This window comes from Microbacterium sp. BH-3-3-3, from assembly GCF_001792815.1.
Lineage (GTDB): Bacteria > Actinomycetota > Actinomycetes > Actinomycetales > Microbacteriaceae > Microbacterium.
This window is the reverse complement of record NZ_CP017674.1, coordinates 171,385-227,736: the sequence shown is the minus strand read 5'-3', so window position 1 is coordinate 227,736 and position 56,352 is coordinate 171,385. Positions and strand designations below refer to the sequence as shown.

The window sequence follows — 56,352 nt, the reverse complement described above, 5'->3', positions numbered from 1 at the left end:
TCGGCGTTTCACCTCGCTCGCCTCGGCCTCCGACGCGGTCACCGTCACGCTCGACGACGGTTCCGACCTCGTTGCGGACTACGTGCTGGTCGCCGTGGGTCGCGGGCCCGTCACGGCTGGCCTCGGCTACGAGGAGGCCGGCGTCGTGCTGGACCGCGGGTTCGTCACGACCGATGAGCGCCTTCGCACGGCGGCTGCGCACGTGTGGGCGGTCGGCGACATCGTCCCCGGCCTCCAGCTGGCCCATCGCGGGTTCCAGCAGGGCATCTTCGTCGCGGAGGAGATCGCGGGCCTCTCGCCGGTTCTCGTCCCCGACGTCGACGTGCCGCGGGTCGCCTATTCGCACCCCGAGGTGGCCTCGGTCGGCCTCACCGAAGCGCAGGCGCAGGATCGTTACGGATCCGAGGCCGTCCGTGCCTACGAGTACAACCTCGCCGGCAACGGGCGCAGTGAGATCATCGGCACGTCGGGCATCGTCAAGATCGTCCGACGCGTGGACGGGCCCGTCGTCGGCGCCCATCTGGTGGGCGACCGCGTCGGTGAATTGATCTCCGAAGCGCAGCTCGCCGTCGGCTGGGAAGCGCATCCCGAAGACATCGCACCGTTCATCCACGCCCACCCCACCCAGAGCGAGGCGCTCGGCGAGGCCTTCCTGGCCCTCGCCGGCAAGCCCCTGCACGCACTCTGACCACAAACCGGTCACTAAGCTAGGTACCGCATCCGGTACGAAGGAGACATATCCATGAGCACTTCCGTCGTCCTCCCCGCTCTCGGCGAGAGCGTCACCGAGGGAACGGTCACCCGCTGGCTCAAGCAGGTCGGTGACACCGTCCAGGAGGACGAGGGTCTGCTGGAGATCTCGACCGACAAGGTCGACACCGAGATCCCGTCGCCCGTCTCGGGCGTCATCGAGGAGATCCTGGTCCAGGAAGACGAGACCGTCGAGGTCGGCGCCATCCTCGCCAAGATCGGCGACGGTTCCGGCTCCGCGTCGTCGGACGACGCTCCCGAGGCCGCCCCCGCCGAGCCTGAGCAGGCCCCCGTCGAAGAGGCCGCGCCGGCCGCGGCACCCGCCGTCGAGCAGCCCGCCGCAGAGGCGGCGCCCGCCGCATCCGCAGACTCGACCGAGGTGAAGCTCCCCGAACTGGGTGAGAGCGTCACCGAGGGCACCGTCACCCGTTGGCTGAAGGCGGTCGGCGATGACGTCGCCGTCGACGAGCCGCTGCTCGAGATCTCGACCGACAAGGTCGACACCGAGATCCCCTCCCCCGTCGCCGGCACGCTGCAGGAGATCCTGGTGCAGGAAGACGAGACGGTGAACGTCGGCGCGGCGCTCGCCCGCATCGGCAGCGGCGCCGCCCCGGCCGCGGAGCCCGAGGCCCCCGCGCAGCCCGCTGCCGAAGAGAAGCCCGCCGCCGAAGAGAAGCCCGCCGAGCAGCCGGCTCCCGCCGCGCCCGAGAAGCCCGCTCCCGCCGCGGAGAAGCCCGCCGAGAAGCCCGCTTCGGCCGCGGAGAAGCCTGCCCCGCAGGCCTCGGCGTCGTCGAACGACGACGTCACGTACGTGACGCCGCTCGTGCGTCGCCTCGCCCAGCAGCAGGGCGTCGACCTGACCTCGGTCAAGGGCAGCGGTGTCGGTGGACGAATCCGCAAGGAAGACGTCCTCAAGGCTGCCGAGGCGGCCAAGGCCGCTCCCGCGGCAGCTCCCGCCGCCGCGCCTGCTGCCGCTCCGGCTCCCGTCGAGGCCTCGCCGCTGCGCGGAACCACCCAGAAGATGTCGCGTCTGCGCAAGGTCATCGCCGAGCGTGCCGTGGCGTCGATGCAGGCGACCGCGCAGCTCACGACCGTGGTCGAGGTGGACGTCACCAAGCTGTCTTCGCTCCGCGACCGCATGAAGGGCGAGTTCCAGCAGAAGACGGGCGACAAGCTGTCGTTCCTGCCGTTCTTCGCGATCGCTGCGGTCGAGGCGCTCAAGGCGTTCCCGATCATCAACTCCACCGTCGAGGGCGACGAGATCGTCTACCCGGCGCACGAGAACGTGTCGATCGCGGTCGACACCGAGCGCGGACTGCTCACGCCCGTCATCAAGGACGCCGGTGAGAAGAACATCGCCGAGCTCGCTCGCGAGATCGCCGACCTGGCTGCCCGCACGCGCGACAACAAGCTGAAGCCCGACGAGCTCGCCGGCGGCACGTTCACGCTGACCAACACCGGTTCGCGTGGGGCGCTGTTCGACACGCCCATCGTGTTCCTGCCGCAGTCGGCGATCCTCGGCCTCGGTGCCGTCGTGAAGAAGCCCGGCGTGGTGTCGGTCGACGGCAAGGACGCCTTCGCGGTGCGCTCCTACGTCTACCTCGCGCTGTCGTACGACCACCGCATCATCGACGGTGCTGACGCCGCCCGCTTCCTCGGCGCCGTCAAGGCGCGCCTCGAGGCTGCGCAGTTCGAGGGCGACCTCGGCATCTGACACCGCTGAACACCGGCTCATGATGGCTGGTCCGTGATCGTCTTGACGGTCCGGACCAGCCATCTGTCGTTTCTGCGCACGAGGGTGACGTACTGGGCGCTGCTGCTGTCGGAGACGCGCACGACGCTCACTCCTCCGAAGTCGTCCACCATCTGCACGGCGGTCGCGTCCGTCACGGGGATCAGCGCGTCGCCCCGCGGGCTGCCGTGTTCCCACGTCTCGCTCTCGCAGTCCGTGTCGGCCTGACACTGCGCCGCGCGCTCAAGGGTGATGCGGGCGTTCTCTGCCACGTCGTCCGACAGGGGTACGCGGGAATCGACGGTGGGCGCAGCGGCCGCGGCGGGTGTCGCGGCGGCGCTGACGGCGGCGCCGGGGACGACGGAGGTCGATCCCGATCCGCCGTCTCCGGAGGGCATCAGTATGGAGACGCCGAGGACCAGCGCCGCGGCGCACACCCCCACGACCGTGAGACGCAGGGGCCGCGAGCCTCTCCAGCGTTGCGCGAGATCGCGCACGGCTGCCCACACGGCATCCGAGAGGTCGGCGTCGACGAGGGCGAGGATGCCTCCGGCCTTCGTCGGGAGCGTGGTCACGGCCTCCGCGGGCCGGTCCACGGGAGCCAGAGGGCCCAGGATCAGCGGCAACGGCGACGCGTGGCGGAACAGCCGTCGTTCCACCGCCTCCCACTCGCGGGGTGGTCGGGTCAGCACGCTCTCGCGAGCGGACTGCACGAGCTGACGGGTCGGAGCGTCGGGGATCACCGCAGCCAGCTCCGAAAGGCTCTCGGCCGTGGCGGCGATCGGATCTGCTCCGCCGTCGTCGAAGACCGCGGAGGGTCGCCCGGTGGCGCTCAGCCACCACCGCACGAGGTGTGCGGGGGGCTCCACCCGGCGGCATCCGCGGAGAAGTCCCACGGCGGCGGTGACCGCCTCACCCGGCGAGACGTCGACGGAGCTGCGGGCACGCCGCTGCAGGTAGGCGCCGAACGGTTCGACGAGGACGGATGCGGCGGAGCTGCTCATGCCCCGATGGTGCTCGACCAGGCGGGCGCGGGGAGCAGGAAGAACGCCGAATCGGGGACGATCCGACGAATCAGGCCCCTGGGGAGGAAGGGCGAGCCGAAGGCGAAGATAAGATCGTTCCTATGGCCGCTCGCACTTCCACGCCCGAGAAGCGTCCGGGATTCTTCTCGCAGCTCCGCACCCTGTACACCTTCACGCAGAAGGAGTACCGCTGGCTGCCGTTCCTGCTGGCCGGCATCGTTCTGGTGGGCATCGCCTTCGGCGTCGTCATCGGATTCCTCATCCCGCCGCTCGCGGTGTGGAGCGTCATCCTGTGGGGCTTCACCGGTCTGCTCGCCGGCGTCCTGGCATCCATGATCACGATGACCCGCCTGTCGACGACGGCCATGTACAAGAAGATCGACGGCATGCCCGGTGCCACCGGTCACGTGCTGTCGTCGTCGCTCGGACGTCACTGGCAGGCCTCGGACACCCCGGTCGGCGTGAACCCCCGCACCCAGGAGGCGCTGTACCGCGCCGTGGGCCGCGGTGGAGTGGTTCTCATCGGTGAGGGTGCGCGCAGCCGCCTCACGCGCCTGGTCGGCGAGGAGCGAGGCCGTGTGCAGCGCGTCGCCTCCGGCGTTCCCGTGACGGTGTTCTACGTCGGACACGGTGAAGACGAGGTCGAGATCGCCAAGCTCGCCTCCGCCATCAAGGGTCTGCCCAAGAAGGTCGACCGCGCCACGATGGCGGCCGTCATCAAGCGCATATCGTCGGTCTCGCCGGGACTGACGTCGCTTCCGATCCCGAAGGGTGTCGACCCGACGAAGATGCGCTCCCCGCGTCCGCGCTGACCCTCATGAGAAAGGCCCCCGCCGCGGCGGGGGCCTTTCTCATGTCAGCTGCGGACGAGGATCGTGCCGACGGCCTTGTCGTGCAGGCCGCGCTGGTCGGAATCCCACACGACGGCCGGGATGATCAGCGCCAGCAGCACCGTGCGCACGATCGGGCGCCAGAGGCCCACCCATCCCCCGGATGCCAATTCCAGACGCATTCCTAGGAGTCGGTGCCCGGGGCTGCCGCCGATCAGCGGAATGAAGAGGATCTGCGCGATGAAAAAGATGAGGTTCGACGCGACCGGGTTCGCGAACGGGACGCCGGTGACGGCATCGGGCGTCGAAAAGAAGGCGAATCCGATCAGCCCCGCGGTGGCCACATCGATCAGCAGCGCCGCGATCCGGCGCCCCGGACGGGCGATCGAACCGCGACCCTCGCGGGGAAGGCCGAGCCGCTGGCCCGGATAGTCGTTCTCGGCAGGGACGCTCACGGACCCAGCGTAATCGGCACCGCGTAACATGCTCGAAACATGCGAGATATGACCGGGACACCGGTTCTGGGTATGGTCGAGGAGGCTGGGCGAAGCCCGCCGATCCCGAATGTTCTACCTCTGGAGTCTTCATGTTCAAAGATTCGTCCGAGGTGCTCACCTTCATCCAGGACGAGGACGTCAAGTTCCTCGACATCCGTTTCACGGATCTTCCTGGTGTGCAGCAGCACTTCAACATCCCCGCCTCGACCGTCGACGAGGAGTTCTTCACCGTCGGACAGCTGTTCGATGGCTCGTCGATCCGCGGGTTCGCGAACATCCACGAGTCCGACATGCAGCTCATCCCGGACGTGACGACGGCATACCTCGACCCGTTCCGCGAGGCGAAGACCCTCATCATGGTCTTCGACATCTACAACCCGCGTAACGGCGAGATCTACGGCAAGGACCCCCGTCAGGTCGCCAAGAAGGCCGAGAAGTACCTCGCCTCCACCGGCATCGCCGACACCGCGTTCTTCGCCCCCGAGGCCGAGTTCTACATCTTCGACGACGTCCGCTTCGAGGTGAAGCAGAACTCGAGCTTCTACTCGGTGGACTCCGAGGAAGGCGCCTGGAACACCGGTCGCGTCGAAGAGGGCGGCAACCTCGCCAACAAGACCCCGTACAAGGGCGGCTACTTCCCGGTTTCGCCGGTCGACAAGACCGCCGATCTGCGCGATGACATCACCCTCAAGCTGATCGACGCGGGCTTCGTGCTCGAGCGCTCGCACCACGAGGTCGGCACGGGCGGTCAGCAGGAGATCAACTATCGCTTCGACACGATGGTCCACTCCGCCGACGACATCCTGAAGTTCAAGTACATCGTCAAGAACACCGCCGAAGAGTGGGGCAAGGTCGCCACCTTCATGCCGAAGCCGCTGTTCGGCGACAACGGCTCGGGCATGCACACGCACCAGTCGCTCTGGCTCGACGGCAAGCCGCTGTTCTACGACGAGGCCGGCTACGGCGGCCTGTCCGACGTCGCTCGTTGGTACATCGGTGGCCTGCTGGCGCACGCCCCCGCAGTGCTCGCGTTCACCAACCCGACCCTCAACAGCTACCACCGTCTGGTGAAGGGCTTCGAGGCGCCGGTCAACCTGGTGTACTCGGCCGGTAACCGCTCCGCGGCCATCCGCATCCCGATCACGGGCACCAACCCCAAGGCCAAGCGCATCGAGTTCCGTGCGCCCGACGCCTCGGGCAACCCGTACCTCGCCTTCGCGGCGCAGCTCATGGCGGGCCTCGACGGCATCAAGAACCGCATCGAGCCGCACGAGCCCGTGGACAAGGACCTGTACGAGCTTCCCGCCGAAGAGGCGAAGAACATCCCGCAGGTTCCGAACTCGCTGCTCGACTCGCTCGAGGCCCTCCGTGCCGACCACGAGTTCCTGCTCGCCGGTGGCGTCTTCACCGAGGAGCTCATCGAGACCTGGATCGAGTACAAGATCGAGAACGAGATCCAGCCGATGGCCCAGCGTCCGCACCCCTTCGAGTACGAGCTGTACTTCGGGGTCTGATCGCCCGCATCACGTCGACGCCCGTCCCCGCCGCTGCGCGGGGGCGGGCGTCGTCGTTTGCACTCCTGCGCTCGACCCGTCGCCTGCCGACCCTCAGGCCGCGCCCCGGCGACGCAACGTGTCCCGGCTCACCCCGGTCACCGCGCTCACGGCGCGCTGACTGAGATCCCCGAGCCGAAGGAGCGCGAGGGCGGCATCGCTCCGCCGGCGGGGCGACCACGTCGAGAACCTCTCCAGCGTCACCGCGCGCAGCGCATCGGGGACGCTGACCTCGGTCATCGACGAGAAGCGTCGAGCTCTTTCGATTCCGCGCACGATCGACGCCGGGGTCTCCCCCAGGCTCAGCGCCGCGAGAACGCGACCCGTCCGCGCGTCGACATCGCACACGTCGGTGCGCAGAAGCGCTTCGATGGCGGCGATGTCGGGGAGCTCGAGCGTGACGACCTGATCGACGAGGTGGGCGGCATCCGGTGCCTCCGAAGCCACCACCGTCCAGGGCTCGGGGGCCACGCCGACGAGGAGCGAGAGGGCGGCCGGCCCGCGGAGATGGGCGTTGTCGATGAAGAGGGTCATCCCGGCGGTGGTCCCCCGTCGGATCTCACCGGCGAGGGACGCGGCCGAACGGTCCCCCGTGGTCGCGAGGTCGAGCGTCGCGAGCGGCCGGCCACGGCGGTGGGCCAGCCACCGCGCGAGCGTCGTCTTGCCCCAACCGGACCCGCCCACGAGCAGCAGCGAGGTCGTCTGGGCGCCCTGCAGGCGGGCGCGCAGATCGTCGTCCACGACGGGGGGACGATCGATCTCGACGGTCTGCTCGATCCGGATGCCGTGCGGGCGGGCCCGCGCTGGAGCTGGGGTCCGCTCGGACAGGACCGTGATCACCTCCGCCGCGCCCCCGCCGTAGGCGTGGCGTTCGACCGTGTCCCGGGCGGCGGGCCGGCGGGCGGGCTCGGCGCGCTCGATGAGGTGGGCGACATCATCGGCGAGCGATCTCACATGGCGGCGACCCCGCGACGTCGAGCGGGCGCTGCGGTGGGTGTGGGCGGCAGCTGACACGGTGAATCTCCCGATCCTGGTTTCCGACACGATCGGTCGTCGGCGGACGACCGCGACCCGCCGGCGAGCGGCGGGGTGTCGGGACTCAGGTGCGGGAGATGGTGTGGAGAAGGAGCGGATGCCGCGGCGGCGGCGGATCGAGAGACGGTTCCGCCCTCGTGTCGGCGCTCACCGTCGAGACCGTCGCGCGGGCGACGGCGTCGACGGCAGCGAGCACGACTGCCGTCGTGCCGTCCACGGCCATGACGCTTGTCGCGTCGGCCTCGACGGGAGGAACGACTCCGGCGGTCGGCGCGTCGTCGACGTTCATCAGGGACCCGACCGTGAAGGCCGTATGAGCGGTGCCCTCGTGATCGCCGACGCCGTCGTCGACGTGCGTCGTCGCCCACGCGCTGAACACGAGGAACAGCGCGAGCATCAGCCGGATGCCGCGCCCGACGGCGCGTCGGCCGGGGGGAGGCGAGACGGCGATGGTCATCGTGCCCGAGCCTAGGCGGGCGCACCCCTCCGATCGGGGTCGGCGGACGAGTGACTACCGTCTGGACACCTGATCTTCATCTGAGCATGGTGCGGAGGTGTCCTCGCACCGGTGGGCTGAATGCGCGATCGACGACCGCACCGACACGACGAAGGATCCCCCATGCACTCACGTACTTCCCGGCGTCTCCGAACGGCCGTCGCGGCCGTTGCGGTGGCGCTGACCGCCTCGACCTCCGTGGCGCTCGTGGCCGTTCCGGCCCTCGCCTCCACCCCCGGCGACATCACCGAGCACGGCGGCGCCGCTCGGAACGACGGTGACATGACCGAGGCGCTTCGTGCGTCGCTCGTCGACGGGCCGGCCAAGAACGTCATCCTGCTCATCGGCGATGGGATGGGTGATTCCGAGATCACCGTGGCGCGCAACTACGCGGAAGGCGCGGGCGGACGCTTCGCCGGGATCGACGCCCTCCCGCTGACTGGGCAGTACACGACCTACTCGGTCAACGAGGAGGGGCAGCCGAACTACGCGTCTGAGTCGGCGTCGACGGCCAGCGCCTGGGCGACCGGGACGAAGACGGTCAACGGTCGGCTGAGCGTCGACTACCAGAACACGGCGCAGTCGACCCTGCTCGAGATCGCGAAGGCGAACGGTCTGAAGACCGGCAACGTCTCGACGGCGGAGATCCAGGATGCCACCCCCGGCGCGCAGATCTCGCACATCTCGGCGCGCGGATGCTACGGTCCCGACCAGACGTCGGAGAACTGTGCGACGGAGGCGTTGGAGAACGGCGGGCTCGGCTCGATCAGCGAGCAGCTGCTGAACGTGCGTCCCGACGTCACCCTCGGTGGAGGCTCGGCGAGCTTCGCGCAGACCGCGAAAGCCGGTCCGTGGGAGGGCGAGACGCTCTTCGCCCAGGCGGAGGACCGCGGGTACACGCTCGTCGACGACGCGGCGGCTCTCGACGCCGTCACCGTCGCGGACGCCGACCAGCCGCTGCTGGGCCTGTTCACCGAGGGGAACTTCCCGGTGCGCTGGTCGGGACCGGAGGCGACCGACCTCACCGCGGGTGGAGAGCTGCCCGCCCCGACGTCGTGCGCCGAGAACCCCGAGCGTCTGGCGACCGGCTTGTCGCTGGCATCCCTGACCTCCAAGGCGATCGACCTGCTCGACGGCGACGACGGCTTCTTCCTGCAGGTGGAGGGCGCGAGCATCGACAAGCAGGATCACGCCGCGAACGCCTGCGGTCAGATCGGCGAGACCGTCGACCTCGACGAGGCCGTTCAGGTCGCGCTGGACTTCGCCCGCACCCAGGGTGACACCCTGGTCGTGGTGACCGCCGACCACGCGCACACGAGCCAGATCGTCGGTTCGGCGATCCCCGGCCTGAACACCCACCTGCTGACGGCCGACGGCCAGCCGATGATCGTGGCGTACGGCACGTCGGCGCTCGGCGAGTCGCAGCAGCACACCGGCGCTCAGGTGCGCATCGCGGGCTACGGCCCCGGGGCGGCGAACGTCGTGGGCCTGACCGACCAGACCGACCTGTTCTTCACCGCGGCGAACGGTCTCGCCCTCTCACCCGATCTCGCCTCGCTCAGTGCGAACGCGTCGATCTCGGTGCCGGCCGAGGTGCGCCCCGGAGACTCGATCACGGTGTCCGCCGAGGGCTTCTCGGCTGACTGGCAACTGGTCGGTTCCGCCGGGGACTCCACGGCTCTCGGCCAGCGCGACGCCCTGCGCGGTGCGGCGCGCTTCGAGATGACCGCCCCGACCACCGAGGGCGCGTTCGAGATCGCCGTGCGCGGTGCGCAGACGGGCGTGACGAAGACCGCGACGGTGACCGTCTCGGCCGCTGCCGCACCGGTTCCCCCCATCGCCCCGAGCCCGACCCCGTCGTCGTCAGCCGGTGCCGGCGGTGGTGGCGGAGCAGCGGGCAACGGTGGTCCGCTCGCGTCGACCGGCGCGGCACTCCCCCTCGGCGCAGCGGTCCTCGCGGTGGGCCTGCTCGCCACCGGTGCGTACCTGCGCGCGCGTCGTCGCCGTCATACCGAATTCGTCTGAGCCCGATTCGTCGACGCCCGTCCCCACCGCTTCGCGGGGGGCGGGCGTCGTCGCGTTCCGCCGACAGGCGGGGGCTCAGCCGGCCCGCTCGCTGCGCTTCTGCGCCTGGAACACCCGGATCGCCTCGTAGCGCTCCGCCGAGCGTGCCTGCCGTTTGGCGGCCTCGTCCTCGCGCACTTTCGGCGGGGCGTTCGTCACGAGTTCGTCGAGCAGGTGGCGAACGGATGCCGCGACCTCGCCCACCGCGCGATCGAACACCTCCTGATTGGCCCGTGAAGGCTTCGTCGTGCCCACGATCTTGCGCACGAACTGCAGCGCGGCGTCGTGGCACTCGTCGTCGGTGGCGGGTGGGGTGAAGTTGTGCAGGGGAACGATGTTGCGGCACATGCCCGAAAGGGTAGGCCGCGACCCCGGTGGGGGGAAGATTCGCGTCGGTCGAGTTCCCGGCATCCCCCCAGGTCAAGGTGCGCGGCCATATTGGTGGGGCACGGAAGGATGGAAACATGTCGACCTTCCCCTACGCCTCGCGTCCGTGGTTGAGCTCCTACGCCGAGGGTGTGCCGCACGAGATCGACGAACCGTCGCAGACCCTTTCCGAGATGCTGGCCGCCGCGGTGACGCGGTACGGCGCGCAGACGGCGCTGGAGTTCTTCGGAGCGACGACCACGTACCGAGACCTGGGCGCGCAGGTCGAACGGGCGGCCGAGGGCCTGCGTCGTCTCGGTGTGCGCGCCGGCGACCGGGTGGCCCTAGTCCTGCCGAACTGTCCGCAGCACGTGGTGGCTTTCTACGCCGCGCTGCGGCTGGGGGCCATCGTGATCGAGCACAACCCGATCTACACCCCGCGCGAGCTGCGTCACCAGTTCGAGGATCACGGTGCGCGCTTCGCGATCGTGTGGGACAAGCTCGTCGACACGGTCGCCGAGTTCCCCTCCGACCTGGCTCTCGAGCACATCGTGAGCGTCGACATCACCGCGGCGTTCCCCCTCGGCAAGCGGGTGGCTCTGCGCCTGCCGGTCGCCAAGGCCCGCGCCGCGCGGGCGCAACTCACCGCCACGCCGCAGTCGAAGCGCGCCGTCGCGTGGGAGAAGGTGCTCACGCACGGCACGCTGTCGCGCAAGCACCGCGGCCCCGTGCTCGACGACATCGCGTTGCTGCAGTACACGAGCGGCACGACGGGTAACCCGAAGGGCGCGGTGCTCACGCACCGCAACCTGCGCGCCAACGCCATGCAGGGTCGCGCGTGGGTACCCGGTCTGCGCGACGGCGAAGAGACGTTCTACGGCGTGCTCCCCCTCTTCCACGCCTACGGTCTGACGCTCTGCCTCACGTTCGCGATGAGCATCGGCGCGAAGCTGGTGCTGTTCCCGAAGTACGACCTCGAGCTCGTGGCATCCGCGGCCAAGAAGAGCCCGCCGACCTTCCTGCCGGCGGTGCCGCCGATCTACGACCAGCTCGCGCGGGCCGGAGCGCGCGGCACCATCGACCTCTCGACCGTGCGCTTCGCGATCTCGGGGGCGATGAGCCTGCCCGTCGCCACCGTCGACCGCTGGGAGGCGACCACCGGCGGTCTGCTCGTCGAGGGGTACGGGATGACGGAGTCCTCACCGGTCGCGCTCGGCAACCCGATCGGTCCCTCACGGCGGCCGGGAACGGTGGGCGTGCCGTTCCCCAGCACCGACATCCGCGTGGTCGATCCCGAGAACCCGTCGCACGATCTGCCGCTCGGCGAGACGGGCGAGCTGCTGCTCCGCGGCCCGCAGGTGTTCCAGGGGTACTGGAACCGCCCCACCGACTCCGCGGCGACGCTGCTCGACGGGGGGTGGCTGCGCACGGGTGACATCGCCTCGGTCTCGCCCGACGGGTTCGTCACGATCGTCGATCGTCTGAAAGAGATCATCATCACCGGTGGCTTCAATGTCGCCCCGAGCGAGGTCGAAGACGTGCTCACCTCGCACCCCGACATCGAGGGGGCCGCGGTCGTCGGCCTGCCCAAGGCGCGCGGCGGCGAAGACGTGGCGGCGGCGATCGTCGTGCGCGACGGAGTCGAGATCGCTCCCGACGCCGTCCGCGACTACTGCAAGACGCGACTGGCCGACTACAAGGTGCCGCGTCGGATCGTCGTCGTCGACGACCTGCCGCGTTCGCTCATCGGCAAGGTGCAGCGGCGAGAGGTGCGCGAGCGCCTGATGGCCTGACGGACGGAGGGATGCCGCGGCGTCGAGCCGTCGGCATCCCTCGGCCCTCGCGTCAGCCGTAGAACAGCTTGTCGAACACGCGGCGCGCGCGTCGTGTGGCGCCGAGGTAGTCCTCTTCGACCTGCGTCGCGGAGCGCGGGGCGTATTCGAGGATGCGTCCGATCCCGTCGAGTCGCAGGCGGTCCGTGGGCAGCACATTGCTGGTCTGGCCCGACAGCAGGGTGTTGGCCGAACGCAGACGACTGGCGAGATGCCACGCGGCCGCGAGCTTCTCGGCGGCGTCGGGCTCGACGATCCCCGCCTCGACGGCGGCGTCGAGAGCCCCCAGCGTCGAGGTGGTGCGCATTCCCGGGACGGTGCGCGCGTGCTGCAGCTGCAGCAGTTGCACGAGCCACTCGACGTCGCTCAGCGAACCCGGTCCGAGCTTCAGATGGCGCGCGGGATCGGCGCCCTGCGGGAGGCGCTCGTTCTCGACGCGGGCCTTGATGCGCCGGATCTCACGCAAGCCGTTCTCATCGGCGGTGACGGGATAACGCACCTCATCGGCCAGCTCCATGAACGTGTTGATGAGCTTGACGCTCCCCGCGACGCCACGGGCGCGCAGCAGCGCTTGCGCCTCCCACGACAGCGACCAGCGCCGGTAGTACTCGGCGTAGGACTCGATCGAGCGGACCAGGGGGCCGCTCCGCCCCTCGGGACGCAGCTCGGCGTCGAGGTCGAGCGGGAGGCGGTGGTCTTCGGAGTGCTCGCGCAGGCCCGCAACGAGCTTGAGCGCCAGGGTGCCGGCCCGCTGCGGATCGACACCGTTCGAGCGGTAGACGTACATCACATCGGCGTCGGAGCCGAAGCCGATCTCGCGCCCGCCGAAGCGCCCCATCGCGATGACCGCGAAATCGAGGTCGTCGTCTTCGGGCGGAACGACCACGCGCCGTACCGCCCGCAGGGTCGCCTGGATCGTGACCTCGGTGATCGTCGACAGTGCGTCCGATAACTCTTCGAGCGAGACCGTGCCGAGCACGGCCGCCATCGCGACGCGCAGCATCTCGCGGCGTCGCAGCGCGCGCACCGAGCGCATCGCGTCGTCGATGTTCTGCCAGCGCGTCTGAATCGCCCGCGCCTCTTCTTCGAGAGCCTTGCCGGAGCGGGGGCGCAGCAACGCGTCGTCGTCGAGCCATGCGACCGACTCGGGGATCCACTCCATCAACTCGCCGATGTACCGCGAGCCCGACAGCACGTGAGTGAGGCTTTCGGCGGCACCGGCGGAATCGCGCAGCATGCGCAGGAACCAGGGCGTATTGCCGAGGCGTTCGCTGATGCGACGGAAGACGAGGAGGCCGTAGTCGGGATCGACGCCGTCGGCGAACCACCGGATCATGATCGGCATGAGGTGCCGCTGGATGGTCGACTTGCGGCTCAGTCCGCTGGTGAGTGCGGCGATGTGACGCAGGGCACCGGCCGGGTCGCGGAAGCCGATGGCCGCCAGACGATCGCGCGCCTGCTCGGTCGACAGGGTGCGCTCCCCCTCGGGCAGCGCCGCGACCGCCGACAACAGCGGGCGGTAGAACAGGCGCACGTGGATGTCGCGCACCTCGCGCTTGATGCCCTCCCACACCGTCTGCACCCCGGCGGCCGAGTCGGCCAGCCGCGACGCGCGCGCGAGGACACGCAGGTCGTCGTCTTTCTCGGGCAGCAGAGCGGTACGGCGCAGGCCGCGCAACTGCAGGCGGTGCTCGAGAAGACGCAGTAGGCGATAGTCACGGCCGAACGCCTCCGCCTCGGAGCGACCGATGTACCCCTCGGCCACCAGGGCCTCGAGGGCGTCGAGAGTGCCGCGCTGACGGATGCGCTCGTCGGTCAGGCCGTGCACGAGCTGCAGCAGCTGCACGGTGAACTCGACGTCGCGGATCCCGCCGGGACCGAGCTTGAGCTGGCGATTCACCTCGGCGGCCGGGATGTGGTCGGTCACCCGCTCGCGCATGCGCTGCACGCCCTCGACGAAGTTCTCACGCGCGGCGCTGTGCCAGACGAGCGGCTGCACCGCGGCGACGTACTCGGCGCCGAGGGTGGCATCGCCCGCCAGCGGGCGCGCCTTCAGCAGCGCCTGGAACTCCCAGCTCTTGGCCCAGCGGGCGTAGTACTGCTGGTGAGAGGCGAGGCTGCGCACCAGAGCGCCCTGCTTGCCCTCGGGGCGCAGGTTGGGGTCGACCTCCCACAGGGGCGGTTCGATCTCGGGCCCCGAGATGCCCCGCATCGTCTGCACGGCGAGGCGCGTGCCGATGTCGATGGCGCGCGCTTCGGTGACGATGTCTTCGTCGGCGGAGCCGCCGACGAAGATCACGTCGACATCGCTGACGTAGTTGAGTTCACGGGCGCCGGTCTTGCCCATCGCGATGATCGCGAACCGGGTGGCCTCGACCTGCGCCCTCGGGAACGCCGCCGGGCCCGTACCGCTCACGCGGCCGCGCGCCACGCTCAACGACGCCTCGAGGGCCGCGCCGGCCAAGTCGGCGAGCGAGGCCGAGACGATGTCGATCGCGCCGGCGGGATCGTCTTGACCGAGGTCGTAGGCGGCGATGCGCGCCAGAAGACGCCGGTACCGCACGCGGAGCGCGACCCAGGCGGCATCCGAGGTATCCGTCGCGAAACCCTCGACGTCGCCGACGGATGCCAGCAGCTCGGCCCGCATGGTCGGCTCGTCGGGCAGGGTCAGACCCGCACCCGAGAGGTGACGTAGTTCGTCGGGGTGACGCAGGTAGAACTCCGCGAACCCGTCGGAGGCACCGACGATGTCCCACAGGGCCCGCCACGCTCCCGGATCGCCCGCCGCACCGCGCACCGCGTCGGCGTCGCGGCGCGCCACCTGCACGATCGCCCACAGGGCGCGATCGGGATCGGCCACGCGCTGGGCGAGCTGCATGGCGCCGACCCGCTCCACGCCCACCAGCTCCGCGAGCTCGCCGAGCAGGGTGTCTGCTTCGGCGAGCTGCGAGAATCCGGTGCGGGCGAGTGCGGTGAGCGCGGTCGTGCGGTCACCTGAGGTCATGGCGGCTTCCGTCAGAGCGCTTCGAGGTTGCTCTCGAGCTCGAACGGCGTGACCTGGGCGCGGTACTGCTGCCACTCGCGTCGCTTGTTGAGCAGCACGTACTTGAAGACCTGCTCCCCCAGCGTCTCGGCCACGAGCTCGGACTCCTCGAGGTACTCGAGAGCGTGGTCGAGGCTCGCCGGCAGCGGCGCGTAACCCAGGGCGCGGCGCTCCGCGTCGGTGAGCGACCAGACGTTGTCTTCGGCCTCGGCCGGCAGCTCGTACTCCTGCTCGATGCCCTTGAGCCCGGCCGCGAGCATGAGCGCGTACGACAGGTACGGGTTCGCCGCGGAGTCGAGCGCGCGGTACTCGACGCGCGTGGACTGCCCCTTGTTGGGCTTGTACAGCGGAACGCGCACGAGGGCCGAACGGTTGTTGTGACCCCAGCAGATGAAGCTCGGGGCTTCGTCGCCACCCCAGAGACGCTTGTACGAGTTGACGAACTGGTTGGTGACGGCCGAGATCTCGTTCGCGTGGCGAAGCAGGCCGGCGATGAAGTGACGGCCGACCTTCGACAGCTGGTACTGCGAGCCCTCTTCGTAGAAGGCGTTCATGTCGCCCTCGAACAGTGACAGGTGGGTGTGCATGCCGCTGCCGGGCTGGCCGCTGATGGGCTTCGGCATGAAGGTCGCGTACACGCCCTGCTCGATGGCGACCTCTTTCACCACCGTGCGGAACGTCATGATGTTGTCGGCCGTGGTGAGGGCGTCGGCGTACCGCAGATCGATCTCGTTCTGGCCGGGACCACCCTCGTGGTGGCTGAACTCGACCGAGATGCCGAGGTCTTCGAGCATGCGCACCGAGCGACGACGGAAGTCGTGCGCCGTCCCACCCGGGACGTTGTCGAAGTAGCCCGCCGAATCGACCGGCTGCGGGCGCCCATCGGCACCGAGCTGCGACGACTTGAGCAGGTAGAACTCGATCTCGGGGTGCGTGTAGAACGTGAACCCCGCGTCGGCGGCCTTCGCCAGCGTGCGCTTGAGCACGTGGCGGGGGTCGGCGACGGCCGGTTGTCCGTCGGGCGTGGTGATGTCGCAGAACATGCGCGCCGTCGGGTCGATCTCGCCGCGCCACGGCAGGATCTGGAAGGTCGTGGGATCGGGGTGCGCGAGCAGGTCGGACTCGTAGGAACGCGTCAGTCCCTCGATCGCCGATCCGTCGAAGCCCAGGCCCTCGGTGAAGGCCCCCTCCACCTCAGCGGGGGCGATCGCCACCGACTTGAGCGTTCCCACCACGTCGGTGAACCAGAGGCGGACGAACTTCACGCCCCGTTCTTCGATCGTCCGCAGGACGAAATCGCGCTGCTTGTCCATCGTCATCCCTCGTTTCGGTAAGGCTGTCAGGCCTTGACGCCGTCGGAGCCCCAGTCCGCGTCGCGGGCGTCGTCGTCATCCCACTTCTCGGAGCGCTGGCGCAGGATCTCGGGCGCACGTTCGGCTTCTTCGGCGGTGTCGAAGGGGCCGGCACGGTCGGCCATCGGAGAGGCGAAGCCCTGCTCGACCTGCTTGGTCTCGAGGTTGTACCAGTACTTGTTGCTCTCGTCGCTCACGATGGCTCCTTCGGTGGGTCTCGCGTCTCGGCGCAGAACCGCCGGTGCTCCCCCGATCCTACTGATCCCGACCGTGCGCCTGGATAGGCTGGGGGGTATGGCAACGAATGCATCGCGTGCGGTCGGAGTGGACATCGGCGGAACCGGCATCAAGGCGGGGATCGTCGACCTCGATGCCGGCGAACTCGTCAGCGATCGGGTGAAGGTGGCCACCCCCGCGGGGGCGGAACCCGCCGACGTGCTGGCCGCGGTGCGTCAGGTGCTCGACACCCTCGAAGCCCCGGCCGATCTGCCCCTCGGCGTCGCCTTCCCGGCGATCGTGAAGAGCGGCAAGACGCTGTCGGCCGCCAACGTGTCGCCGTCGTGGATCGGCTTCGAGGCCGAGAAGTTCTTCGAAGACGGGCTGTCGCGTGGCATCCACTTCGCCAACGACGCCGACGTGGCCGGTATCGCCGAGGTGCGCTACGGCGCCGCGAAGGGCGTCGACGGTCTCGTCATCCTCACCACCCTCGGCACCGGCATCGGCTCGGCCATGATCTACGACGGCGTGCTGGTGCCGAACAGCGAACTGGGCCACCTACAGCGCGCCGGACACAAGAAAGACGCGGAGCACTTCGCCGCCTACTCGGCGATGGAGCGCGAAGAGCTGTCGTGGGACAAGTGGGCGAAGCGTCTGCAGTGGTACTACGACTACGTCGAGTTCCTCTTCAGCCCCGACCTGCTCGTCGTCGGCGGTGGGGTTTCGAAGCACTCCGAGAACTTCCTGCCGCTGCTGAAGCTGCGCGCCCCGATCGTGCCCGCGAAGCACCGCAACAACGCGGGCATCATCGGTGCGGCCTCGCTCGCGGTGGCCGTGCCCGAGGCGCTGCCCGCCATCAAGTAACCGTCCCGAGGCGGAGCTCGACGCCGGGTCGAGCTCCCAGGCGAATGTCAGGGTCGATAGGGTGACGGCATGAAGCGCCCCCTCGCCCTTGCCGCCGTTTCGCTCGCTCTCGTGTTCCTCGCGGGCTGCACCAGCGAGACGGCGTCCGAGACGATCACCATCACTCCCGGCCAGACGGGAACGTTCACCAACGGGGATTCCACCATCGTCGTCGGTGGGGACGCGACCGACGCCCCGCGGGACGAGGCCGCGTATCTGAGCGAGATCCGAGACGGCGGCGTGGCCGGCAGCGTCCTCCTCTCCGCCACCGATGCCGACCTGCTCGCCGCCGGGCAGGCCGCCTGCGACCAGCTCGCCCAGGGCATCGACGACGACGACATCGCTCTCACGGTGGCAGGCCGGACGGTGAAGGCGGGTAGCGACGACGCCACCGCCATCGTCGACGCGGCGTCCGTCGCACTCTGCGGGTGACGGCGGCCCGGGCCGCGGGCGCTCGCGTCGGCGATGCCCGGGTGTCGGACGGCGACAACATTCGCGCCATCCGACGAGCGGCACGAAGCTCCGTCTGCGGCTGAGACCACGACGCGCGCCCGTTCGAGTGGCGGCCCGGTTCGACGCGGTGATTCACGCCGCTCCCGAGCGGGACATCGCTTGGGCGCAGTGTGGGGTGCGAATGGGCCGGCCTGTACGCCGGGTTCTGTCCGGGGGCCGAAGCCCCGTGGACGGTCATCTCTCTCGGCGACACGTTGCCGTGCCACTCCAGCGGCCTACCCGGGGACTCGGCGAGCCGCGTCAACATCCCCTGTCTGGCCTTGCTCCGGACGAGGTTTACCTTGCGGGTCGTGTCACCACGACCCCGGTGGTCTCTTACACCACCCTTTCACCCTTACCCGCTCCCACGACGAGCGTGGTGCGGGCGGTCTACTCTCTGTGGCACTGTCTCGCGGATTGCTCCGGGTGGGCGTTACCCACCGTCCTGCCCTGTGGAGCCCGGACGTTCCTCGGCACGGGCGAACCCGTGACGCGACCGTCCAGCCGACCCATTCGCGTCATCCAGTCTACCGGCGGGTCCGCCGTCGCCCCGCCGCCGCCTCGGTCGGGCCGCCCCGGGCGATCCGGGCGATGGCTCAGCCCTTCTCGGCTGTCTCCGAGATGCGCAGGTCGAGCGGGAAGTCGATGGGGAACGCGCCGAAGAGCAGGCGCCCCGCCGACGCGGCGGAGGCACGGACGGCGTCGGCGACCGCGTCGGCGTGCACGGCCGGGGTGTGGACGACGATCTCGTCGTGAAGGAAGAACGCCAGGTGCGGCACCCGATCGAACACCGGTCCCGACGCGGGCGCCGCGTCGGCGGCATCCACCGCGGGGATCGTCGCCAGGCGCGCGCGCAGGTCGGCGAGCCAGGCCAACGCCCACTCCGCCGCGGTGCCCTGCACGACGAAGTTACGGGTGAAGCGTCCGCGGTCCCGAGCGGAGCGCCGGGCCCGCGTCTCGTCGACCCCCGACGCCTCGGCGTCGCTCGCACGGGACTGCACCGCCCGCCAGTCCTCGCCCGCCGTGGGTGACGTGCGCCCGAGCCAGGTGTGCACGAGCCCACCGTCTTCTCCCGTGCGCGCGGCGTCGTCGACGAGGCGCATGGCGCGGGGGAAGGTGCGCCGCAGGCGCGGCAGCAGGCGACCGCTCTCGCCCGTGGTCGCGCCGTACATCGCCCCCAGCATCGCGAGCTTGGCCTCGGGGCGGCTGGCCACGGCCCCGGTGTCGACGATGCCCGCGTATAGATCGCGACCGGATGCCGCCTCGGCCAGCGCCGTGTCGCGCGCCATGGCCGCGAGCACCCGCGGTTCGAGCTGCGCGACGTCGGCCGTCACGAGCGTCCAGCCCGGGTCTGCCCGCACGGCGGTGCGCAACTGCCGGGGGATCTGCAGAGCGCCGCCGCCCGACGACGCCCACCGCCCGGTCACGACGCCGCCGGGCACGTAGACGGGGCGGAAGCGTCCGTCGCGCACCCACTCGGCCAACCAGGCCCAACCGTTCGCCGTGTAGAGCCGCATCTGCTTCTTGTAGGCGATGAGCGGGGCGACCACCGGATGGTCGTGCTCGCTCAGCTCCCACCGGCTGGTCGACTCGACGAGTAGACCGGCGCGGTGCAGCGACCGCAGCAGACGCGGGTGGGAGTCCAGCGACACCGAGGGATCGCCGAGGGCCGCGCGCACCGCCGCCGCGGTCTGCTCGATGCGGGCGGGCAGGCCGCCACCGTGCCGGGGGCCGAGCTCGTCGTGCAGGATCCGCTCGTGCGCCTCGACGCTCCACGGCACACCGACGGCGTGCAACTCCACGGCGATGAGCGCTCCGGCGGATTCGGCGGCGCAGAGCAGCCGGAGCGACCCCGCCCCCGGCGAGCCGTCGAGGGCGGCGCGCTGACGCCGGTACTCCGCCAGCGCTTCGACGGCGGTGTCGGGCAGACCGGATGCCGCGTCGCCGAGGTCGAAGAGCGTGTCACCGCTCTCGGGGGCCGCGGCCGCGGCATCCCAGTGACGCGCATCGCGCAGGCCGTGGTCGGCGTCGATCGCCGCAGCGTCGCGGAGCAGGACGTGTACGAGCCGGAGGTCCCACGCTCGTGCGACCCGTACTCCCGCAGTCAGGAGCGGTCCGTACCAGGTGGGCGTGTCGGACCAGATCCACCGGACGTCGCCGGCCGCCTCACGCGCGGCGACGGTCGCGGCGAGAGCGTCTCGGGCCACCTCGGTCGTGTGGACCGGTGTCGCCTCGGCATCGAGGTCGATCAGGGCGATCTCGCCCGAGACCGCGCGTCCGACGACGACCGTGTCAGACGCCACGGACGTCGGCGGGGGTCACCGCGATTCTTCGGTGCGGACGAGGATGGCGCCGCACTCGGGGCAGAACACGACGTCGTCGGTCTGCGCGCGTCGGATCGTCGCGATGTCGCTGGGCGGGATCACCATGCGGCAGGCTTCGCAGGCGCCGGCGCGGAGCAGGCCCGCGCCGTTCCCGCGCGAGGCGAGGCGTTCGTAGAGTGCGAGGAGCGCGTCGGGGACCGAGGCGGCGACGGCCTCACGGTCGCGGCGGGCACCTTCGAGACGCGTCGTGGCGTCGGCGACGACGGTCTTGGCCTCGGCGCTGAGCTCGGCGCCGAGGGCGTTGGTCTCGGCGATCACGGCCTCTTGTTCGGCGATCGCCGCATCGGCCGTCTCGAGGCGCTCCATGAGCGCGATCTCCATGTCTTCGAGATCGCCCTTGCGGCGGTTGAGGGAGGTGAGCTCGCTCTCGAAGCTCTGCGCCTGCTTGGGGTTGGTCGCGGCGGCGAGACGCTGGGTGTCGCGGGCGATGCGGGCGTCGACCACGGCGACGTCGGACTCGAGCCGCGCGATCTCTGCGGTGATGTCGTCACGCGCGTTGGCCCGCGCCGACAGCTCTTGCGAGAGAGTCGCGCGCTGCGCCAGCAGCTCCCGCACGCGCGGCGCCTGCGGAGGGTTCGCCGACAGGTGCTGATCACGGAGGATGCGGGCATCGAGATCGGCGAGATCGAGCAGTTTGCGCTGGTCGGCGGGGTCGGCATTCACAGGACCCACGCTACCCCGGGGGTCCGACATCCGTAGCCGCGGGCGCCGCCGATGCACATCCGATGCGCCAAGCCTCGTAGACTCGTGGCATCCCGGGCCTTTAGCTCAGCTGGTAGAGCGCCACGTTTACACCGTGGATGTCGTCGGTTCGATCCCGGCAGGGCCCACCGCACTCAGTTCAAGATATTCACGCTGCGCGAGATCACCAGCGCGAGCAGGATGAACCCCGAGATGGCCTGCACCATCATGAACACCTTCGCGCGGCTGCTCAGCGGCATGACGTCGGTGGGGCTGAAGGCCATGGCGTTGGACGCCGAGAAGTAGAGGTAGTCCACGTAGCCGGGGGCCCAGTCCTCGACGTCGGACGAGCGGCGGGCCACCTCGCTGACCGCGTCGCGGTCGGAGTCCTGCGGGAACTGGAAGTCCGCCGCGGGCAGGGCGTCGCGCGCGTCGCGGCGCCGGGCGATGGGACCGCCGCGATCCATCTCCCAATAGACGACGGCGTAACCGATGACGTTGATCGCCCACACCTGCGCCGCGCCGAGCAGGGTGGTCGCCCCACTCCCCTCTCCGCGCAGCAGCTGCTGGACGAGCAGGAGGAGCGCCACCTGGTTCGCGAGCAGCAGCACCGAGGTGAAGGCGAGAGCGAAGCCGCGCCCCACGCGTGATTCCCGGGTGAGCCGCGCCGGGTTGGTCACCACCATGGGGATCGCGCACAGCACACCCGCGATCACCACCACGTAGCGCAGGATGCCGGAGGCGTCGCTCGGGAGGACGGCGTAGAGCCCCGTGCCCACCCCGAGGGCGATCAGCACGGGCCACCGGTGCTCGGGGCGTGTGCGGAATCCTGCGCGATCGTGCGTGTTCACGCGCTCAGGGTATTCCTCTGCCCGATCACGGATGCTCGACATCGAGGCATCCGACCACCCGGGAGAGTCGACTCGGTCTTCATGAACAGCCGATGTCGTCGGGACTCGCTAGGCTGGACGCTGGTTGATTGTGCGGAGCGAACAAGGGTTGCCGCACTTTTATGGCGATTCTCTGGCATGACCTGCCAGACGACGAAAGGTCTTCCGTGACTGTTCACGACCAGGATCCGTATTCGCAGGGGCCGCAGGACAGCGACCCGGAAGAGACCGGGGAGTGGCAGGAATCCCTGCGACAGCTCGTCCAGGCGAAGGGTCCGGCTCGCGCCCGCGAGATCATGCTGAGCCTGCTCAAGGGCTCCAAGGAACTGCACCTCAATGTGCCGATGGTTCCGACCACCGACTACATCAACACCATCGCGCTCAAGAACGAGCCCGAGTTCCCCGGTGATGAGGAGCTCGAACGCCGCTACCGCAAGTGGATCCGCTGGAACGCCGCGGTCACCGTGCACCGCGCTCAGCGCCCCGGGATCGGTGTCGGCGGGCACATCTCGACCTACGCCTCGTCGGCCGCCCTCTACGAAGTCGGTTTCAACCACTTCTTCCGCGGCCTCGACGACCCCTCGGGCGGCGACCAGATCTTCATCCAGGGCCACGCCTCTCCCGGTGCGTACGCCCGCGCCTACCTCGAGGGCCGCCTCACCGAGGCGCAGCTCGACGGCTTCCGCCAGGAGAAGTCGCAGGCGCCCAACGGCATCCCGTCGTACCCGCACCCCCGTCTCATGCCGGAGTTCTGGCAGTTCCCGACGGTCTCGATGGGTCTCGGCCCGATCAACGCCATCTACCAGGCGATGTCGAACAAGTACATCTCGAACCGCGGCATCAAAGACGTGGGCGACTCGCACGTCTGGGCCTACCTCGGCGACGGCGAGATGGACGAGGTCGAGAGCCGCGGTCAGCTGCAGGTCGCGGCCAACGAGGGCCTCGACAACCTGACGTTCATCGTCAACTGCAACCTCCAGCGCCTGGACGGACCCGTCCGCGGCAACGGCAAGATCATCCAGGAGCTCGAGAGCTTCTTCCGCGGTGCCGGCTGGAACGTCATCAAGGTCGTCTGGGGCCGCGAGTGGGACGACCTGCTCGCCCGCGACACCGAGGGCGCGCTGCTCAACCTCATGAACAGCACCCCCGACGGCGACTACCAGACCTACAAGGCCGAGAACGGCGCCTACGTGCGCGAGAACTTCTTCGGCCGCGACCCCCGCGCCCTCGAGCTGGTCAAGGACTTCACCGACGACCAGGTCTGGAACCTCAAGCGCGGTGGCCACGATTACCGCAAGGTGTTCGCCGCGTTCAAGGCGGCCAAGGAGCACAAGGGCCAGCCGACGGTCATCCTCGCCAAGACCATCAAGGGCTACGGCCTCGGTCCCCACTTCGAGGGCCGCAACGCCACGCACCAGATGAAGAAGCTGACGCTCGACGACCTCAAGTCGTTCCGCGACGCGATGGACATCCCGGTCACCGACGCGCAGCTCGAAGAGAACCCGTACCAGCCGCCGTACTACACCCCCGGTGAGCAGGACGAGACGATCCAGTACATGCTCGAGCGTCGTCGCGCGCTCGGCGGCTTCCTGCCCGAGCGTCGCACGACGCACGTCGGTCTGGAACTGCCCGGCGATGCCGCGTACGCCCTGCCCAAGAAGGGCTCGGGCACGCAGGAGATCGCCACGACGATGGCGTTCGTGCGTCTGCTCAAGGACCTGCTGCGGGTGAAGGACTTCGGTCACCGCATCGTGCCGATCATTCCCGACGAGGCGCGCACGTTCGGTATGGACGCGTACTTCCCGACGGCGAAGATCTACAACCCCAAGGGCCAGCACTACACCTCGGTCGACCGTGAGCTGCTGCTGGCGTACAAGGAGAGCCCGCAGGGGCAAATTATCCACGTCGGCATCAACGAGGCCGGCGCTCTCGCGGCGTTCACCGCTGCGGGAACGGCGTACTCCACGCACGGTGAGCCGCTCATCCCGGTCTACGTCTTCTACTCGATGTTCGGCTTCCAGCGCACGGGCGACGCTCAGTGGGCGGCGGGCGACCAGATGGCGCGCGGCTTCATCATCGGCGCGACCGCCGGTCGCACGACGCTGACGGGCGAGGGCCTGCAGCACGCCGACGGACACTCGCAGCTGCTGGCGTCCACCAACCCGGCGACCGTGTCGTACGACCCCGCCTATGGCTACGAGATCTCGCACATCGTGCGTTCGGGTATCGAGCGCATGTACGGCGGCAACCACCCCGACCCGAACGTCATGTACTACATGACGGTCTACAACGAGCCCTACGTGCAGCCGGCCGAGCCCGAGGGCGTTGATGTCGACGGAATCGTCCGTGGCATCCACCACATCTCCTCCGGCGAGGGCGATGGCCCCCGCACGCAGCTGCTCGCGTCGGGTGTCGGTGTGCCGTGGGCGCACGAGGCCCAGCGCCTGCTGAAGGACGACTGGGGCGTGGTCGCCGACGTGTGGTCGGTCACCTCGTGGACCGAGCTGCGCCGCGACGGCCTGGCCGCCGACGAGCACAACTTCCTGCACCCCGAAGAGGAGCCCCGCGTGGCCTACCTCACCGACAAGCTGAAAGAGGCCGAGGGCCCCGTCGTCGCCGTGAGCGACTGGATGCACGCCGTCCAGGACCAGATCCGCCAGTGGGTTCCGCAGAACTACTGGACGCTCGGTGCCGATGGCTTCGGCTTCTCGGACACGCGCGCCGCGGCCCGTCGCTTCTTCAAGATCGACGGCCCCTCGCTCGCCGTTCGCGCCCTGCAGGCGCTGGCCGAAGAGGGCAAGGTCGATCGCGCCGTCGTCGGACGGGCGATCGAGAAGTACCGTCTGCACGACGTCAACGCCGGCACCAGCGGTAACGCGGGTGGCGAGGCCTGATCGCGTGAGCGATCCGGAGATCGGGACCGGCCCCGCCCTTTCGGGTGGGGCCGGTCCCGATCGCGTTTCCTCCGGCGGCGGCGAGACCGGCGCCGCGCCCGCCGGCTCCGACCGCGTCGCGCGCGACAAGGCCGAGACTCTCGCGTGGCTCCGCCGGATCTCGGGCGACCTCGCCACGGCGACCATCCAGCGCCTCGAAGACACGCTCCCCTGGTACGCCGGCATGCCCCCGGCGCGCCGTTCGGCCGTCGGGCTCGTCGCCCAGGCCGGCATCACCTCGTTCACCCAGTGGGTCGAGGACCCGGCGCAGACCCCCGCGATCGCGTCCGACATCTTCGCCGCCGCGCCCCGCGAGCTGTTGCGCAGCGTCAGCCTCACCCAGACGCTGCAGCTGGTACGCGTGACCGTCGAGGTCATGGAGGAACGCGTCGCCGGGCGCAGCAAGACCGTGCGCGAGGCCATGCTGCTCTACTCGCGCGAGGTGGCGTTCGCCGCGGCCGACGTGTATGCCCGCGCAGCCGAAGCCCGAGGCCTCTGGGACGCCCGGCTCGAAGCCCTCGTCGTCGACTCGATCCTCACCGGCGAAGCCGATGACGAACTCCCCAGCCGCATCGCGGCCCTCGGCTGGCACGGCCACGGCGAGGTTGCCGTGCTGGTGGGCACGACTCCCCCGCAGTTCGACGTCGACCAGGTGCGCCGCACCGCGCGCAAGCTCGGCGTCGACGTGCTCATCGGTGTGCAGGGGTCGCGGCTCGTACTGGTGCTCGGACGCGCCGACCTCCCCGCCCGCGGGGGTGACGAGGCCACCGAGCTCGCCTTCACCGAGATCGCCAAGCGCCTCGAGCCCGGCTTCGGCACGGGGCACCTCGTGCTCGGGCCTCCCGTCGCCGCTCTCGTCGACGCGGGACAGAGTGCCCGCGCCGCGCTGGCGGGCTTCGCCGTCGCGCGCGCGTGGCGGAACGCCCCCCGCCCGGTCGAGGCCGACGACCTTCTGCCCGAGCGGGCCCTCGCCGGCGACGCGGTGGCGAAGCAGACGCTGGTGGAGCGCGTCTACCGACCCCTGCAGGCGCACAGCGCCGACCTGGTCGCCACGCTCTGGAGCTACCTCGACAACGGTCGGTCTCTCGAGGCCACCGCGCGCGAGCTCTACGTGCACCCCAACACCGTGCGGTATCGCCTCAAGAGGGTGTCGGAGGTCATCGGATGGGATGCCACGGGGCCCCGCGAGGCGCTCATCCTGCAGACCGCGTTGATCCTCGGATCGATCGGAACCGACGCCACGCGTCGACGCGGACCCGCCGGTCGGCGCTCCTCTCTGCCGCGCTGATGCACGGCGCGCACAAAGACACGCCGTATTTCTGTGTCGATATCTCCAGAACCCCGCGCCTGATCCTTGGCAGGATGGAACGGTGATCATCGCCGTCTTCCCCGGGCAGGGCTCGCAGACTCCTGGGTTCCTCTCCCCCTGGCTCGAACTCGACGGAGCGCGGGAGCGCCTCGAGGCCTACTCCGAGCAGGCCGGCGTCGATCTCGTCGCCGCCGGAACCGAGTGGGACGCCGACCGTATCCGCGACACCAGCGTCGCGCAGCCGCTCATCGTCGCGGCGAGCCTGCTGTCGTGGTCGGCCCTGACGGCATCCGACGCCCCTCGACCCGCCGGTGTCGCGGGGCACTCCGTCGGAGAGATCGCCGCCCTCGCGGCATCCGGCGTCATCGACGAGGCCGACGCCCTGCGCCTGGTCGGACTGCGCGGGCGCGCCATGGCCGAGGCGGCCTCGGCCGTCGAGACGGGCATGAGCGCCGTGGTCGGCGGAGACGAGGCCGCCGTGCTCGAGCGTCTCGAAGCGCTCGGGCTCACCCCGGCCAACTACAACGGCGGCGGTCAGATCGTCGCCGCCGGCGAACTGCCCGCTCTGGCGGAGCTCGCCGCCGACGCCCCGCGCGGAACCCGGGTGATCGCCCTGCAGGTCGCCGGTGCGTTCCACACGCGCTTCATGGAACCCGCCGTCGAGACGCTGCGCGCCGCCGCCGCCGACGTGTCGGTGTCGGACCCCTCGACGACGCTCTGGACCAACTCCGACGGCACCATCGTCGACCAGGGGCGCCGCGCGCTCGACCTCGTCGTCGCCCAGGTGGCGTCGCCCGTGCGCTGGGACCGCTGCATGGCGTCGTTCGCCGAGCAGGGTGTGACCGGCATCATCGAACTCTCGCCCGCGGGCGCCCTGACCGGGCTCGCCAAGCGCGCCCTGCGTGGAACGCCGACCGTGGCGGTCAAGACCCCCGACGACCTCGACGCGGCCGTCTCACTCCTGAAAGAAGACCAGGCATGAGCACCCCCACCCTCCGTCAGCTGCAGGGCCCCGCCCACACGCGCATCTACGCGTACGGCGCCGCGCGCGGCGAGAACTTCGTGCCGAACGACGACCTCGTCGGCCCCATCGACTCGAGCGACGAGTGGATCCGCCAGCGCACCGGCATCGTCACGCGCGTTCGTGCGAACGCCGAGACCGACGTCATCGACCTCGCCACCGATGCCGCCCGTGAGGCCGTCGAGAGGTCGGGCGTCGCGCCGGCCGACATCGACGCCGTGATCGTGGCGACCATCAGCAATCCCAAGCAGACGCCCTCGGCCTCGGCGATCGTCGCCGACCGGATCGGCGCCAACCCCGCGGCGGCCTACGACCTCAACGCGGCCTGCGCCGGCTTCGCCTACGGCGTCGCCCAGGCCGACGCCCTGGTGCGCGGCGGTCTCGCGAAGCACGTGGTCGTGGTGGGCGCCGAGAAGCTCAGCGACATCGTCGACCCCACCGACCGCAGCATCTCGTTCCTGCTCGGCGATGGTGCCGGCGCGGTCGTCATCGGCCCGAGCGACACCCCCGGCATCGGTCCCACCGTGTGGGGATCCGACGGATCGAAAGCGGATGCCGTGGGCATGAACGCCACGCTGACGCAGTTCCGCGACGGAGCCGCGCCGTGGCCGACGCTGCGCCAGGAGGGTCCCACCGTGTTCCGCTGGGCCGTCTGGGAGATGGTCAAGGTCGCGCGTCAGGCGATCGAGGCGGCCGGCATCGAGCCGTCGGACCTCGCCGCCTTCGTGCCGCACCAGGCGAACATGCGCATCATCGACGAGTTCGCCAAGCAGCTGGGTCTGCCCGAGACGGTGGTCATCGGCCGCGACATCGAGACCACGGGCAACACCTCCGCGGCATCCATCCCGCTCGCCACCCACCGCCTGCTCGAGGAGCACCCCGAGCTCAGCGGCGGGCTCGCCCTGCAGATCGGCTTCGGAGCCGGTCTCGTGTTCGGCGCGCAGGTCGTCGTCCTTCCCTGACGCAGCGTCGCCGAACTCTAGACTGATCGGGGCCCGTCAGGGTCCACCCCTAACAAACAGGAGACATCATGGCATTCACCAACGACGAGGTTCTCGCCGGCCTTGCCGAGCTCATCACCGACGAGACCGGTATCTCGGCCGACGAGGTCGCCCTCGAGAAGTCGTTCACCGATGACCTCGACATCGACTCCATCTCGATGATGACGATCGTCGTCAACGCCGAGGAGAAGTTCGGCGTCACCATCCCCGACGACGAGGTCAAGAACCTCAAGACCGTCGGCGACGCTGTCACGTTCATCACGTCGAACCAGTCCTGACTCTCCCGGTGGGGGCTTCGGCCCCCACCGGTCATGTCTTTCCGGTCGGACCAAGGATCCTTCACCCATGAGCACATCCCGCATCGTCGTCACCGGCATCGGTGCCACCTCGCCCATCGGCGGTACCGCCCCCGAGAGCTGGTCGGCGCTGCTCGCCGGCACCTCCGGCGCGCGCACCCTCGAGCACGAATGGGTCGAGAAGTACAACCTGCCCGTCACCTTCGCCGCCGAGGCGCTCGTGCGACCCGAGACGGTTCTGGATCGTCCCGTCGCCAAGCGCCTCGACCCCTCGGCGCAGCTGGCCATGGTCGCCGCCAAAGAGGCCTGGGAAGACGCGGGCTCGCCCGACGTCGACCCCGATCGCCTCGGCGTCGACTTCGCCACCGGCATCGGCGGCGTGTGGACGCTGCTCGACGCCTGGGACGTGCTGCGTGAGAAGGGCCCGCGTCGCGTCATGCCGATGACGGTGCCGATGCTCATGCCGAACGCGGCCGCCGGCAACCTCTCGCTGCACTTCAACGCCCGGGCGTTCGCGCGCACCGTGGCCTCGGCGTGCGCCTCGAGCACCGAGTCGATCGTGAACGCCGTGCAGCATATCCGCGACGGTCTGGCCGACGTCGTGATCGCGGGCGGAAGCGAGTCGGCGATCCACCCGATCACCATCGCCTCGTTCGCGTCGATGCAGGCGCTGTCGAAGCGCAACGACTCCCCCGAGACGGCCTCGCGTCCGGCGAGCATCGACCGTGACGGTTTTGTCATGGGCGAGGGCGCGGGCGTGCTGATCCTCGAGACCGAGGAGCACGCCCTGGCCCGCGGCGCCAAGATCTACGCCTCGATCGTGGGAGGCGGCGTCACCGCCGACTCGTACCACATCACCGCCAACGACCCCGAGGGCACGGGAGCCGCCCGCGCGGTGCGCCTGGCGCTCGAGATGGCGGGGGCATCGGCAGACGATGTCACGCACATCAACGCGCACGCCACCTCGACCCCCGTGGGCGACCCGAACGAATACAAGGCCCTCCACACGGTGTTCGGCGACCGGATCGACGAGATCCCCGTGTCGGCGACGAAGGCCTCGACGGGTCACCTGCTGGGTGGCACGGGAGCGCTCGAGGCCATCTTCACGGTGCTCGCGCTGAAGAACCGCGTCGCGCCTCCGACCATCAACCTCACCGAGCAGGACCCCGACGTGCCCTTCGCGCTCTCGGGTGCGCCGGTCGAGCTGGGCTCCGGCGACCAACTCGCGATCAGCAACTCGTTCGGCTTCGGCGGTCACAACGCCGTCGTCGCGATCGCCTCGGTCTGACGCACGAAGAACGCCCCCGGCATCCCGAATCGAATCGGGACGCCGGGGGCGTTCTGCCTTTGTCGGGCGAGGGATACGCGGTCTCGATGCCGGGTGCGATCACCGGCCTCCGGTAGTGGCGCCTCCCCCGCCCGACGTCTTCACCCCACCTTGTGCAGCCAGACGATCTGCTGGTCGTCGCTGGCGTGGCGGAAAGGTTCGAGCTCTTCGTCCCAGGCGGAGCCGAGCGCGATGTCGAGTTCGCGCTGCAGCTCGAGGGCGTCGCCGCCGGCGACGTCCATCGCGTAGCGCACGCGGTCCTCGCCGATGACGACGTTGCCCGCGGCGTCCGTCTGCGCGTAGTGGATGCCGAGACCCGGCGTGTGCATCCAGCGGCCGCCGTCGCTGCGGGGCGTGGGATCTTCGCTCACCTCGAAGCGCAGGTGCTCCCACCCGCGGATGGCACTGGCCAGGGCGGCGCCGGATCCGACCGGGCCCTCCCAGTAGAACTCCGCGCGGCGGCTGCCCGTCAGCACGGGCTGTTCGGCCCAGTCGAAGTTGACGGCGCGGCCGAGAGCGCGTCCGACCGCCCACTCGAGGTGGGGGCACAACGCGCGGGGCGCGGAGTGGATCAGAATCACTCCGCGCGAAGACGTGATCGCCATGGTCTCTCCTTCGTCAGGTACGTCTTCCCCTACGACCTGTGATGGAGTGCCGGCGATTGTTCGGTTGTCCGGCCATTATCGCCCGTTCATAACGAAATCACAACACTGTGATTTCGCCGCAGATGGTCAGGTCGTACGGCATGCTCCGCGCGGCGTCAGGGTCGTCGCAGATCAGCCGAACCAGAGGGCCCAGTACAGGGCGAAGTTGCGGTTGCCGTAGGCCGAGCACCCGTCGCCCGTCCCCCAGCGTGCCGTGAGAGCCGCGGCGTTGGGTTGGTAGGGCGTGTAGTTGTACAACGCCGCGGTGGCCTCGTTGGTGATCGTCACGTCGGAGCCGCCGCACGCGGCATCGGGCGAGTAGGCGATGTAGTGCGTTCCCGGTTGCCGCATGAAGTCGGAGGCGCTGTACGACTTCAGGTCGGTCGCGCCCTGGGCCACCTGGGCGGCGAAACCCTCGGCGCCCGTGTCGCACGCGGCGTCGTCGGGGCATCGAGCCCCCATCGCCGCTCCGAGCTCGCGCGGTTCGGGGGCTCGGGCGGTGCGACCGGCGACGAGGCTCTGTTCTTTCTGCAGCGTGACCAACAGCACCTTCGCCGAGATGCCGCACGCGCGCTGGACGCGGTCGATGATCTCGGCCGCCGTCAGCTCCCCGCCGTCGTAGCCCTCGCAGACCGTCTCTCCCGTGGCATCCGAGACGATCGGCCCCCGAGGGGGAAGGGTGGTCCGCAGGACCGCGAGGCAGGAATCGTTGCGACATTCACCCACCTGTGCGTCGAGGAAATCCTGGATCTCGCCGGCCGACAGGGCGTTCGCGTCGTAGAAGTCGGCGTCGCTGATGAGGGTGCCGGGATCGAACGTCGTCAGATCGACGGCCTGGCGGCGTGTCTCGGCGTTCCAAGCCGAGACGAGGCCGGCCAGCGGCACGATCGCCAGCACGACGAGGCCCGCGAGCAGGATGCCGACCACACCGACGATGATGCGCCGGCGACGCAGAACACGTGGTGCGGGCCGACGCCGACGAGAAGGGCGAGCGCGGGGGCGTCCGGGGGTCGGGCGGCGGGTCCGCGTGCTGTTCGCCACCCCTCGATCGTGCCCCACCGCGCTGACCGCGCGCTGCACGCCGAGGGGCGTGGCGCGGCGATCAGCGCGGGTGAGGTGTCACGAACCGGGCTGGGCCGGAGGCGTGGCGCCGGTGCCGGGCTCGGTGCCCGGGGCCGGAGGGGTGGGAGCGGTGCCGTCGGTCGGGGGCGTGGGACGCTCCCCGGCGTCCGGTCCGGAGCCCGGGGTCGGCGGGGTGGGGGCGGTTCCGTCGGTGGGCGGGGTCGGGGCCGTGCCGTCGGCGGGCGGGGTCGGCGCGCCGGGACCACCGGGTCCGCACTCGCCCGGCTTGGCTCCGGGACCCGGGGCCGCGGGGGCCGTGCCGTCGGCGGGAGGCGTGGGGGCCGAACCGTCGGCCGGTGCGGTCGGGGCACCGCTCGGGGTCGTGCCCGGGGTGGGCGTGGTCGTGCTCGGCGAGACGCCGTCGGCGCTCGGCGCCGACGTGACCGACGCGACGGGCGTCATGCCGCCCGACGACGCCAGAGCGGCGGTGCCGCCGGTGAGGCCGGCGGCCACGATGACCGCGCCGGCGATGAGGGCGGGACGCTTCCACGACCGACGACGCGGCTCGTGCGCGTCGTCCATGCGGGGCAGCGGGAGGGTGGGGTTGTCGTCGTTCATGATCTCTTTCTGCGGCGGTGTCGGTCACCGTCTCGAGTACCAGCCTTCGAGCGGGGACTGAAGCGAACCTGAAGCCGCCGACCGTGCGGTCAACCCAGGCCGTTCGCATAACGGGCATGCAGCGATGGGCCCTAGCGTGGGGAGGATGTCCTCTGCTGCCCGCGTGCTCGTGCTCGACGACGACGAGACCATCCGCGTCGCCGTCGCGACCGCCCTGCGCGCCGACGGATTCGTCGCCGAGGCCGCGCCCGACGGCACCGACCTCGCCGAGCGCCTCGAGATGTTCCGCCCCGACCTGGTGGTGCTCGACTGGATGATGCCCGGGCCCTCCGGCATCCGGTTGCTTCCGCTCGTGCGCTCCCGCAGCGACGCGGCGGTCATCATGCTCACCGCCCGCGACGAGGTCGACGATCGTCTGCGCGGCTTCGCCGAGGGCGCCGACGATTACGTCGTGAAACCGTTCACCATGGCCGAGCTCATCGCGCGTACGAGCGCCGTGCTCCGTCGCCGCGGTCGTCTGCCGCAGACCATCGAGGTGGCCGACCTCGTGGTGGATCCGGATGCCACGACCGCGCGCCGCGCCGGATCGTCGCTCGATCTGACCGCGACGGAGTTCCGCCTGCTGCGGCTGTTCGCCGAGAGTCGTGGTCGCACGCTGTCGAAGGCGCAGATCCTGACGCAGGTGTGGGGGTACGACGACTACGACCCCAACCTGGTCGAGGTGCACCTGAGCGCGCTGCGCCGCAAGATGGAGGCGCACGGTCCCCGGCTCATCCACACCGTGCGCGGGCTCGGCTACCGCCTGAGCGTGACGCCGTGAGCGACACCCGGCCGCTGCGCGCGGGGTCGCTGCGGCGGCGCACCATCGTCGCGGTCGTCGCCCTCGTCGCGCTGCTGCTCATCGTGCTCTCGGTCGTCGTCGACGTCGCCCTCGGCGCCCGCCTGCGCGGCCAGATCGAGGAGCGCCTGCGCGACCGCGCCGCCGCGGCCGCCTCGCTCGTCGGCACGGTCGACGACGAGGACCTGGCCGAGCGACTGTCGGATCAGGGCCTGTCGGTGCGCATCGACAGCGCGGGCGGCGACTCGGTCGTCGCGGGGCCGAGCCCCGAGCAGCTGCGCGACGGGCCGCCCGGTCCCGGCGGCCCCGGTCCCGCCGAGCGGTCGGTGCCTCTCCCCTCGGCGTCGACCGACGTGAGCGTCGTCGCCTCGGCCGTCACGGGCGACGCCGACCTCGTGACGCTGACTTCCACGCTGAGCGACGGTTCCACACTGAGCCTCACGGCATCCGCCGCCGGGATCGGCGAGACGCTCGGCCAGGTGCGGTGGATCATGGCGATCGCCTCGGTCGGCGTGCTCGTGGTGGCCGCCGGAGCGGTGACCCTCGTCGTGCGTCGCACGCTGCAGCCCCTGGACCGGGTCTCGGAGGTGGCCCGCTCGATCGGAGCCGGTGAACGCGGGCGACGCCTGCACCCCACGCGATCCGACACCGAGATCGGTCGGGTCGCGACGGCACTCGACGACATGCTCGACGACGTCACGGGAGCCGAGCAATCCGCGCGCGAGGCCGAGGCCCGCCTGCGCGTGTTCCTCTCGGATGCCGCACACGAGCTGCGGACGCCGGTCGCCGGCATCCGCGCCGCCGCCGACACGCTGGTGCGGGCCGATCTCGACGGACCCGAGCGCGAGATGCTCGCCGCGCACGTCGCCCGCGAGGCCCAGCGCGCCTCCCGTCTGGTCGACGACCTGCTCACGATGGCCCGGGTGGATCAGGGGCTCGAGCTGACGCGGAGCTCTGTCGATCTGCGGACGATCGTGGCAGCCGAGATCGAACGCGCCCAGCTCGTGCACCCGTCGCTGCAGGTGTCGTCGGTGGTTCCGGATGCCGCCGTGCCGGTGCGCATCGACGCGGGGCGCATCGCGCAGGTCCTGTCGAACCTGGTCGAGAACGCCGCGCGCGCGACGAACGGGCGCGGCACGGTCGTCGTCGAGGCCGCGGTGACGGGCGGCGCCGCCACCGTCGCCGTCAGCGACGACGGTCCGGGCGTGCCGGCCGAGGAGCGGGAGCGCATCTTCGACCGTCTCGTGCGCCTGGACGCCGCGCGCTCGCCCTCGGGCGGCGTGGGCCTCGGCCTGCCCATCGCGCGCGGGATCGCCCGAGCGCACGGCGGTGAGGTACGAAACGTTCCCCGTGATGCCGGGGCGCGTTTCGAGCTGACGCTGCCGGTCTCGGACTGACCGGGCGCCGTCGCGACCGGCCGCACCGGCGGACGCGACGACCACCGGTGCGAAACCGGGTCAGCGTCCGGCGCGCACCCCCGCGGGTTGACGGGTCGCGATCGGCAGTGGGGCGATGCCCGCCGCGGTGAGCGTGAGCCCATCGGCGCCGCTGGCGTCGTGCATCATCTGGTCGACGAGCTCGCGATCGATGGCGGGTTCCCGTCCCCCGTAGAACTGCATGACGAGCGCGTTGGAGGCGTGGATCCAGAGGCTGGCCTGCCGAACGCCCTCGTTCACCGGCAGCTGGAGCATGAAGCCCTCGTTGCGGCGGAGCTTGTTCATCACGACGATGCGGAGATGGGCGAGGATGCGGTCGTCGATATCGAACGACGCGCGGTCACGGTAGATGAGGCGTCCCACGGCGGGTCCATTTCTGGCGCGACGAAGCGCACCTGTTGAGCAAGGGCGGGACCACGCCGGGAAGCGAGGCAATGCGGGACCTCTATTCTGCCACCCGGATCGAGGTCGGGGCGCGTTCGAGCGAGACCATCCTCAGGTCGGGCGTGTCGTGTCAGAACTCGCTCTTGACACGCGTATCACCCCTGTTAGATGGTTACTTAGTCAAGTAGGTAACCAAGAGACGGAGGTCGCATGATCGACGACGGCCGAGCGCTGTTCCTCCAGATCGCCGAGAGCGTCGAGGACGCGATCGTCGACGGTTCGCTGGCCGAAGAGAGCCGTGCGCCCTCGACCAACGAACTGGCGGCGTTCCACCGCATCAACCCCGCCACCGCAGCGAAAGGAATCACCATGCTCGTCGACAAAGGCGTGCTGCAGAAGCGACGCGGCATCGGCATGTTCGTCGCGGTCGGAGCACGGGAACAGCTCCTGGGCGAGCGCCGCTCGGCATTCGCCGACCGCTTCGTCGAGCCCCTCCTCACCGAGGCCCGCACGCTGGGCCTCGGCCCCGACGATCTCGCCGACCTCATCCGCGAGCGCGCGGCGCTCGGCTCCTCCCCCGCCCACACCAACGAAGGGATCGCCCGATGACCGCTGTGATCGAGGTCGCCGGCCTCCACAAGCGCTACCGTGACGCCGCCGCCCTGGACGACGTGTCGTTCCGCATCGAGAAAGATGCCATCTACGGCCTGCTGGGGCGTAACGGCGCCGGCAAGACCACCCTGATGTCGATCCTGACCGCGCAGAACTTCGCCACCGAGGGGAGCGTGCGCGTGTTCGGCGAGGACCCGTACGAGAACCCGCGGGTGCTGTCGCGGATGTGCTTCGTGCGCGAGAGCCAGAAGTATCCCGATGATGCCAAGCCCGCCCACGCCTTCGCGGCCGCGAAGATCTTCTTCCCGAACTGGGACGACGACCTCGCCGCCGATCTCATCCGGCAGTTCCAGATCCCCGTGACTCGAACGATCAAAAAGCTCTCGCGTGGTCAGCTCTCGGCCGTGGGGGTCGTCATCGGCTTGGCATCGCGCGCCGAGATCACGTTCTTCGACGAGCCGTACCTCGGACTCGACGCGGTGGCCCGTCAGATCTTCTACGACCGTCTGCTCGAGGACTATTCCTCCCACCCGCGCACGATCATCCTCTCCAGTCACCTCATCGACGAGGTCGCCAACCTGCTCGAACGCGTCATCGTGCTCGACGGGGGCCGTGTGGTGATGGACGAAGACACCGATGCCGTGCGGGAGCGGGCCGCGACCATCGTCGGAGACGCCGCCGCCGTCGACGCCTTCTGCGTGGGCCGTGAGGTGCTGCACCGGGAAGCGCTCGGAGGCGTCGCCTCGGTCACGATCCTGGGCGCCCTGACCCCGGGCGACCGACGCGCCCTCGCCGAGGCGCGGCTCGAGGTCTCGCCCGTCTCGCTGCAGGAGTTCATCGTCCGCGCGACCCCGCACGCGGCGAGCGCGTCGGCCGCCACCCTTCCGGAAGGAGCGCTGCGATGAACCGCGCGCTGAACGTCGTCCGTCTTCAGCTCATCAACCGTCAGACGTTCGTCTGGATCCCCCTGATCATCCTGTTCGGCTCTCTCGCCATCAGCTTGCTGCTCTACGGCATCATCCAGTCGGCGGGGGCGCGCGGCGTGATGATCAGCGGTGGGGTGCAGGCGCCCCTGTGGTACTTCGGCGTCATCGGCGCCCAGTCCCTGACGCGGACTTTCCCGTTCTCGCAGGCGATGAGCGTCACCCGTCGCGACTTCTTCGCCGGCACCCTCCTGACCGCTGCGCTGACGGCGGCACTGCTGTCGGTGGTCTTCGTCCTCGGCGGCATGATCGAGCGGGCGACCAACGGCTACGGGATGAACGGGTGGTTCTTCTACATCCCGTGGGTGTGGGAGGCCGGTCCGCTCGCCGCGGGAGTCGCCTACTTCGCCCTGGCGATGTTCTTCTTCGTCATCGGCTTCTGGGCCGCCACCGTGTTCAAGCGCTTCGGCGGCCTGGTGACCACGGTCACCCTGGTCGGCGTCGGCCTGCTCCTCGTGCTCGTGGTGTGGCTGATCACGGTGACGCGGTCGTGGCAGGGGGTCGCCGACATCGTTCTCACGCTCGGCGCCCTCGGCCTCGCGGTCTGCGGGATCGTGCTCACCGCGGTGCTCGCGACGTCGTCGTTCGCGACGTTGCGCCGCGCCGTCCCCTGACACGGATGCGAAGGGGCCGGACCGTCTCGGCGGTCCGGCCCCTTCGCGTTCCCGCGCGGCAGCGAGCCCGGCGGCGAGGCGAATCCCCAGCTACGAGCGAGCGGCCTCGGTAGCATCGAAGGGATCTGCGATCACCCGACCCACGAGAGAGACAACCCCGTGAGCCCTCACCGCACCTCCACCGACCAGGAGGGCCGATCTTCGAGCCCCCTCTTTCCGAGAGGGGGTGAGATCTGATGCTGGCTGCGGTCTTGACGCTCCTGGTGGGCGTCATCGTGACGCTGGCGATCATCGTGGCCTGCGGCTTCTTCGTCGCTCAGGAGTTCGCGTACATGTCGGTCGACCGCTCGCGCATGGCGGCGTTGGCCGAGAAGGGCGACGCCCAGGCGAAGCGCGTCCTCGCCATCACCAAGCGCACGTCGTTCATGTTGTCGGGCGCGCAGCTCGGCATCACCGTCACCGGTCTGCTGATCGGGTACGTCGCCGAACCGCTCATCGGTGAATCACTCGGGACGCTGCTCGGCGGGGTCGGGATCGATCCGGCCGTCTCGGTGCTGATCGGCACCGTCGGCGCCCTGTTGCTCGCCACGATCGTCACCATGATCTTCGGTGAGCTGTACCCGAAGAACCTCGCCATCGCCGACCCTGAGCCGCTGGCGCGCGCCCTCGCCGTGCCGACGCGCATCTACCTCCTGCTGTTCGGCTGGTTGATCTCGGTCTTCGACGTCGCCGCCAACGCCCTGCTGCGGGTGCTGCGCATCGAGCCGCTCGAAGACGTCGACGAGAGCGCGACCGCGCGCGACCTCGAGGCCATCATCGAGGAGTCCCGCGCGAGCGGTGACCTGCCCGACGATCTGTCGATGATCATCGACCGCATCCTCGACTTTCCGCACCGCGATGTGGAGCACGCGATGATCCCGCGTTCCCAGATCGATTCGGTCACCCCCGAGACCACCGTGGGCGAGGTGCGCGCCCTGATGGCCACCGGGCACACCCGCTACCCCGTCATCGGTGACGAGGACTCCCCCGTCGGTGTCGTCGAACTCATCGACGTGCTGCGCGAGAACCCGTCGGAAGAGACCCCCGTGGCCGCCGTCATGCGCGCCGCGGTCGTGCTGCCCACCTCGATGCTGCTCCCCGTCGCGTTGGATCGCATGCGCCAGACGCGCAACGAACTGGCGTGCGTCGTCGACGAGTACGGCAACTTCGACGGCATCCTGACCATCGAGGACCTGACCGAAGAAGTCATCGGCGAACTCTCCGACGAACACGACGTCGAGGTCGCCGAGGCCGCCTCGGTCGGCGACGACGCGTGGAGCGTTCCCGGCGACCTGCATCTCGACGAGCTCGAGCGACTCATCGGCCACGACCTCACCGAGGGCGACGTCGAGACGGTCGCCGGTCTCGTCATCGAGGCGCACGGCGACCTTCCGGCCGTCGGCATCGTCGTGCGGGTGGATCTGCCCGAACGTGCGTCCGAGACGGTGCAGGGTCTCGACATCGAGCGCTGGCTCGCGATCGAGGTCGTCGAGGTCGACCGGCACGTGCCCTCGCAGCTGAAGGTCGACCTGCACGAGGTGGACCGGGATGCCGAGCCCGCCGACGACGTCGTCGCGATCGACGGGGAGGTGGCCCGATGAACGGCTGGACCGTCGCTCTCATCACCACCGCGCTCATCGTCGCGAGTGCGTTCTTCGTGATCGTCGAGTTCGCGCTGCTCGCCGCCCGACGTCACCGACTCGAAGAAGAGGCGGCGACCAGCGCCTCGGCGCGCTCTGCCCTGCGCGGCGTCAACGAGCTGACCGTCATGCTCGCCTTCGCGCAGTTGGGCATCACCGCCTGCACGTTCCTGCTCGGCGCGATCACCAAGCCGGCCATCGACTACGCCCTGGCACCGGTTCTCGAGCAGTGGGGGCTCCCTCCCGTTCTGTCCGGGGTCATCGCGTTCATGCTGGCGCTGATCGTGGTGACGTTCCTCCACCTCGTGATCGGCGAGATGGCGCCCAAGTCGTGGGCGATCGCCCACCCGGAGACGGCGGCGAAGGCCACCGGCATCCTGGCCCGCGCCCTCACCTGGCCGCTGCGCCCGTTCCTGCTGTGGATCAACCACATCGCCAACCGCCTCGTGAAGGCGTCGGGCGTGGAGCCCGTCGACAAGGCCGCCGCCGGTGGGCAGGATGCCGACACGATCCGCGAACTCGTGGCGCACTCGCGTCGGGCGGGCACGCTCGAGAAGCAGTACTCCGAGCCGATCGCGCAGGCAATCGCGCTGGGGACGCTGACGGTCGGCGACATCGTGCGCACCGATCGCACGCCGACGTCGGTCGCCGCGGATGCGACGGTCGCCGACATCCAGGCGGTCGCCGCCTCGTCGACGCACCTGCGCATCCTCGTCGGGGCGGGTGCGACGTCACGCGTCGCCCACGTGCGCGACACGCTCACCGTCGACCCGACGACCCCGGCGCTCGAGATCGCGCGCGAGCCCCTGGTGCTGGAGCCGTCGGCGTCGGCGTACGATGCTCTCGCGCGCATGCGGCGCGGGCGCGTGCAGTTGGCGACGGTCGTCGACGGCGAGCGTTTGATCGGGGTGGTCACCCTCGACGACCTGTTGCGCGAGATTCTGCCGGGCGCGGGGGAAACTCGTTCCGCTCGCACGGTAGGTGGTGCGGGTCCCGCGTCGCGTTGGGCGGAGCGGGACCGTTGCGCCACTCGTCGTGAGCGGTTGGCGCGCATGCGACCACTTCTCGTATCGAACCCGCCCGACCAGGGACTACCGTCCTGTCCGGGAGATGGTTCGGCAGCCCACGCGACGGTGTGAGGGCAGAGAAAACGCCCTCCGATCATGCACGGCCTGACGGAGGGGAACGTAGGGCGGGTGGGACTTGAACCCACGATCGTCGGGTTATGAGCCCGCTGCCTTGACCAGCTTGGCCACCGCCCCCAGCGACGACGAGCCTACCGGCATCCATCGTCCGCCGAGAAAAGCGGGGCTCAGGGCCGGCCTGCCGCCGTGGCCCGGCTAAGCCCCATCCCGCTCAGCGCACGCGCGGCTTGGCGGGCTTGCCGTCGCCGGCGATCTGCGGGTGGTGCTTGGTGAGCTGGATGACGCCCCACGTGGCGATCGCGCCGGCGATGACGAAACCGATCAACGCCCACGCGGGGGCGGTCGACGCCTCGCCCAGCACCAGCAGGCCGATCAGCACGGCCACGATCGGGTCGATCACGGTGAGTCCGGCGATGACCAGGTCGGGCGGGCCGACCGAGTAGGCGGTCTGCACGAAGTAGGCGCCGACGGCGACGGCGGCGACCAGCGCGACGACGCAGAGCAGGGTGAGCCACTCGAAGTTGCCGGCCTGGATGCGGCTGATGATGACCTTGGCGAGGGTGGCCACGAAGCCGTAGATGACGCCGGCGGCCATGATGTAGAACAGGGCCTGCGCGCGGCGGCGCACCAGCATCCAGAAGGCACCGAAGACCACGACGACCACGGCCAGGATGCCGAGGATGATCAGCAGCTCGCGCTCGGTGACCACGTGCTCGGTGGCGAAGAACGCGGCGATCGTCACGAAGATGAAGATGCCGCCGACGCACAGGGCGATCGCGATGAGCGACTGCCGGGTGGGCTTGTGGTGGGAGACCCGGGCGTTCAGCACCGTCGTGATGACGAGCGCGATCGCACCCAGCGGCTGCACCAGGATGAGCGGTGCGACCGAGAGCGCCCCGAGCTGGCAGACGATGGCGAGCGCGAGCATCACGGTGCCCGCGACCCACGACGGACGCGTCAGCAGCGAGGTGAGCTGCTTGCGCGAGAGGCCGCCGGTGGTCTTGCCCGACAGGCGCTCCACCTTCTGCACGCCCCGGTGCTGGTACTGCGCTCCGAACGACATGAACACCGCGCCGAGAAGGGCGAGCGGGATGCCGAGAAGGATGCGCGGATCGCGGAAGATGCCGACGAGATCGTCGATACCGTCGGTCAGGGAGACATCGAGCGGGATCACCCCTCGACGATAACGGTCCGGTCGCTGGTTAGGCTGGAGACGTGGCCGTACTCCCGATTCGCATCATGGGCGATCCCGTGCTGCACGCCCCCGCTGCCCGCGTCGACGAGATCACCGACGAGGTGCGCACCCTCGTGGCCGACATGTTCGAGACCATGGACGCCGCCCCCGGTGTCGGGCTCGCGGCTCCCCAGGTGGGTGTGGGCCTGCGCATCTTCACCTACACGTACGAGGACGACGAGGGCCTCCCCTGGCGCGGCGTGGTCATCAACCCCGAGCTGTGGATCCGCCCCACCGAGCCGGGGTACCCCGATCCCGACGACGAGTCGGAGGGGTGCCTGTCGTTCCCCGGTGAGCGCTTCCCGCTGCGACGGTCCGAGGCCGCGCTGATGACGGGGACCGATCTCGACGGGCACTCGGTGCGCGTCGAGGTCACCGGGTGGCGCGCGCGCATCCTGCAGCACGAGTTCGATCACCTCGACGGCATCCTGTACGTCGACCGCCTCGACGACGAAGACAGCCGGGTCGTCGCGAAGATCGCGAAGAAGCGCAAGTGGGGCAAGCCCGGCGTCTCGTGGATGCCGGGCGTCGACGATATCGACGCCTGAGCGATCCGGCCGGTCTCAGCCCTCGATGATGTTCGGGGCGAAGCGGCAGTAGTAGTCGGTGATGGGTCCGTCGGATTCGCGGATGCCGACCCCGTACGCCTCGTCGTCGACCACCCACGACCCGAGCACGGGGTGATTGCTGCCCCGCGACCCGCGGAAGTCGGGCAGCTCGTGGTACTGCTGCCACACGCGCTCGCGCCCGGTGCCTTCGCGCCGGTACTCCTGACCGTTCGAGGCGACGCTGCCGTCGGCGCGGTGCACCCGGATACCGTCGCCCTCGCGGCCGAAGACGGGTTTGACCACGAAATCGGTCATGCCGTTCGGGCCGTCCGCGTAGGCGGGCAGCAGGTTCGGGTGCCCGGGGTACATCCGCCACAGCGCGACCAGCAGCAGCTTGTTCGAGAGGAACATCTTCCACGCCGGTTCGTACCAGCGGCCGAACAGTCCGCGTCCGGCGATGAGCAGGGCGCCGAACTCCTGGTCGCCGATGACCCGATCCTCACCCGAGACCAGGTCTTCCCACGGGTACAGCTTGAAGAGGTTGCGGATGACGGGGTACTGGGTGCCCGGGGTGTCGCCGGGCAGCGCGGCGATGCTGCGGGATGAGCCCCACGCCTCGGGAACGCCGACGAACTGGCGCGCGCCGTGGTGCCAGCCGATGTCCTTCATCTCGATGCCGGTGTGCTCCCACCCCGCCTCGGCGGCGAGATCGCGCATGTAGGCAACGGTGTCCCAGTCCTCGCCATAGATGTCGGCATCCGAGTGCGCGACGAACAGGCGACCGCCCTCGCCCTCGTTCAGCGAGCGGTGCAGCAGGGTGCGCCACCGCGCGACGAGCGCTTCGTGCAGGCCGTTCCACTGGTCTGTGTCGGCGGGGAGCGCACCGGTCTTGATGCGGTCCTGCAGCCAGAACCACTGCGTGAGCGAGGCCTCGATGAGTCCGGTCGGGGTGTCGGCGTTGTACTCGAGCATCTTGGCCGGGGTGTCGTCGCCTGCGTACGCCAGATCGAAGCGGGCGTACACGTCGGATTCGTCCTGCTCGAGCGACCACTGCGCGAGCTCGAACGCTTTCGGGGTGAGCCCGAGCGAGCCGAGTTCTCCGGATGCCAGGTAGCGGGCCGCCTCGCGGCACATGCGGTGCAGCTCCTCGGTCTGCCGCTCCAGTTCCTCGACCTCGGGAAGGGTGAAGACGTAGGCCGCGCCGTCGTTCCAGTACTCGACCGCCGTGCCGTCGTCGCGCAGGGAGCGGGAGTAGATGAGGCCGGACTGCTTGATCGTGCGTTCCCAGTCGGGGCGCGGCTCGAGCTCGATGCGGCGCATCAGCCGCCGTGGCTTCCGTCGGACCCCGAGCCGCCGAACCCACCGCGCGAGACGCTCGCGCCGTCGCCCGAGATGCCTTTGGCCGCGGTCTTTCCGCCCGGCAGGGTGTCGACGCCCCCCGCGACGGGTTGGCCGACGGCCGGGACCGTGCGACTCCCCGACCCGAGGGGAAGGAAGTACCAGTGCGCCCCGCCGCCGTGGTTGTTGCAGTCGTCGTCGGGCAGGCGCTTCTCGGTCGCGTTGTCCTGACAGATCTGTGCGTAGTCCTCGGAGACGTTCGTCCCCTGCCCGCATCCCGTGAGGGTCGCGGCCAGGGCGGCGACGACGCCGACGGACACGCTGCGTGAGGCGTGTCGGCGCGCGACAGGGGGCATCGGTTCTCCTGCGAGATCAGGCGGGGATCGGGGGTCACGCCGATGCTCTCACACGCACGGGCGGTGCGGGTCGAGATGCACCGGGCGCGCCCTCCGGTGTCGGTGGAGAAGCGCGTTCAGACCGAGAAGCTGTGCAGCTGCAGGTCGTCGCTGAGCATCTCGCTCGCCCGACGGCCGCGCACGCTCGTGCCCTGACCGTCGAGGCGCGGACTGACGACCGCGGCTCCCAGACGCCCCGGCGCCGACAGCACAATCGCCCCCGACACGCTCGACTTGGCGGGCACGCCGACCGCGCGCATCCACCGCCCCGACCCGTCATACACCCCGCAGGTCGCCATGACCGAGACGACGTCGCGGGCCACGCGCGCCGAGACGACGCGTTCGCCGGTGCGGGGGTTTACTCCGCCGAGCGCGAGGGTCGCGCCCATGACCGCGAGGGTCTCGGCATCGACGAGGGTCGCGCACGCGCGGGCGTACACGGCCACCGCGTCGTCGGCCGAGGGCTGCAGCGCGCCTTCGGCCCGCATGAGGTGGGCGAGGGCGTGGTTGCGGTCGCCGAGCAGATGCTCGTTGTGCGCGACCTGCTCGTCGACGAGCAGGTCGCGGCCGGCGAAGGCCGAGAGGCCCCGGGCGATCCGCGCGCTCCGCTCGTCGGGACCGTCTCCCTCGACGAGCGAGGCCGTCAGCAGCGCCCCCGCGTTGACCATCGGGTTCGGCGGCCGACCGGTGCCGCTTTCGAGCTTGATCGCGTCGAAGGCCTCACCGGTGGGTTCGATGCCCACGAGATCGAGGGCTTCTCCGTCGGTGTCGACGAGGGCGAGCGCGAAGAGGAAGGGTTTGACCGCCGACTGCACGCTGAACGGCACCTCGGCCTGGGCGCTGGTGCGCACGGTGCCGTCGGGCAGCGCCAGGGCGAGAGCGCACAGGTCGGGATCGGCGTCGGCCAGCTGCGGGATGCTGTCGTCGACCGTGCCACCGCGCTCCGAGAGCAGGCGCGATCGGAGCGCGTTGAGGTCGAGGGAGCGGGGATCGGGGGGCGAGGTCACTCCCCCAGCCTGTCAGCCGAGCGAGCGCGCGGGGCCGTCAGTACAGTCCGCGGGCCGAGAGCTCGTCGCGCAGGATCGGCGCGAGGCGCTCGGAGAACGCCGGTGTCAGGTGCATGTCGTCGTACCGCACGGGTGTGTCGCCGGCGAACGCGGGGCACACTCCCTGCCAGCACGAGAACGGCAACGCGTCGATCACCGCCTCGCCGGTGGCGGCCGCCTGCGCCTCGGTGGCGGCCTGCATCTGCGTCCACACGTCGTCGACGGCGGCGAGGCACGCCGCCGGGCCCGTGAGCGGGGAGTAGCAGCGTCCCAGGTCGGCGCCGTGCGGCGGAGGCGCGAGGAACACGGTGTGCCCGGCCGGCGCCCACCCCGAGACCTCGTTCGCGACCCCGGATGCCAGCTCCGCGGCGTTGAGGTCCCGCCCGTCGACCGTGCGGGCGAGCGTGTAGGCGTTCGACACGACGAGCAGGTCGGCGGGGTCGGCCGCGACCATCGCGGCGATGTCGGACTTGCGCCCGGCGCACCCGGCGGTCACCGCGGGGTCGCGGCTCTCGACGAGGGCGTCGGTGAAACGGCATCCGTACATTCCGACGGTCGTGACGCGCCACGCTCCGCCGCTCGCGTCGGCGAGGGCTCGGAAGGCGGGCGCGTAGGCCATCGCGCTGGAATCGCCGACGAGGTACAGGTGCCGCGGAGCGTCGGCGTTCCCCCACGTGCAACGGCCGGCGTCGGGAGCGATGTCGGGGGTGAAGCAGTCGTGCGCGGGATCGGTGGCCGAGGTGGCGCGCATCACCTCGTCGAGCGAGGGATGCAGATCGGGCCAGCTCGACGCCGTCGTCGCCGCGGCGAGCTCGCCCTGCAAAGCGGCGAGGGCGGCGCCGGCGTCGGCCACGGGAGCGGCGGCGACGGGTGCGGCGGGCGCGACGATGACCGGCGCCCCGTACGCGACGAACACCGCGAGCACGGTCGCTCCGGCCCCGATCGCCAGGGTGGCGCCGGCCAGGGCGATGCGCGGGGCGAAGCGCGTTCTCCACTCGGCCCAGGAGTCACCGGAGCCCCGGGCCGGCGCCGGGGTGGGCACCGGCGCGGGCTGCGGCGGGATGATTTCTGCAGCGGGGGCCGGTTCCGGAGCGACCGCCTCGGTGGTCGCGCTCTCGGTCGCTCGCCGTCCCGGGTAGTACCGCTGCCCGGGCACCCATCCGGCGGGGCGAGACGCGAGCGCGGCGGCCCGTGGCGTCGGCACCGCGACATCGGCGAGGGCAGGGGGCGAGGCGGCCGTGACTTCGTCGGCGGTCGGAGCGCCCCCGTTCGGGCGGACCAGCCACGGCGAGCGGTGCAGCGGCTGCTCGACGCCGAGGTAGGTCGCAACGGTGAGCACGACCATCACCAGCACGGTGATGCCGGTGGCCGCGGGCCCGGGCGCCAGCAGGGCCCCGGCGAAGACGATGACGGGAAGGTGCCAGAGGTACAGCGAGTACGACGCGTTGCCGATCGCGACCGCCAGCGGATTCGAGACGACGAAGAGGGAGCGGTGACGCGGGTCTCCCCCGGTGCCGCCCGCGATCACCAGCACCGCGCCCGCGACGGGCAGCACGGCCCAGGGGGCGGGGAACGGCGCCGTCGGATCGACGACGAAGAACGACGCCACGACGAGTGCCACCCCGGCCCACGAGAGCAGAGCGCGCAGGGGGCTCGGCATCCGGAGCAGGAGCGGCACGAGGGTCGCGACGACGGCGCCGGTCGCGAGTTCGCCCGCGCGGGTTCCGGTCGAGAAGTACGCCACGCTCGGGTCGAGCGGGGTCTGCACCCAGGCGAGGGCGGCGGATGCCAGCACCACGGCGCTCGACAGCAGGCCCACCGCGACGCGCGCCCCCGTACCCCGCCGACGCGCGACGGGGAGCATCAGCACGAGCAGCATGACGAGGAGGGGCCAGAGGAGCGAGAACTGCTCCTCGATCGACAGCGACCAGAAGTGCTGCAGCGGTGAGACGGCGATGGTGGAGAAGTAGTCGCGTCCCTCGAGGGCGAAGCGCCAGTTCGAGACGAGGCCGACCGCGGCGAGAGCGTCGCCCACGATGCTCTCGGCGCGGGTACCGGGGAACACCACGAAGGCGGCGCCCACGGTGGCGGCCAGCACCACGAGGGCCGCGGGCAGAAGGCGTCGGAGGCGTCGGGCGAAGAACGCCGACAGGCGCACGGCGCCGGAGGCGTCCAGATCGCGCAGCACGATGCCGGTGAGCAGGAACCCCGAGAGCACGAAGAACACGTCGACGCCGACGAAGCCTCCGCGCGGCCATCCCGTCAGGTGCGTGGCGACCACGGCCACGACGGCGAACGCCCGGAGCCCCTGGAGATCGCGGCGCGCGGGGGCTGCGGGTGCGGTCACGACGGCGTCCTCTCCGGCCGCCGAGCGACGGCCGGAGCGAGTCTAATGGAACCGCTCCCATACGCCGCGCACAGGTGGCCGCTGTTCAGAGCGCGAGACGTGCGACTCGCCCGTCCCGGGCCCGACGAGGGTCGCCCGGAAAAGAGGAAAGGCCCGGGGTGGAAGCCCGGGCCTAAGGTGAGAGCCACGTTAGATGACGCGGTACTCTCGCTCCCCGGCTTGGACTCGAACCAAGAACCTGTCGGTTAACAGCCGACTGCTCTGCCAATTGAGCTACCGAGGATCATGCGCACCTTGCGGTGGGCAACCCCACGATACTAACAGCACGCGGGGGCGTGCGAAAAATCAGCCCGCCGAAAGACGTCGCTCGGGCGTGCCGTCGGGTGTCCACTGCAGAGCCTCCACGCTGTGGCCGAACGCGACGGCGTGCCCGGCGTGCAGAACCAGCACGTCGGCGTCGAGGTCACGGGGGGCATCGGCGTCGTTCGTGACGACCAGTGTCGCCATGCCGCGCTCGTCACGACGGCGCAGGATCGAGGCACGGGCGGCGGCGCGCACCTCGACATCGAGGTTGGCGTACAGGTCGTCGGCGACGAACAGCCGCGGTTCGAGCACGAGGGCGCGGGCGAGCGCGACGCGCTGTCGCATCCCCGCGCTCAGCTCGTACGGATACTTCGGAGCCGTGCCGAGCGGCAGTTCCATCTCATCGAGCAGGGTCGCGACGCGCACGGCCAGCGCCCGGGTGTTGACCTTGCGGTCGCGGCTCGTGATCGGCTCGGCGATGACGTCCTGCACGGTCAGGCGCGACGGGAGCCCCGCGCCGGCGCCCTGCGGCAGGTAGCCGGTGTGGAACGTCCACTCCCGGCGGGCGCGCCCGGGTCGGCGCGCCGAGATCCCGTGCACGCGTGCGTCGCCCCCGACCACGGTGAGCCCGTCGTCGGGGTGGCCGGCGAGCAACGACACCAGCGAGGTCTTGCCCGACCCCGTGGCGCCGCGCACGACGAGGGTCTGGCCCGCGCCCAACGAGAACGTGATCCCGTCGATGACGCGGACGCCGCTGCGAGCGAGCGAGAGGTCGTCGGCACGGAGGGCGACGTCGGTGTCGTGGGACCGGGGCATTCCTTCATCCTCGCCCACCACGGGGGCCGATGCCAGCAGCGCGCCCTACTGCGCGACGAGTCGTTGGCGGTCGCCGTCGAGTTCGCGCAGTCGGATGCGCAGGCGGCGGCCCTCTTCGGAGTCCGCCGGAACCCGCTGGATGCCGCGCAGCAGCTCGTTCTTCTCCCGCTCCAGTTCGCGCACGAGGAGTCCTCGCGCCAGGTCGTTGGCCGAGGCGACCGCGCCGTCCTCGGTGCGGGCCGGGAACTCGGCCGTCAACAGCTCGGCGGCCAGGGTGCGGAAAGGCTCGCGCACCGCCTCGACGGCGGCCACGGCCCACCCGGGCTGCGACAGATCGGTGGCGGCCAGCGAGCTGCGCACGGCCTCGAGGGCGGGGTGTCCGAACGGCGACTGCAGGGCGCGCAGGAACAGGTCGGGCTCGATGCGATGCCCGTACTGCAGGAAGGCCATCATCGCGCCGCGTTCGAGGGCGACGTCCCGCGTGTTGGGCAACGAGGCCAGGCTCACCGACTGCGCGATCACGGGGCGCTCCGTCTCGCCCGCTCCCCCGCGCTGGGCGTCGCGCTTCTCGTCCCGCGCGGCGCCGCGCGCGGCGCGCTCGACGGCGCTGCCGACCTCGGGCAGGTCGAGACCGAGGCGTCGGGCGAGCACGCGGACGTAGCCCGGACGCAGCGCCGGGTCGCGGATGTCGGCCACGATCGGGGCCGCGGCGCGCAGGGCACCGGCGCGCCCCTCGACGCTCGACAGGTCGAAGTCCTTGAGCCGCTGGTCGATGACGAACTCGAACATCGGCGCCTTGTTCTCCATGAGCGCGCGCACGGCACCGTCGCCGCGCTGCAGGCGCAGGTCGCACGGATCGAGGCCCTCGGGGGCCACGGCCACGTACGTCTGGGCGGCGAAACGCTTCTCGTCGGCGAAGGCGCGCAGCGCCGCCTTCTGCCCCGCGGCATCCGGGTCGAAGGTGAACACGACCTCGCCCGAGGCGCTGTCGTCTCCCATGACGCGGCGGAGCACCGTGATGTGGTCGCTGCCGAAGGCCGTTCCGCACGAGGCGATCGCGGTGGTGATGCCCGCGAGATGGCAGGCCATCACGTCGGTGTAGCCCTCGACGACGACCACGCGGTGCGAGCGCGAGATGTCGCGCTTGGCCAGGTCGAGGCCGTACAGCACCTGGGCCTTCTTGTAGACCGGCGTCTCGGGGGTGTTGAGGTACTTGGGGCCCTGGTCGTCGTCGTAGAGCTTGCGCGCCCCGAACCCGATGACCTGACCGGTGATGTCGCGGATCGGCCACACCAGCCTGCCGCGGAAACGGTCGTACACGCCCCGCTGCCCCTGCGACACAAGTCCGGATTGCAACAGCTCGTCGCGGGTGAACTTCTGGGCGAGCAGGTGGTCCATGAGGTGCGACCAGCCCTTCGGCGCGTACCCCACGCCGAAGTGCGCGGCGGCCCCGGCGTCGAACCCGCGGTCGCCGAGGAAGCGCCGCCCGGTCTCGGCCTCGGGCGTCATGAGCTGGGCGCGGAAGTACTCGGCGGCGGCGGCGTTGGCCGCGTACAGGCGCGACCGCCCGGTCGTCTCGGGAGCCGGCCCGCCGCCGTCTTCGTAGTGCAGCGTGTAGCCGACGCGCGCCGCCATGCGCTCGACGGCCTCGGTGAACGAGACGTGGTCCATCGCGCGCAGGAACGAGTAGACGTCGCCCGATTCCCCGCATCCGAAGCAGTGGTAGTAGCCCACCTGCGGCCGCACGTGGAAGCTGGGGCTGCGCTCGTCGTGGAACGGGCAGAGGCCCTTCATCGACCCGACGCCCGCGGACTTCAGGGCGACGCGTTCACCGACGACGTCGGCGATGTTGACCCGCCCCTTGACCTCGTCGATGTCGGACTGGCGGATGCGCGCCATCAGGCATCCGCTCCGCGGGGTGCGCGGGTGCCCGGCGCCCAGACGCCCAGCTCGGCGGCATCGACGTCGCCCACCAGGCGGTTGTGCCAGGCGATCGCGAGCTGGTCGGTGAGGCTCGCGACCTGGTCGACGACCACCCGGCGACGCGCGGTGTCGTCGGCGGCGGCCTCGAAGTCGGGGGCGTGCAGGGCGTCGAGCGCGCCGGGGTTCTCCCAGAGGGCGGATGCCAAGCGCTTCAGCACGTGGCGCTGCTCGCGGTAGAGCACCTTGCGGCCGTCGATCGACACGACGGTGGCCCCGATGATGCCCTTCAGCACGGCCATCTCGGTCTCGACCTCGGCCGGGACGATCACGTGGGCGCGGTAGCGGGTGAGCTCGTCGGCCGGGTAGGCCTCGCGGGTCGCCGCGGTGGCCGCGCGCGCGAAGCGGCCGATGAGGTCGGAGGTGAGGTTCTTCAGGCGGGCGAGGGCGGGGCGTGTGCCGTCGAACGAGGGGATCCACTCGGGCATCGACATGAGTCGCTCGAGCCCCTCGGCGAGGTCGTCGCGCACGAAGTCGTAGCCGACCCATCGCTGGATCGCGTCGAGCAGACCGTCACGGCCGACCCTGGATGCCAGGCGGGCGGGGTCGATGTAGCGGTTGACCATCGCGTCTTCGAAGTCGTGCACCGAGTACGCGATGTCGTCGGAGAGGTCCATGACCTCGGCCTCGATGCAGCGCTGGCGCGCGGGCGCTCCCCCGCGCATCCAGTGGAAGACGGGCTCGTCGTCGGGGTAGACGCCGAACTTGAGCCGCCCGCCCGGATCGGGGACGGGTTCGTCGACCGTCCAGGGGTACTTGCAGGTCGCGTCGAGGCTCGCGCGCGTCAGGTTGAGCCCGAACGGCTCGCCGTCGGCGCCGAAGGTCTTGGGCTCCAGGCGCGTGAGGATCCGCAGCGTCTGCGCGTTGCCCTCGAAGCCGCCGATGTCGGCCGCCCAGTCGTTGAGGGCGCGTTCGCCGTTGTGGCCGAAGGGCGGGTGACCGAGGTCGTGGCTGAGGCACGCCGTGTCGACGACGTCGGGCGACAGCTGCAGGGCCGTCGCCAGCTCACGGCCCACCTGCGCGACCTCGAGCGAGTGCGTGAGTCGGTTGCGAGCGAAGTCGGCGGGGCTGGCCGGGCTCAGCACCTGGGTCTTCGCCGCGAGGCGCCGCAGCGCGGCGGAGTGCAGCACGCGCGCACGGTCGCGGGCGAAGTCGTCGCGCTGCGAACGGTGCTTCTCGACGTGGAACCGGGCGGCGTCGGCATCGGCATAGCCGAGGGGACGAGCGGTCGCCGTGCTCAGCTCAGCCACCGCTGTGGTCCAGTTCGGCGTCGGCGAGGGCGCGGCCGGCGGCGTCGCCGATCTCGCGGGAGTCGAGCCATCCGTCGGGCAGGGCCGGGCGCTTGGGCGTGCCCGCCCGCCCGCGCTGCCCCTCGGCCGGGGCACCGGGGTACGGCGCGTCGAGCTCCATCGTGGCCAGCAGCTCGTCGATCTCGTCGAGGGTCGAGGCCGTCGCGAGGCTGGCTCGCAGCTCGCCGCCGACGGGGTAGCCCTTGAAGTACCAGGCGACGTGCTTGCGGATGTCACGGCATCCGCGCCCCTCGTCGTCGAAGAACTCCACGAGCAGCTCGGCGTGACGGCGGAAGGCGCGCGCGACGAACCCGAGGGTGGCGTCGACGGGGGCTCCGTGGGCGGCGTCGGGGCCGCCGAGGGCCCGCGCGAGATCGCCGAACAACCAGGGACGCCCGAGGCAGCCGCGGCCGACGACGACGCCGTCGCACCCGGTCTCGGCCATCATGCGCACGGCGTCCTCGGCCGACCAGATATCGCCGTTGCCCAGCACGGGCACGCCGGTCACGGTCTCTTTGAGCTTCGTGATCGCGCTCCAGTCGGCGTGACCCGAGTAGAACTCCGATGCCGTGCGGGCGTGCAGGGCGATGGATGCCACTCCCGCGCCCTCGGCGATGCGTCCGGCCTCGAGGTAGGTGAGGTGGTCGGGGTCGATGCCCTTGCGCATCTTGATGGTGAGCGGCTTGTCGCCGGCGGCGCGCACGGCCCGCTCGACGATCTCGCGGAACAGCGAGAGCTTCCACGGCAGGGCCGCTCCCCCGCCGCGGCGGGTGACCTTGGGAACCGGGCAGCCGAAGTTGAGGTCGATGTGGTCGGCGTGGTCTTCGTCGACGATCATCTGCACCGCCGCTTCGACCGTCGCGGGATCCACGCCGTAGAGCTGGATCGAGCGGGGGGTCTCGGACTCGTGGTGGCGGATGAGGCGCAGGGTGGTCTCGTTGCGCTCCACCAGGGCACGCGTCGTGATCATCTCGCTGACGTACAGGCCGGCGCCGTACTCGCGGCACAGCCGACGGAACGCGGTGTTTGTGATGCCGGCCATGGGGGCGAGCACGACGGGGGCGTCGAGTTCGATGTTGCCGATGCGGAGCGTCCGCGCCGGAGCCAATGCCGTGTTCACTCGTTCATTCTCCCAGACCTCATGAGACAGCGGTGCCCGGTCCGGTCAGACGCCGGGACGGGCACCGCTGTGGAGAAGCTTCACGCGTCGGCGGTCTCCGACGCCTCGCGACGTTCGCCCCAGACCTGGCGGGCGATCTGCGTGAACGCCTCGACCGGCTGCGCACCGCTCACGCCGTACTTGCCATCGATGACGAAGAACGGCACGCCGGTGATCCCGAACTGCTGCGCCTGCTCCTGGTCGGCGCGCACGGCCGCGCGGTAGCGCTGCGAGGCCAGGGCCTCGCGTGCCGCGTCGGCGTCGAGGCCCGCCTCGACCGCGAGGTCGACGAGGTCGTCGTCGCGGCCGACGTGGCGACCCTCGAGGAAGTACGCCGACATGAGCAGCTCGGCGAGCTCGAGCTGACGCCCGTTCTCTTTCGCGAAGTGCAGGAGCTCGTGAGCCTTCACCGTGTTGGTGTGCTTGAGGATGTCGAAGCGGTAGGTCAGCCCCGCGTCGGCGGCGACGCCGGTGACCCGGTCGAGCATCTCGCGCGCGGACTCGGGCGAGATGCCCTTGTGCTGCGAGAGGTAGTCGACCTCGCCGCCGTCGAAGTCTTCGGGGGTGTCGGGCGAGAGCTCGAAGGAGTGGTACTCGATCTCGACCACGGGGGCGTCGTCATCGGCGGCGGTCGCGGCCAACCCGTTCTCGAGGTTGCGCTTGCCGATGTAGCACCAGGGGCAGGCGATGTCGCTCCACACGTCGATCTTGATGGCATCCGTCATATCGCGTGCAACCTTTCGGGCGGGTGATCTATTCCGTTGGCGGCATCTTCGCCGGAATCAGGCAGTGGGGGTGTCGATCGCGCCGCCGAAGCGACGGTCGCGCGACAGGTAGAGCCCGATCGCGTCCCACAGGTGCGTGCGTCGGAAGTCGGGCCACAAGGTGTCGAGGAAGACCATCTCGGCGTACGCCGACTCCCACAGCAAGAAGTTCGACGTGCGCTGCTCGCCGCTCGATCGCACGAACAGGTCCACGTCGGGCATGTCGGGCTGGTACAGGTTCTTGCGGATCAGCTTCTCGGTCACCGCCGAGGGCTTGAGGCGACCTGCGGCGATGTCGTCGCCGATGCGCCGCATGGCATCCACGATCTCGACGCGCCCGCCGTAGTTCACGCACATGGTGAGCGTCAGCGTGGAGTTGCCCTCGGTGAGGCGTTCGGCGTGCTGCAGCTCCTTGATGACCGAGCCCCAGAGGCGCGGCTTGCGGCCCGACCAGCGGATGCGCACCCCCCACTCGTTGAGCTGATCGCGACGGCGGTGCAGCACCTCGCGGTTGAAGCCCATGAGAAAACGCACCTCGTCGGGAGAGCGCGACCAGTTCTCGGTCGAGAAGGCGTACACCGACAGGTGCTTCACCCCGGCCTGGATGGCGCCTGCGACGACGTCGAGCAGCGCCGCTTCGCCCGCCCGGTGGCCCTCGACACGGGTGAGACCCTGGCGGTTCGCCCAGCGACCGTTGCCGTCCATGACGATGGCCACGTGCTCAGGCACCGCCCCCTTCGGGTAGGCCGGCGGGTACTGCTCCGTCCAGTCGAGGGGACGGTAGGGCACGGCGTCGCGGTGGGTGAAGGGCTTCGGGGTCACGGATGCGCCTCCAGGTGCGAGAGGGAACGGATGCCCCGTTCGAGATGGAACTGGGCGTACGCGGCGACGAGCCCCGACGCGGCGGCGGTGGTGCGCCCGGCGGCGGAGTCGACGGCATCCCACTCCCCCGCCATGAGCGAGCGCAGCAGGTCGACCGTGTCGCGGGCGACCCGAGGAGAGCCGGCCGGCGCGCACGTCGAGCAGATGACGCCGCCGAGCTGGGGAAGGAAGTAGTCGTGATCGCCGACGGTGCCGCAGCGCGCGCACTCGCCGAGTCCGGGCGCCCAGCCCGACAGCGCCATGGCCCGCAGCAGGTACGAATCCAGCACGCTCCGTGCCGCGTGGTCGCTGCGGGCGAGCGAGCGCAGCCCACCCACGAGCAGCAGGTACTGCTGCGGGGTCGCCTCGGCCTCGTTCAACCGATCGGCGGTTTCGACCATCGCGCTGGCGGTGGTGTAGCTGTCGTAGTCGGCGACGATGTCGGCACCGTACGAGCCGAGCGACTCGGCCTGCTGCACGATGTCGAGATTGCGGCCGGTCGCCAACTGCACGTCGGCCACCATGAAGGGCTCGAGGCGCGAGCCGAACCGCGACGAGGTGCGCCGCACGCCCTTCGCCACCGCGCGAATCTTGCCGTTGCGGCGGCTGAGCAGGGTGAGGATGCGATCCGCCTCCCCCAACTTCTGGGTACGCAGGACCACGACTTCATCGCGGTAGGTGGGCACAGTCCATTATCGTTCGGCGATCCCGTGAGAGGCCTGCGCGGCGCGCGCGCGGCCGGGTCTGCGGCGCGGAATGGTGCGTCTGTCGGACCGCCACGCGTTGCGGTGGCGCACACGCCCCGGTAAGCGTCACCAGCCCCACCGGTCAGACAGATGGACCGCGTCCCCGGCGGCGAGACCGGCCGAGCGGGAGAACCCATCCGCAGCGCGGAGTGGTCCGTCTGTCGGACCGCCACGCGTTGCGGTGGCGCACACGCCCCGGTAGGCGTCACCAGCCCCACCGGTCAGACAGATGGACCGCGTCCCCGGCGGCGAGACCGGCCGAGCGGGAGAACCCATCCGCAGCGCGGAGTGGTCCGTCTGTCGGACCGCCACGCGTTGCGGTGGCGCACACGCCCCGATAGCTGTCACCAGCCCCACCGGTCCGACAGATGAACCACCCCCGCGGGCGGCGAGACCGAAGGGGGGAGAATGGATGCCGTGAACTCGGTCTTCGTCATCCCCCTGTGGGCGGATCTCACCGCCGTCGCCCTGGGCGGCGTGCAGGGGGCGCTGTTCGCGTCGGGCTTCCAGGGGCAGCGGCGCCTCGATCTGCTCGGCGTCGCGATCATCGGCATCCTGCTGGGAATGGGCGGCGGTTTGATCCGCGACCTGCTGCTGGGGCTGACGCCCGCGACGCTTCAGAGCAACTGGTATCTCATCACCGCGACATTGGCGTCGATCGTCGGCATGCTGCTGTCGGGGATCTTCCAGCGTCTCAACCGTGCGATCGTCATGCTCGACGCGGTCGTGATCGGTCTGTTCGGTGCGTTCGGCACGTCGAAGGCGCTCGCCCTGGGCATGCCCGCCGTGCCCGCGATTTTCGTCGGCGTCGTGGCAGCCGCGGGCGGCAGCGTGCTGCGCGACGTGCTGATGGGGCTGCCGGTGGCGATCATGCACGTGGGCTCGCTCTACGCCGTCGCCGCGGGTGGCGGCTGCGCGGTACTCGCCGTCACGGCCGCCTTCGGCGTGCCCCTGCCCCTCGCCGCGGTGATCGGCGTCGTCGTGACGACCGTGATCCGCGTGCTGGCGGTGCTCTTCGACCTCTCGCTCCCGGAGCAGCGCAAGCTCTACCGCCGAAAGGTCGCGGTCGAGACCACCGGCATCCCGATCATCCGCACCGACGACGCGGCCTGAACCGCGCCCGAGCCCTCCTGGCGACTCACGCGATGACGACGACCTCATCGCCCTCGCGGATCATGCCGCCGCCGGCCACGGGGAGGAGCAGGATGCCGAGGGTCGGCTCGTCCTGAGCGAACTCGGTCGTGAGCACGCGCAGCAGTCGCGCGTCGCGCACCCCGGTGTCGGGGTTGGCGGTGATCGCGGCGCAGCGCTCGATCGGCTTCTGCACCTCGAACTCCACCTCGCCGATGCGTACGCGACCGCGCCAGTCAAGCTCGGTCCACGCGGCGGTGCCGCCGACCACGATGTTCGAGCGGAATCGCCGATCGTCGACGGGTGCCGGCACGGTGGCGTCCAGGGCCTCGACCGAGGCGGTGCCGTGCAG

At 70.5% G+C, this 56,352-nt stretch carries 51 protein-coding genes, 3 tRNA genes and 1 other RNA gene (2 of these 55 cut by a window edge); 24 read left to right on the top strand and 31 right to left on the bottom strand.

Annotated features, from left to right (window positions below):
* Both lpdA and sucB read left to right on the top strand, forming a co-directional pair.
* On the top strand, positions 1-688 hold the 3' portion of the coding sequence (gene lpdA, locus BJP65_RS01130) for a dihydrolipoyl dehydrogenase (RefSeq protein WP_070407971.1). Its footprint begins 686 nt before the window's first position; the window shows 688 of its 1,374 coding nt (coding positions 687-1,374); the start codon falls outside the window, past its left edge; it ends in the stop codon at positions 686-688.
* Positions 689-742: 54 nt separating this feature from the next.
* Positions 743-2,464 (top strand): 2-oxoglutarate dehydrogenase, E2 component, dihydrolipoamide succinyltransferase, encoded by a 1,722-nt coding sequence (gene sucB / locus BJP65_RS01125; RefSeq protein ID WP_070407970.1) that lies wholly within the window; start codon positions 743-745, stop codon positions 2,462-2,464.
* A 17-nt stretch (positions 2,465-2,481) separates the two neighbouring features.
* On the opposite strand, the gene BJP65_RS01120 is transcribed toward sucB, so the two are convergent.
* Entirely contained in the window at positions 2,482-3,486 is a 1,005-nt protein-coding gene (locus BJP65_RS01120; protein ID WP_070407969.1) for a hypothetical protein, read from the bottom strand.
* Positions 3,487-3,608: 122 nt separating this feature from the next.
* Between BJP65_RS01120 and BJP65_RS01115 the strand changes: the two genes are divergently transcribed.
* Positions 3,609-4,319, top strand: coding sequence for a DUF4191 domain-containing protein (locus BJP65_RS01115; protein ID WP_070407968.1), 711 nt, complete (start codon positions 3,609-3,611; stop codon positions 4,317-4,319).
* 44 nt (positions 4,320-4,363) lie between these two features.
* Here BJP65_RS01115 and BJP65_RS01110 read toward each other — a convergent pair whose 3' ends face one another.
* On the bottom strand, positions 4,364-4,822 hold the full coding sequence (locus tag BJP65_RS01110) for an RDD family protein (RefSeq protein ID WP_070407967.1): 459 nt from the start codon (positions 4,820-4,822) through the stop codon (positions 4,364-4,366).
* Between the two features lie 101 nt (positions 4,823-4,923).
* Here BJP65_RS01110 and glnA (BJP65_RS01105) point away from each other — a divergent pair, with 101 nt between their 5' ends.
* Complete coding sequence (gene glnA, locus BJP65_RS01105; protein WP_055837159.1) at positions 4,924-6,348, top strand: type I glutamate--ammonia ligase; 1,425 nt, start codon at positions 4,924-4,926, stop codon at positions 6,346-6,348.
* A gap of 93 nt (positions 6,349-6,441) precedes the next feature.
* On the opposite strand, the gene BJP65_RS01100 is transcribed toward glnA (BJP65_RS01105), so the two are convergent.
* Both BJP65_RS01100 and BJP65_RS01095 read right to left on the bottom strand, forming a co-directional pair.
* A complete protein-coding gene (locus BJP65_RS01100) occupies positions 6,442-7,401 on the bottom strand; it encodes a hypothetical protein (protein ID WP_156784782.1) in 960 nt (319 codons plus the stop codon).
* 85 nt (positions 7,402-7,486) lie between these two features.
* On the bottom strand, positions 7,487-7,879 hold the full coding sequence (locus BJP65_RS01095; protein WP_070407965.1) for a hypothetical protein: 393 nt from the start codon (positions 7,877-7,879) through the stop codon (positions 7,487-7,489).
* A 162-nt stretch (positions 7,880-8,041) separates the two neighbouring features.
* Here BJP65_RS01095 and phoA point away from each other — a divergent pair, with 162 nt between their 5' ends.
* Positions 8,042-9,943 carry an alkaline phosphatase gene (gene phoA / locus BJP65_RS01090; RefSeq protein WP_083285645.1) on the top strand — a complete coding sequence of 634 codons (1,902 nt, stop codon included), beginning with the start codon at positions 8,042-8,044 and terminating at the stop codon, positions 9,941-9,943.
* A gap of 75 nt (positions 9,944-10,018) precedes the next feature.
* Here the strand turns inward: phoA and BJP65_RS01085 are convergent, their stop codons facing one another.
* On the bottom strand, positions 10,019-10,330 hold the full coding sequence (locus BJP65_RS01085) for a DUF2277 domain-containing protein (protein ID WP_070407963.1): 312 nt from the start codon (positions 10,328-10,330) through the stop codon (positions 10,019-10,021).
* A 116-nt stretch (positions 10,331-10,446) separates the two neighbouring features.
* On the opposite strand from BJP65_RS01085, the gene BJP65_RS01080 reads away from it, so the two are divergent.
* Positions 10,447-12,141 (top strand): long-chain-fatty-acid--CoA ligase, encoded by a 1,695-nt coding sequence (locus BJP65_RS01080; protein WP_070407962.1) that lies wholly within the window; start codon positions 10,447-10,449, stop codon positions 12,139-12,141.
* Between the two features lie 52 nt (positions 12,142-12,193).
* Here BJP65_RS01080 and BJP65_RS01075 read toward each other — a convergent pair whose 3' ends face one another.
* Genes BJP65_RS01075 through BJP65_RS01065 form a run of 3 tightly spaced genes read right to left on the bottom strand, consistent with a single transcriptional unit; the run spans position 12,194 to position 16,772 of the window.
* Entirely contained in the window at positions 12,194-15,184 is a 2,991-nt protein-coding gene (locus BJP65_RS01075; protein WP_070407961.1) for a bifunctional [glutamine synthetase] adenylyltransferase/[glutamine synthetase]-adenylyl-L-tyrosine phosphorylase, read from the bottom strand.
* A gap of 11 nt (positions 15,185-15,195) precedes the next feature.
* Positions 15,196-16,536, bottom strand: coding sequence for a type I glutamate--ammonia ligase (gene glnA, locus BJP65_RS01070; protein ID WP_055837906.1), 1,341 nt, complete (start codon positions 16,534-16,536; stop codon positions 15,196-15,198).
* Positions 16,537-16,562: 26 nt separating this feature from the next.
* Entirely contained in the window at positions 16,563-16,772 is a 210-nt protein-coding gene (locus BJP65_RS01065) for a hypothetical protein (protein ID WP_055837140.1), read from the bottom strand.
* Positions 16,773-16,869: 97 nt separating this feature from the next.
* On the opposite strand from BJP65_RS01065, the gene ppgK reads away from it, so the two are divergent.
* A complete protein-coding gene (ppgK, locus tag BJP65_RS01060; protein ID WP_070407960.1) occupies positions 16,870-17,655 on the top strand; it encodes a polyphosphate--glucose phosphotransferase in 786 nt (261 codons plus the stop codon).
* Positions 17,656-17,724: 69 nt separating this feature from the next.
* A complete protein-coding gene (locus tag BJP65_RS01055) occupies positions 17,725-18,126 on the top strand; it encodes a DUF732 domain-containing protein (protein ID WP_070407959.1) in 402 nt (133 codons plus the stop codon).
* A gap of 199 nt (positions 18,127-18,325) precedes the next feature.
* On the opposite strand, the gene rnpB is transcribed toward BJP65_RS01055, so the two are convergent.
* The 3 genes from rnpB to BJP65_RS01040 form a co-directional block, all read right to left on the bottom strand.
* An RNA gene (rnpB, locus tag BJP65_RS01050) (RNase P RNA component class A) lies at positions 18,326-18,698 on the bottom strand.
* An 84-nt stretch (positions 18,699-18,782) separates the two neighbouring features.
* Positions 18,783-20,489: a bifunctional 3'-5' exonuclease/DNA polymerase gene (locus tag BJP65_RS01045; RefSeq protein ID WP_070407958.1), complete on the bottom strand. Its 1,707-nt coding sequence runs from the start codon at positions 20,487-20,489 to the stop codon at positions 18,783-18,785.
* Between the two features lie 15 nt (positions 20,490-20,504).
* Positions 20,505-21,233, bottom strand: coding sequence for a zinc ribbon domain-containing protein (locus BJP65_RS01040; protein WP_070407957.1), 729 nt, complete (start codon positions 21,231-21,233; stop codon positions 20,505-20,507).
* 94 nt (positions 21,234-21,327) lie between these two features.
* Here BJP65_RS01040 and BJP65_RS01035 point away from each other — a divergent pair.
* A tRNA-Val gene (locus BJP65_RS01035) sits at positions 21,328-21,400 on the top strand.
* 6 nt (positions 21,401-21,406) lie between these two features.
* On the opposite strand, the gene BJP65_RS01030 is transcribed toward BJP65_RS01035, so the two are convergent.
* The gene (locus tag BJP65_RS01030; RefSeq protein WP_070407956.1) at positions 21,407-22,102 is read right to left on the bottom strand and encodes a DUF1345 domain-containing protein; all 696 of its coding nucleotides are present in this window, start codon (positions 22,100-22,102) and stop codon (positions 21,407-21,409) included.
* 206 nt (positions 22,103-22,308) lie between these two features.
* Here BJP65_RS01030 and aceE point away from each other — a divergent pair, with 206 nt between their 5' ends.
* From aceE to BJP65_RS01000, 6 genes are all read left to right on the top strand, one after another.
* On the top strand, positions 22,309-25,035 hold the full coding sequence (gene aceE / locus BJP65_RS01025; protein WP_070407955.1) for a pyruvate dehydrogenase (acetyl-transferring), homodimeric type: 2,727 nt from the start codon (positions 22,309-22,311) through the stop codon (positions 25,033-25,035).
* Positions 25,036-25,192: 157 nt separating this feature from the next.
* Positions 25,193-26,362: a CdaR family transcriptional regulator gene (locus BJP65_RS01020; protein ID WP_070409788.1), complete on the top strand. Its 1,170-nt coding sequence runs from the start codon at positions 25,193-25,195 to the stop codon at positions 26,360-26,362.
* 82 nt (positions 26,363-26,444) lie between these two features.
* Complete coding sequence (locus BJP65_RS01015; RefSeq protein WP_070407954.1) at positions 26,445-27,365, top strand: ACP S-malonyltransferase; 921 nt, start codon at positions 26,445-26,447, stop codon at positions 27,363-27,365.
* Positions 27,362-28,366, top strand: a complete 1,005-nt coding sequence (locus BJP65_RS01010; protein WP_070407953.1) for a beta-ketoacyl-ACP synthase III — start codon at positions 27,362-27,364, stop codon at positions 28,364-28,366. The genes BJP65_RS01015 and BJP65_RS01010 overlap by 4 nt, the downstream gene beginning before the upstream one ends.
* 68 nt (positions 28,367-28,434) lie before the next feature.
* A complete protein-coding gene (locus BJP65_RS01005; RefSeq protein ID WP_022880558.1) occupies positions 28,435-28,683 on the top strand; it encodes an acyl carrier protein in 249 nt (82 codons plus the stop codon).
* A gap of 67 nt (positions 28,684-28,750) precedes the next feature.
* On the top strand, positions 28,751-29,989 hold the full coding sequence (locus BJP65_RS01000) for a beta-ketoacyl synthase (RefSeq protein WP_055837117.1): 1,239 nt from the start codon (positions 28,751-28,753) through the stop codon (positions 29,987-29,989).
* A 140-nt stretch (positions 29,990-30,129) separates the two neighbouring features.
* Here BJP65_RS01000 and BJP65_RS00995 read toward each other — a convergent pair whose 3' ends face one another.
* From BJP65_RS00995 to BJP65_RS16415, 3 genes are all read right to left on the bottom strand, one after another.
* On the bottom strand, positions 30,130-30,633 hold the full coding sequence (locus BJP65_RS00995) for a DUF3145 domain-containing protein (RefSeq protein WP_055940363.1): 504 nt from the start codon (positions 30,631-30,633) through the stop codon (positions 30,130-30,132).
* 171 nt (positions 30,634-30,804) lie between these two features.
* Complete coding sequence (locus BJP65_RS00990) at positions 30,805-31,599, bottom strand: hypothetical protein (protein ID WP_083285644.1); 795 nt, start codon at positions 31,597-31,599, stop codon at positions 30,805-30,807.
* Between the two features lie 192 nt (positions 31,600-31,791).
* On the bottom strand, positions 31,792-32,352 hold the full coding sequence (locus tag BJP65_RS16415) for a hypothetical protein (RefSeq protein ID WP_070407952.1): 561 nt from the start codon (positions 32,350-32,352) through the stop codon (positions 31,792-31,794).
* Positions 32,353-32,497: 145 nt separating this feature from the next.
* On the opposite strand from BJP65_RS16415, the gene BJP65_RS00980 reads away from it, so the two are divergent.
* Complete coding sequence (locus tag BJP65_RS00980; protein WP_070407951.1) at positions 32,498-33,172, top strand: response regulator transcription factor; 675 nt, start codon at positions 32,498-32,500, stop codon at positions 33,170-33,172.
* Positions 33,169-34,587: a HAMP domain-containing sensor histidine kinase gene (locus tag BJP65_RS00975; RefSeq protein ID WP_070407950.1), complete on the top strand. Its 1,419-nt coding sequence runs from the start codon at positions 33,169-33,171 to the stop codon at positions 34,585-34,587. Before BJP65_RS00980 ends, BJP65_RS00975 begins: the two co-directional genes overlap by 4 nt.
* A gap of 60 nt (positions 34,588-34,647) precedes the next feature.
* Here the strand turns inward: BJP65_RS00975 and BJP65_RS00970 are convergent, their stop codons facing one another.
* Entirely contained in the window at positions 34,648-34,989 is a 342-nt protein-coding gene (locus BJP65_RS00970; RefSeq protein ID WP_070407949.1) for a hypothetical protein, read from the bottom strand.
* A 231-nt stretch (positions 34,990-35,220) separates the two neighbouring features.
* On the opposite strand from BJP65_RS00970, the gene BJP65_RS00965 reads away from it, so the two are divergent.
* The 5 genes from BJP65_RS00965 to BJP65_RS00945 all read left to right on the top strand — a co-directional run bounded on the left by BJP65_RS00965 (position 35,221) and on the right by BJP65_RS00945 (position 40,037).
* Positions 35,221-35,619 carry a GntR family transcriptional regulator gene (locus tag BJP65_RS00965; protein ID WP_055837101.1) on the top strand — a complete coding sequence of 133 codons (399 nt, stop codon included), beginning with the start codon at positions 35,221-35,223 and terminating at the stop codon, positions 35,617-35,619.
* Positions 35,616-36,527: an ATP-binding cassette domain-containing protein gene (locus tag BJP65_RS00960; protein ID WP_070407948.1), complete on the top strand. Its 912-nt coding sequence runs from the start codon at positions 35,616-35,618 to the stop codon at positions 36,525-36,527. Before BJP65_RS00965 ends, BJP65_RS00960 begins: the two co-directional genes overlap by 4 nt.
* The gene (locus tag BJP65_RS00955) at positions 36,524-37,219 is read left to right on the top strand and encodes a hypothetical protein (protein ID WP_055837095.1); all 696 of its coding nucleotides are present in this window, start codon (positions 36,524-36,526) and stop codon (positions 37,217-37,219) included. Before BJP65_RS00960 ends, BJP65_RS00955 begins: the two co-directional genes overlap by 4 nt.
* Before the next feature lie 236 nt (positions 37,220-37,455).
* On the top strand, positions 37,456-38,859 hold the full coding sequence (locus tag BJP65_RS00950; protein ID WP_070407947.1) for a hemolysin family protein: 1,404 nt from the start codon (positions 37,456-37,458) through the stop codon (positions 38,857-38,859).
* Positions 38,856-40,037 (top strand): CNNM domain-containing protein, encoded by a 1,182-nt coding sequence (locus BJP65_RS00945; RefSeq protein WP_308447288.1) that lies wholly within the window; start codon positions 38,856-38,858, stop codon positions 40,035-40,037. Before BJP65_RS00950 ends, BJP65_RS00945 begins: the two co-directional genes overlap by 4 nt.
* Before the next feature lie 49 nt (positions 40,038-40,086).
* On the opposite strand, the gene BJP65_RS00940 is transcribed toward BJP65_RS00945, so the two are convergent.
* Positions 40,087-40,160, bottom strand: a tRNA-Ile gene (locus BJP65_RS00940).
* Positions 40,161-40,254: 94 nt separating this feature from the next.
* Positions 40,255-41,217: a DMT family transporter gene (locus BJP65_RS00935; protein ID WP_181015958.1), complete on the bottom strand. Its 963-nt coding sequence runs from the start codon at positions 41,215-41,217 to the stop codon at positions 40,255-40,257.
* Between the two features lie 41 nt (positions 41,218-41,258).
* On the opposite strand from BJP65_RS00935, the gene def reads away from it, so the two are divergent.
* Positions 41,259-41,825: a peptide deformylase gene (gene def / locus BJP65_RS00930; protein ID WP_082509726.1), complete on the top strand. Its 567-nt coding sequence runs from the start codon at positions 41,259-41,261 to the stop codon at positions 41,823-41,825.
* Positions 41,826-41,840: 15 nt separating this feature from the next.
* Here the strand turns inward: def and BJP65_RS00925 are convergent, their stop codons facing one another.
* From BJP65_RS00925 to recO, 12 genes are all read right to left on the bottom strand, one after another.
* Positions 41,841-43,145 carry a glutathionylspermidine synthase family protein gene (locus tag BJP65_RS00925; protein WP_070407946.1) on the bottom strand — a complete coding sequence of 435 codons (1,305 nt, stop codon included), beginning with the start codon at positions 43,143-43,145 and terminating at the stop codon, positions 41,841-41,843.
* Positions 43,145-43,519 carry a tRNA-dihydrouridine synthase gene (locus BJP65_RS00920; RefSeq protein ID WP_070407945.1) on the bottom strand — a complete coding sequence of 125 codons (375 nt, stop codon included), beginning with the start codon at positions 43,517-43,519 and terminating at the stop codon, positions 43,145-43,147. The genes BJP65_RS00925 and BJP65_RS00920 overlap by 1 nt, the downstream gene beginning before the upstream one ends.
* Positions 43,520-43,635: 116 nt before the next feature.
* Positions 43,636-44,565, bottom strand: coding sequence for a glutaminase A (gene glsA, locus BJP65_RS00915; protein WP_070407944.1), 930 nt, complete (start codon positions 44,563-44,565; stop codon positions 43,636-43,638).
* 37 nt (positions 44,566-44,602) lie between these two features.
* Positions 44,603-46,951 (bottom strand): acyltransferase family protein, encoded by a 2,349-nt coding sequence (locus BJP65_RS00910; protein WP_070407943.1) that lies wholly within the window; start codon positions 46,949-46,951, stop codon positions 44,603-44,605.
* 210 nt (positions 46,952-47,161) lie between these two features.
* A tRNA-Asn gene (locus tag BJP65_RS00905) sits at positions 47,162-47,234 on the bottom strand.
* A gap of 62 nt (positions 47,235-47,296) precedes the next feature.
* Positions 47,297-48,070 (bottom strand): ATP-binding cassette domain-containing protein, encoded by a 774-nt coding sequence (locus tag BJP65_RS00900; protein WP_055837073.1) that lies wholly within the window; start codon positions 48,068-48,070, stop codon positions 47,297-47,299.
* A 45-nt stretch (positions 48,071-48,115) separates the two neighbouring features.
* The gene (gene dnaG / locus BJP65_RS00895; protein ID WP_070407942.1) at positions 48,116-49,969 is read right to left on the bottom strand and encodes a DNA primase; all 1,854 of its coding nucleotides are present in this window, start codon (positions 49,967-49,969) and stop codon (positions 48,116-48,118) included.
* A complete protein-coding gene (locus BJP65_RS00890) occupies positions 49,969-51,291 on the bottom strand; it encodes a deoxyguanosinetriphosphate triphosphohydrolase (RefSeq protein ID WP_156784929.1) in 1,323 nt (440 codons plus the stop codon). Before BJP65_RS00890 ends, dnaG begins: the two co-directional genes overlap by 1 nt.
* A 1-nt stretch (position 51,292) precedes the next feature.
* A complete protein-coding gene (gene dusB, locus BJP65_RS00885; RefSeq protein WP_070407940.1) occupies positions 51,293-52,459 on the bottom strand; it encodes a tRNA dihydrouridine synthase DusB in 1,167 nt (388 codons plus the stop codon).
* Between the two features lie 80 nt (positions 52,460-52,539).
* On the bottom strand, positions 52,540-53,223 hold the full coding sequence (locus BJP65_RS00880) for a DsbA family protein (RefSeq protein ID WP_055837060.1): 684 nt from the start codon (positions 53,221-53,223) through the stop codon (positions 52,540-52,542).
* A 57-nt stretch (positions 53,224-53,280) separates the two neighbouring features.
* Positions 53,281-54,084 carry an isoprenyl transferase gene (locus BJP65_RS00875; RefSeq protein ID WP_055837057.1) on the bottom strand — a complete coding sequence of 268 codons (804 nt, stop codon included), beginning with the start codon at positions 54,082-54,084 and terminating at the stop codon, positions 53,281-53,283.
* Positions 54,081-54,809, bottom strand: coding sequence for a DNA repair protein RecO (gene recO / locus BJP65_RS00870; protein ID WP_070407939.1), 729 nt, complete (start codon positions 54,807-54,809; stop codon positions 54,081-54,083). Before recO ends, BJP65_RS00875 begins: the two co-directional genes overlap by 4 nt.
* 468 nt (positions 54,810-55,277) lie before the next feature.
* On the opposite strand from recO, the gene BJP65_RS00865 reads away from it, so the two are divergent.
* Positions 55,278-55,982: a trimeric intracellular cation channel family protein gene (locus BJP65_RS00865; RefSeq protein WP_070407938.1), complete on the top strand. Its 705-nt coding sequence runs from the start codon at positions 55,278-55,280 to the stop codon at positions 55,980-55,982.
* Positions 55,983-56,007: 25 nt separating this feature from the next.
* Here BJP65_RS00865 and BJP65_RS00860 read toward each other — a convergent pair whose 3' ends face one another.
* Positions 56,008-56,352, bottom strand: partial view of an MOSC domain-containing protein gene (locus tag BJP65_RS00860; protein ID WP_070407937.1) — the end only. 438 nt of this gene lie beyond the right edge of the window; only the last 345 of its 783 coding nucleotides appear in the window; its start codon lies beyond the right edge, outside the window — the gene reads right to left on this strand; the stop codon is at positions 56,008-56,010.

What these genes read in the sequence shown, in the direction of transcription:
- sucB (WP_070407970.1), top strand. Translation starts at nt 743, where the DNA reads ATGAGCACTTCCGTCGTCCTCCCCGCTCTCGGCGAGAGCGTCACCGAG.
- BJP65_RS01120 (WP_070407969.1), bottom strand. Translation starts at nt 3,486, where the DNA reads ATGAGCAGCTCCGCCGCATCCGTCCTCGTCGAACCGTTCGGCGCCTAC.
- BJP65_RS01115 (WP_070407968.1), top strand. Translation starts at nt 3,609, where the DNA reads ATGGCCGCTCGCACTTCCACGCCCGAGAAGCGTCCGGGATTCTTCTCG.
- BJP65_RS01110 (WP_070407967.1), bottom strand. Translation starts at nt 4,822, where the DNA reads ATGTTACGCGGTGCCGATTACGCTGGGTCCGTGAGCGTCCCTGCCGAG.
- glnA (WP_055837159.1), top strand. Translation starts at nt 4,924, where the DNA reads ATGTTCAAAGATTCGTCCGAGGTGCTCACCTTCATCCAGGACGAGGAC.
- BJP65_RS01095 (WP_070407965.1), bottom strand. Translation starts at nt 7,879, where the DNA reads ATGACCATCGCCGTCTCGCCTCCCCCCGGCCGACGCGCCGTCGGGCGC.
- phoA (WP_083285645.1), top strand. Translation starts at nt 8,042, where the DNA reads ATGCACTCACGTACTTCCCGGCGTCTCCGAACGGCCGTCGCGGCCGTT.
- BJP65_RS01085 (WP_070407963.1), bottom strand. Translation starts at nt 10,330, where the DNA reads ATGTGCCGCAACATCGTTCCCCTGCACAACTTCACCCCACCCGCCACC.
- BJP65_RS01080 (WP_070407962.1), top strand. Translation starts at nt 10,447, where the DNA reads ATGTCGACCTTCCCCTACGCCTCGCGTCCGTGGTTGAGCTCCTACGCC.
- BJP65_RS01075 (WP_070407961.1), bottom strand. Translation starts at nt 15,184, where the DNA reads ATGACCTCAGGTGACCGCACGACCGCGCTCACCGCACTCGCCCGCACC.
- glnA (WP_055837906.1), bottom strand. Translation starts at nt 16,536, where the DNA reads ATGGACAAGCAGCGCGATTTCGTCCTGCGGACGATCGAAGAACGGGGC.
- ppgK (WP_070407960.1), top strand. Translation starts at nt 16,870, where the DNA reads ATGGCAACGAATGCATCGCGTGCGGTCGGAGTGGACATCGGCGGAACC.
- BJP65_RS01055 (WP_070407959.1), top strand. Translation starts at nt 17,725, where the DNA reads ATGAAGCGCCCCCTCGCCCTTGCCGCCGTTTCGCTCGCTCTCGTGTTC.
- BJP65_RS01010 (WP_070407953.1), top strand. Translation starts at nt 27,362, where the DNA reads ATGAGCACCCCCACCCTCCGTCAGCTGCAGGGCCCCGCCCACACGCGC.
- BJP65_RS01005 (WP_022880558.1), top strand. Translation starts at nt 28,435, where the DNA reads ATGGCATTCACCAACGACGAGGTTCTCGCCGGCCTTGCCGAGCTCATC.
- BJP65_RS01000 (WP_055837117.1), top strand. Translation starts at nt 28,751, where the DNA reads ATGAGCACATCCCGCATCGTCGTCACCGGCATCGGTGCCACCTCGCCC.
- BJP65_RS00995 (WP_055940363.1), bottom strand. Translation starts at nt 30,633, where the DNA reads ATGGCGATCACGTCTTCGCGCGGAGTGATTCTGATCCACTCCGCGCCC.
- BJP65_RS16415 (WP_070407952.1), bottom strand. Translation starts at nt 32,352, where the DNA reads ATGAACGACGACAACCCCACCCTCCCGCTGCCCCGCATGGACGACGCG.
- BJP65_RS00980 (WP_070407951.1), top strand. Translation starts at nt 32,498, where the DNA reads ATGTCCTCTGCTGCCCGCGTGCTCGTGCTCGACGACGACGAGACCATC.
- BJP65_RS00965 (WP_055837101.1), top strand. Translation starts at nt 35,221, where the DNA reads ATGATCGACGACGGCCGAGCGCTGTTCCTCCAGATCGCCGAGAGCGTC.
- BJP65_RS00960 (WP_070407948.1), top strand. Translation starts at nt 35,616, where the DNA reads ATGACCGCTGTGATCGAGGTCGCCGGCCTCCACAAGCGCTACCGTGAC.
- BJP65_RS00955 (WP_055837095.1), top strand. Translation starts at nt 36,524, where the DNA reads ATGAACCGCGCGCTGAACGTCGTCCGTCTTCAGCTCATCAACCGTCAG.
- BJP65_RS00950 (WP_070407947.1), top strand. Translation starts at nt 37,456, where the DNA reads ATGCTGGCTGCGGTCTTGACGCTCCTGGTGGGCGTCATCGTGACGCTG.
- BJP65_RS00945 (WP_308447288.1), top strand. Translation starts at nt 38,856, where the DNA reads ATGAACGGCTGGACCGTCGCTCTCATCACCACCGCGCTCATCGTCGCG.
- BJP65_RS00925 (WP_070407946.1), bottom strand. Translation starts at nt 43,145, where the DNA reads ATGCGCCGCATCGAGCTCGAGCCGCGCCCCGACTGGGAACGCACGATC.
- BJP65_RS00920 (WP_070407945.1), bottom strand. Translation starts at nt 43,519, where the DNA reads ATGCCCCCTGTCGCGCGCCGACACGCCTCACGCAGCGTGTCCGTCGGC.
- BJP65_RS00900 (WP_055837073.1), bottom strand. Translation starts at nt 48,070, where the DNA reads ATGCCCCGGTCCCACGACACCGACGTCGCCCTCCGTGCCGACGACCTC.
- dnaG (WP_070407942.1), bottom strand. Translation starts at nt 49,969, where the DNA reads ATGGCGCGCATCCGCCAGTCCGACATCGACGAGGTCAAGGGGCGGGTC.
- BJP65_RS00880 (WP_055837060.1), bottom strand. Translation starts at nt 53,223, where the DNA reads ATGACGGATGCCATCAAGATCGACGTGTGGAGCGACATCGCCTGCCCC.
- BJP65_RS00865 (WP_070407938.1), top strand. Translation starts at nt 55,278, where the DNA reads ATGGATGCCGTGAACTCGGTCTTCGTCATCCCCCTGTGGGCGGATCTC.